Annotated in this window: 47 protein-coding genes and 1 tRNA gene (1 of these 48 running past the window's edge); 17 read left to right on the top strand and 31 right to left on the bottom strand. The window is 59.2% G+C overall.

The genetic code is table 11. From position 1 onward, the window contains the following. Nucleotides 1-461: 461 nt before the first annotated feature. From E5334_RS05015 to E5334_RS04975, 9 genes are all read right to left on the bottom strand, one after another. Nucleotides 462-1,409: a linear amide C-N hydrolase gene (locus E5334_RS05015; RefSeq protein ID WP_167604300.1), complete on the bottom strand. Its 948-nt coding sequence runs from the start codon at nt 1,407-1,409 to the stop codon at nt 462-464. A gap of 220 nt (nt 1,410-1,629) precedes the next feature. Further along, nucleotides 1,630-1,911 (bottom strand): hypothetical protein, encoded by a 282-nt coding sequence (locus tag E5334_RS05010; RefSeq protein ID WP_136012489.1) that lies wholly within the window; start codon nt 1,909-1,911, stop codon nt 1,630-1,632. Nucleotides 1,912-2,287: 376 nt separating this feature from the next. After that, on the bottom strand, nt 2,288-2,902 hold the full coding sequence (locus E5334_RS05005) for a flavin reductase (RefSeq protein WP_136012488.1): 615 nt from the start codon (nt 2,900-2,902) through the stop codon (nt 2,288-2,290). Between the two features lie 34 nt (nt 2,903-2,936). Next, a complete protein-coding gene (locus E5334_RS05000) occupies nt 2,937-3,827 on the bottom strand; it encodes a hypothetical protein (protein WP_136012487.1) in 891 nt (296 codons plus the stop codon). Continuing rightward, the gene (locus E5334_RS04995) at nt 3,828-4,607 is read right to left on the bottom strand and encodes an HAD family hydrolase (RefSeq protein ID WP_167604299.1); all 780 of its coding nucleotides are present in this window, start codon (nt 4,605-4,607) and stop codon (nt 3,828-3,830) included. A 38-nt stretch (nt 4,608-4,645) separates the two neighbouring features. Continuing rightward, a complete protein-coding gene (glpK, locus tag E5334_RS04990; protein WP_136012485.1) occupies nt 4,646-6,211 on the bottom strand; it encodes a glycerol kinase GlpK in 1,566 nt (521 codons plus the stop codon). Further along, nucleotides 6,212-6,652 (bottom strand): DUF1667 domain-containing protein, encoded by a 441-nt coding sequence (locus E5334_RS04985; protein ID WP_136012484.1) that lies wholly within the window; start codon nt 6,650-6,652, stop codon nt 6,212-6,214. Further along, entirely contained in the window at nt 6,649-8,031 is a 1,383-nt protein-coding gene (locus E5334_RS04980; RefSeq protein WP_136012483.1) for an NAD(P)/FAD-dependent oxidoreductase, read from the bottom strand. The genes E5334_RS04985 and E5334_RS04980 overlap by 4 nt, the downstream gene beginning before the upstream one ends. Beyond that, nucleotides 8,031-9,578 (bottom strand): NAD(P)/FAD-dependent oxidoreductase, encoded by a 1,548-nt coding sequence (locus E5334_RS04975; RefSeq protein WP_275438931.1) that lies wholly within the window; start codon nt 9,576-9,578, stop codon nt 8,031-8,033. The genes E5334_RS04980 and E5334_RS04975 overlap by 1 nt, the downstream gene beginning before the upstream one ends. Nucleotides 9,579-9,905: 327 nt before the next feature. Between E5334_RS04975 and E5334_RS04970 the strand changes: the two genes are divergently transcribed. Next, nucleotides 9,906-12,614 (top strand): phosphoenolpyruvate carboxylase, encoded by a 2,709-nt coding sequence (locus E5334_RS04970; RefSeq protein WP_136012522.1) that lies wholly within the window; start codon nt 9,906-9,908, stop codon nt 12,612-12,614. 476 nt (nt 12,615-13,090) lie between these two features. Here the strand turns inward: E5334_RS04970 and E5334_RS04965 are convergent, their stop codons facing one another. Genes E5334_RS04965 through E5334_RS04955 form a run of 3 tightly spaced genes read right to left on the bottom strand, consistent with a single transcriptional unit; the run spans nt 13,091 to nt 15,126 of the window. After that, nucleotides 13,091-13,822 (bottom strand): ABC-2 transporter permease, encoded by a 732-nt coding sequence (locus E5334_RS04965; protein WP_136012482.1) that lies wholly within the window; start codon nt 13,820-13,822, stop codon nt 13,091-13,093. Continuing rightward, complete coding sequence (locus E5334_RS04960; protein ID WP_136012481.1) at nt 13,823-14,728, bottom strand: ABC transporter ATP-binding protein; 906 nt, start codon at nt 14,726-14,728, stop codon at nt 13,823-13,825. A 29-nt stretch (nt 14,729-14,757) separates the two neighbouring features. After that, nucleotides 14,758-15,126 (bottom strand): GntR family transcriptional regulator, encoded by a 369-nt coding sequence (locus E5334_RS04955; protein WP_136012480.1) that lies wholly within the window; start codon nt 15,124-15,126, stop codon nt 14,758-14,760. Between the two features lie 370 nt (nt 15,127-15,496). On the opposite strand from E5334_RS04955, the gene E5334_RS04950 reads away from it, so the two are divergent. The 11 genes from E5334_RS04950 to carB all read left to right on the top strand — a co-directional run bounded on the left by E5334_RS04950 (nt 15,497) and on the right by carB (nt 28,706). Then, nucleotides 15,497-16,408 (top strand): substrate-binding domain-containing protein, encoded by a 912-nt coding sequence (locus tag E5334_RS04950; protein WP_136012479.1) that lies wholly within the window; start codon nt 15,497-15,499, stop codon nt 16,406-16,408. 3 nt (nt 16,409-16,411) lie between these two features. Beyond that, nucleotides 16,412-17,374 carry a phosphate ABC transporter permease subunit PstC gene (pstC, locus tag E5334_RS04945; protein ID WP_136012478.1) on the top strand — a complete coding sequence of 321 codons (963 nt, stop codon included), beginning with the start codon at nt 16,412-16,414 and terminating at the stop codon, nt 17,372-17,374. Continuing rightward, entirely contained in the window at nt 17,371-18,207 is an 837-nt protein-coding gene (gene pstA / locus E5334_RS04940; protein WP_136012477.1) for a phosphate ABC transporter permease PstA, read from the top strand. The genes pstC and pstA overlap by 4 nt, the downstream gene beginning before the upstream one ends. 61 nt (nt 18,208-18,268) lie before the next feature. Continuing rightward, complete coding sequence (gene pstB, locus E5334_RS04935) at nt 18,269-19,111, top strand: phosphate ABC transporter ATP-binding protein PstB (RefSeq protein ID WP_136012476.1); 843 nt, start codon at nt 18,269-18,271, stop codon at nt 19,109-19,111. 26 nt (nt 19,112-19,137) lie between these two features. Continuing rightward, nucleotides 19,138-19,839, top strand: a complete 702-nt coding sequence (locus tag E5334_RS04930) for a response regulator transcription factor (RefSeq protein WP_275438930.1) — start codon at nt 19,138-19,140, stop codon at nt 19,837-19,839. Between the two features lie 16 nt (nt 19,840-19,855). Further along, nucleotides 19,856-21,253: a sensor histidine kinase gene (locus E5334_RS04925; RefSeq protein ID WP_167604298.1), complete on the top strand. Its 1,398-nt coding sequence runs from the start codon at nt 19,856-19,858 to the stop codon at nt 21,251-21,253. Nucleotides 21,254-21,296: 43 nt separating this feature from the next. Continuing rightward, nucleotides 21,297-21,797 carry a pyridoxamine 5'-phosphate oxidase family protein gene (locus E5334_RS04920; protein WP_136012474.1) on the top strand — a complete coding sequence of 167 codons (501 nt, stop codon included), beginning with the start codon at nt 21,297-21,299 and terminating at the stop codon, nt 21,795-21,797. Nucleotides 21,798-21,862: 65 nt separating this feature from the next. Next, the gene (locus E5334_RS04915; RefSeq protein ID WP_136012473.1) at nt 21,863-22,363 is read left to right on the top strand and encodes a pyridoxamine 5'-phosphate oxidase family protein; all 501 of its coding nucleotides are present in this window, start codon (nt 21,863-21,865) and stop codon (nt 22,361-22,363) included. Nucleotides 22,364-22,510: 147 nt separating this feature from the next. Continuing rightward, a complete protein-coding gene (locus E5334_RS04910; RefSeq protein ID WP_136012472.1) occupies nt 22,511-23,521 on the top strand; it encodes an agmatinase in 1,011 nt (336 codons plus the stop codon). Between the two features lie 678 nt (nt 23,522-24,199). After that, a complete protein-coding gene (gene carA, locus E5334_RS04905) occupies nt 24,200-25,483 on the top strand; it encodes a glutamine-hydrolyzing carbamoyl-phosphate synthase small subunit (protein ID WP_136012471.1) in 1,284 nt (427 codons plus the stop codon). Continuing rightward, nucleotides 25,476-28,706 carry a carbamoyl-phosphate synthase large subunit gene (gene carB, locus E5334_RS04900; protein WP_136012470.1) on the top strand — a complete coding sequence of 1,077 codons (3,231 nt, stop codon included), beginning with the start codon at nt 25,476-25,478 and terminating at the stop codon, nt 28,704-28,706. Before carA ends, carB begins: the two co-directional genes overlap by 8 nt. 826 nt (nt 28,707-29,532) lie before the next feature. On the opposite strand, the gene E5334_RS04895 is transcribed toward carB, so the two are convergent. The 8 genes from E5334_RS04895 to E5334_RS04855 all read right to left on the bottom strand — a co-directional run bounded on the left by E5334_RS04895 (nt 29,533) and on the right by E5334_RS04855 (nt 35,624). Then, a complete protein-coding gene (locus tag E5334_RS04895; RefSeq protein WP_275438929.1) occupies nt 29,533-30,114 on the bottom strand; it encodes an ECF transporter S component in 582 nt (193 codons plus the stop codon). An 81-nt stretch (nt 30,115-30,195) separates the two neighbouring features. After that, nucleotides 30,196-31,083, bottom strand: a complete 888-nt coding sequence (locus tag E5334_RS04890; RefSeq protein ID WP_136012468.1) for a DUF362 domain-containing protein — start codon at nt 31,081-31,083, stop codon at nt 30,196-30,198. Nucleotides 31,084-31,328: 245 nt separating this feature from the next. Beyond that, on the bottom strand, nt 31,329-31,832 hold the full coding sequence (locus E5334_RS04880; protein ID WP_136012466.1) for a GNAT family N-acetyltransferase: 504 nt from the start codon (nt 31,830-31,832) through the stop codon (nt 31,329-31,331). Nucleotides 31,833-31,974: 142 nt separating this feature from the next. Beyond that, nucleotides 31,975-32,661, bottom strand: coding sequence for a pentapeptide repeat-containing protein (locus E5334_RS04875; protein ID WP_136012465.1), 687 nt, complete (start codon nt 32,659-32,661; stop codon nt 31,975-31,977). A gap of 304 nt (nt 32,662-32,965) precedes the next feature. Beyond that, nucleotides 32,966-33,042 (bottom strand) — tRNA-Met (locus tag E5334_RS04870). Nucleotides 33,043-33,197: 155 nt separating this feature from the next. Further along, complete coding sequence (gene deoC / locus E5334_RS04865) at nt 33,198-33,905, bottom strand: deoxyribose-phosphate aldolase (RefSeq protein ID WP_136012464.1); 708 nt, start codon at nt 33,903-33,905, stop codon at nt 33,198-33,200. Between the two features lie 32 nt (nt 33,906-33,937). Then, the gene (locus E5334_RS04860) at nt 33,938-34,255 is read right to left on the bottom strand and encodes a hypothetical protein (protein WP_136012463.1); all 318 of its coding nucleotides are present in this window, start codon (nt 34,253-34,255) and stop codon (nt 33,938-33,940) included. Then, on the bottom strand, nt 34,248-35,624 hold the full coding sequence (locus tag E5334_RS04855; RefSeq protein ID WP_136012462.1) for a Y-family DNA polymerase: 1,377 nt from the start codon (nt 35,622-35,624) through the stop codon (nt 34,248-34,250). The genes E5334_RS04860 and E5334_RS04855 overlap by 8 nt, the downstream gene beginning before the upstream one ends. 130 nt (nt 35,625-35,754) lie before the next feature. Here E5334_RS04855 and E5334_RS04850 point away from each other — a divergent pair, with 130 nt between their 5' ends. Then, entirely contained in the window at nt 35,755-36,615 is an 861-nt protein-coding gene (locus E5334_RS04850) for an HAD-IIB family hydrolase (protein ID WP_136012461.1), read from the top strand. A gap of 81 nt (nt 36,616-36,696) precedes the next feature. On the opposite strand, the gene E5334_RS04845 is transcribed toward E5334_RS04850, so the two are convergent. Together E5334_RS04845 and E5334_RS04840 are read right to left on the bottom strand one after the other, a co-directional pair. Then, the gene (locus E5334_RS04845) at nt 36,697-37,833 is read right to left on the bottom strand and encodes a toxic anion resistance protein (protein ID WP_136012460.1); all 1,137 of its coding nucleotides are present in this window, start codon (nt 37,831-37,833) and stop codon (nt 36,697-36,699) included. Nucleotides 37,834-37,915: 82 nt separating this feature from the next. Then, entirely contained in the window at nt 37,916-39,370 is a 1,455-nt protein-coding gene (locus E5334_RS04840; protein ID WP_136012459.1) for a 5-bromo-4-chloroindolyl phosphate hydrolysis family protein, read from the bottom strand. Between the two features lie 220 nt (nt 39,371-39,590). Between E5334_RS04840 and E5334_RS04835 the strand changes: the two genes are divergently transcribed. After that, nucleotides 39,591-40,289: a DUF554 domain-containing protein gene (locus E5334_RS04835; RefSeq protein ID WP_136012458.1), complete on the top strand. Its 699-nt coding sequence runs from the start codon at nt 39,591-39,593 to the stop codon at nt 40,287-40,289. 10 nt (nt 40,290-40,299) lie between these two features. Here the strand turns inward: E5334_RS04835 and E5334_RS04830 are convergent, their stop codons facing one another. From E5334_RS04830 to E5334_RS04820, 3 genes are all read right to left on the bottom strand, one after another. After that, nucleotides 40,300-40,665 carry a TM2 domain-containing protein gene (locus tag E5334_RS04830; RefSeq protein ID WP_136012457.1) on the bottom strand — a complete coding sequence of 122 codons (366 nt, stop codon included), beginning with the start codon at nt 40,663-40,665 and terminating at the stop codon, nt 40,300-40,302. A 195-nt stretch (nt 40,666-40,860) separates the two neighbouring features. Beyond that, complete coding sequence (locus tag E5334_RS04825) at nt 40,861-41,133, bottom strand: hypothetical protein (RefSeq protein WP_136012456.1); 273 nt, start codon at nt 41,131-41,133, stop codon at nt 40,861-40,863. A gap of 41 nt (nt 41,134-41,174) precedes the next feature. After that, nucleotides 41,175-41,879 carry a hypothetical protein gene (locus E5334_RS04820; protein WP_136012455.1) on the bottom strand — a complete coding sequence of 235 codons (705 nt, stop codon included), beginning with the start codon at nt 41,877-41,879 and terminating at the stop codon, nt 41,175-41,177. A gap of 446 nt (nt 41,880-42,325) precedes the next feature. On the opposite strand from E5334_RS04820, the gene E5334_RS04815 reads away from it, so the two are divergent. Further along, nucleotides 42,326-42,769, top strand: a complete 444-nt coding sequence (locus E5334_RS04815) for a protease inhibitor I42 family protein (RefSeq protein WP_167604296.1) — start codon at nt 42,326-42,328, stop codon at nt 42,767-42,769. Nucleotides 42,770-42,891: 122 nt separating this feature from the next. Here the strand turns inward: E5334_RS04815 and pepT are convergent, their stop codons facing one another. The 3 genes from pepT to E5334_RS04800 all read right to left on the bottom strand — a co-directional run bounded on the left by pepT (nt 42,892) and on the right by E5334_RS04800 (nt 46,197). Next, nucleotides 42,892-44,172, bottom strand: a complete 1,281-nt coding sequence (pepT, locus tag E5334_RS04810) for a peptidase T (RefSeq protein ID WP_136012453.1) — start codon at nt 44,170-44,172, stop codon at nt 42,892-42,894. 101 nt (nt 44,173-44,273) lie between these two features. Further along, nucleotides 44,274-44,954, bottom strand: a complete 681-nt coding sequence (locus tag E5334_RS04805; protein WP_136012452.1) for a PspA/IM30 family protein — start codon at nt 44,952-44,954, stop codon at nt 44,274-44,276. A gap of 73 nt (nt 44,955-45,027) precedes the next feature. Next, nucleotides 45,028-46,197, bottom strand: a complete 1,170-nt coding sequence (locus tag E5334_RS04800) for a hypothetical protein (protein ID WP_136012451.1) — start codon at nt 46,195-46,197, stop codon at nt 45,028-45,030. A gap of 321 nt (nt 46,198-46,518) precedes the next feature. On the opposite strand from E5334_RS04800, the gene E5334_RS08870 reads away from it, so the two are divergent. Continuing rightward, entirely contained in the window at nt 46,519-46,941 is a 423-nt protein-coding gene (locus E5334_RS08870) for a M20/M25/M40 family metallo-hydrolase (RefSeq protein ID WP_338041724.1), read from the top strand. Here the strand turns inward: E5334_RS08870 and E5334_RS04790 are convergent. Next, the gene (locus E5334_RS04790; protein WP_420812481.1) at nt 46,938-51,605 is read right to left on the bottom strand and encodes an acyl-CoA dehydratase activase-related protein; all 4,668 of its coding nucleotides are present in this window, start codon (nt 51,603-51,605) and stop codon (nt 46,938-46,940) included. The genes E5334_RS08870 and E5334_RS04790 overlap by 4 nt on opposite strands. Nucleotide 51,606: 1 nt before the next feature. Then, on the bottom strand, nt 51,607-52,293 hold the full coding sequence (locus E5334_RS04785; protein WP_136012449.1) for a TetR/AcrR family transcriptional regulator: 687 nt from the start codon (nt 52,291-52,293) through the stop codon (nt 51,607-51,609). Between the two features lie 649 nt (nt 52,294-52,942). On the opposite strand from E5334_RS04785, the gene E5334_RS04780 reads away from it, so the two are divergent. Continuing rightward, nucleotides 52,943-53,827, top strand: a complete 885-nt coding sequence (locus E5334_RS04780) for an ABC transporter substrate-binding protein (protein WP_265592119.1) — start codon at nt 52,943-52,945, stop codon at nt 53,825-53,827. A gap of 368 nt (nt 53,828-54,195) precedes the next feature. On the opposite strand, the gene E5334_RS04775 is transcribed toward E5334_RS04780, so the two are convergent. Continuing rightward, nucleotides 54,196-56,029 carry the 3' portion of an acyltransferase family protein gene (locus E5334_RS04775; RefSeq protein ID WP_136012448.1) on the bottom strand. It continues 278 nt past the right edge of the window, so 1,834 of the gene's 2,112 nt are visible here — the last part of the coding sequence; the start codon falls outside the window, past its right edge — the gene reads right to left on this strand; the stop codon is at nt 54,196-54,198.

The raw sequence follows: 56,029 nt of genomic DNA, 5'->3' as shown, positions 1-56,029 counted from the left end.
CCACCGCGGCGCGAGAAAGAACTATACGCGAGGGAGAGGGTGAGCCTAGCGAGAATTCTCAAATGAGGTTTCCCCACATTTTTCCTTCACAGGCACCATCACAGAGCCAAGATCCTTCTTGCGCCTTGAAGGGGAAACAGAAGCAGCAGCTTCTTTCCAAACCTCAGCGGGCGTAGATAAAAGAGTAGCTGCTAGGAAACGTGTTACTGCTTGTCTTGGGGGTGAACGGTAGGCATCTGTCGGCAATCGAAAGATTAGAAACTGTGGATCTTCAAGTAGGTTTTAAAGGACCACAACTGCTGGTAGAGGCCATAAATCCAGACACCAGGCACTTCATACTTCTTCCCTCTTCAAAGGGCGCCTTAAGTCCCGAGGCCAAAGAAGGGGTTTCTCGGCAAAAGAACGCCCCAGCAGATCCAAGAATCCACTGGGGCGAAAAATTCGCTGCAGAAAACTCGGCCCTACTTGAGGTTGGCTGGGGCAGAGAGAGAAGCAGCGTCGGCAAACGAGAAGGTGTGATAGGCAGGGTCATCGTAGGTGGTGTAGCGATAAGTACCAGTAGTGCTATCGAAACCGCCGGTGTAAATGGTGTATTCAAAGTCGCCAGACTCCTGACGGCAGTAACCCTTGACCATGGAGACTGCATTGAGGGTCTTGAAGAGGCGGGTGATGTTGTCAGCGTCATCGTCTTGGTCGGGATAGCTTGCGTTAAGCAGTGCAACGCGAACGAAACGCGAGATGGCAGAGGGGTCGCCTGGAAGACCCATCACCGAGGGACCTACGCCCAGGGCGGTGAGATGAGCGTTGCGCATGGTGCGCTCGGGTGTCCAGTCGCCGTCCAGGTGAATGTAATTGCGCATGTTGTTGCAGTGGAACTGGAAGTCCGGCTGATTGGTCAACACGTCAAAGCCGTCATCGTAGATCTTAAGACCTTCAGCGGTTTGCTCGATGACAATGGACTGGTCTTTGTCGGCGACGAACCAATGCAGGTCGGAAGTAGGAAGCGAAGGATCGAAGGCGTCGTTGGTGATATTGAGGTTCTGAGCAGCTTCCTTCACCTGGGCAACTGTAGTGAACTCGGAGCACACCCAAAGGGGCATCTCGAAACTGGTGACGTTGATCTTGGAAGGATCAGCATCGTTGTAATGTGCGAAGCCTGCGGCAAAGGAAAGGCCGGCGCAGTAAAGGCCCGCCTCGTTCACGGCGTCAAAATAAAGAGGCATGTCCTTCATGAGCAGCCCCATACCAATGATGGGCGACTGAGTGGCAATAGCCCCTATGTGGCGGCTTTGCCAGGTCCAATCTGCAGGCACCAGCAGAGGCTTCTCGCCAAAAGGAACGCCCCAGTCCAGATTGCGGCCTACATAGAGGTTGTTGTTTTTATCGGTTAAGCGAACGGCGGTGCACATAGAGACGCTCCTTACAGGGTGAAGGTGCAGGATAGAGCGAGGCACACTTTGAGAGGCGCCTCTTGACGACAAAGTGAAGCTTCGCCTCCCTGGATCGTTCCCCAGAATGATGCTCGCCCAGAAGAACTTGAAGGTTGCTACCAACACTTCACAAAAGCGCTTTCCGTGCACAAGTTCTATGGACATTTTCCCAGTTAGTGGATGGCTTAACTGCAAATGTCTACCAGCAGTAATTGCGACCAAATTGATCGATAAGTTCGCGCACCTCTTCATCGGAGCAATCCACGCCTAGCTCGCGGAGACGACCCGGAAGCTCGCCTTCGTGAGCCAAAAGCAGAGAGTCCAGGCGACGCTGATTGGTACGGGCGCATTTGAGAGCCTCGAAGAAGCTGCGAATGAGGGACTCGGCGCTTACCTCTTCTTCGCTGTCCATTTGATCGAGGGCCAAGCGAGCCTCATAGGCGACCTCGGAGGATTCGACGGAGAATTCGCGTGCCTTCATGAATACCACCTCACAAAAGCGGGTTTGCTGATGAACTCTAGTCAAAGGTGCCACAACTTTGATATCGCAGGATGTCGATGGAGTGGATGCGGCTGGACCTCGACTGCTCCAGGTATTCCCACCAAACCGGAATTGGGGGACATTGCAAGAGCCCTTCGCAAAAATGCCCCCAAAGCTTGGGATATACCCCAAATGACCTTGAGAAACAATGAAAAACTGGGGGTTCACGACCTGCCTTGAGGAAACCTGCCTGCAAGAGAGCGGGCAACCCAAAAAAGCCTTGCCGAGAAACCCTTCCGCCGCAGCTGGAACAAAAAAGCCTCCAGCCACTGGAGAGTAGCTGGAGACTTACGGGCGGAATCAGAACGGCGACCGCTTAGTCTTCATGATGATGGCAGCAGCACTCGTCGCCATGCTCGTGGTCGTGATGGCCGCCACAGCCGCACTCGCACTCGCCCTCCTCGTCCTCGGCAAACATCTCTGCCGCCAAGTACATGTGGTCGATGCGCCCCACATAGGAAGTGTGAGGATCGTGCTTGGGGTAGCACTTCTTAGCAAGCTCGGTGTCGATGAAGTCTGCCAGGTCGATATCCTGGGCGTAGAGCTTGTGGCACACCAGCACCAACTGGGCCTCTTCGAAGGCGACGGATCCATTGCAAGGCTGAGGAGTGAGATGGGTGGCCTGGGCCTTATCGGTATCGCGGCCAGAATGGGTGCCAATGTAGTCCAGCGCCTCGCGCCACTCCTCGCCAAAGAAGCAGAGGGTGAACTCGTCGGTTTGGTCTAAGAACTGCTTGGTATAGCGCTGCGGACGCACATAGACAGTGGCTACGTTGGCGCCCCAAAGCGAACCCATCTGCCCATAGGAGGCGGTCATGGTATTCCAGGCAGAATCGTTGCCGGCGGTGATGAGCATCCAGTCGTCGCCGATCATCTCGAAGGGATTGAACTGCAGGTCTTTGGGATCGATCTCTACAAACTTGTCAGGCATGGGACCTTCCTTTCTGCCAATGTCGTGCATATATCTACCCCAGCGCCACCGGTCCTTGCTGGCGCATGCGCTTGGCCTCTTTAAGACACCAGGTGGTGCCTCCATGCTTGGTGGTATAGCCCAACCATTCCATCGCCTGAGAGCGACTAGGGGCGCAAAGCGCCAGGTGCAAGGCGAATTCTACTCGTTGGACGGGAGTCACCCTATCAAAGATACCTTCAACTGCTTCAAACACCTGGTCATAGTCTTTGCCGTCTTCCAGCGTGAGGATGTTGGCTAAAGACACCAGCTGAGAGACACCTTCCACAAAGGTAGGACTCACTCCCGAGGTGTCGAGGGCTTGGAGGGCGTGGACCTCGTCGATCATAGAAGCGGCGTCGCGCTGGTCATAGGCGCAATAGGCACGCACTTGGTGGTAGCAAAACGCGGCCGACCCCGAGGTCACCCCATGCTTTTGGGCGTAGGCGTCCATAAGCCGCTGCGCATCGTCCCAACGGCCTTGCCAGCGCAGGCCTCGGCAATAGTTCCATAGGGGCACCACCAAATCGTGAGGCCACAGGCTCTCGATGTAGGCCAGGTAGCGATCGGCAAAGGTCTGGGGGTCGCAGTCTTCGTCCAACACATAAGAGAATGCACTACCCAGCTTTTGACGCAACGAGAAGAGCTTCACAAAGCCGATGGCCGCGCCGATAAACGCGCCATCCACCGCCAGGGTGAGCGCCAGAGGAGCCACGGGCATCCCATAGGCGACAAACATGGCGACCACCCCTATAAGGCAACACGCCAACACCAGTATCCTATAGCGCTGCTCGACCCCTAAGACCTGGGATTTCACCCAATCTCGAGCCGACTGAGTGGGGCGATCTCCCAACGTGTGAAAGATAAAGCCTGCTGCGTCTTGAGCCTTTGATTTCTTGAGCGGCACTCAAGACTCCTTTCGCGCACAAGCTGCCAGCTCACGCAGGGCAGCAGCTACTGCGTAATCCTTGCTTTGACCAATAGTGTAGCGGGCGGCAGCCTTGACTTTCTCGGAGCCGTTGGCCATGGCCACCGAATGGGGAAAGGCGCTCAGGAACTCAAAATCGTTGTCCGAATCGCCAAACACCAGCACTTCCTCGGGGGCGATTCCCATGCGCTGGGCAAGCTCGAGGGCACCGTTGGCTTTGGATATACCATGAGGCAGGATGTCCAGGAGCGCCTGATCGGTCACAGGCATCACAAAATCAAACTCGGGGAATCGGGCGCGCAGGACCTCTGCGATCCCCGGCAGCTCCTCGAGCGAGTCGAAATGCAGGTTGGCCTTGGAATAGGCGCTCAAATCCAGCTGATCCAATTCCTCCAGGCGCTCTTTGCCATAACGTTCTGAGGGACCATGGAGCGGATCGAACAACGTGAGCTCTGAGAAGCCCTGCTCCGCCACAAAATGACCCAGCCTATTGAGAGCCTTTCCTGGGTAGGTGTGGCGAAAGGCTTCAACCCCATCGATGAAACCCAAAGTCCCGTTCTCATAGACGCCGGTGGCATAGAGGTCCAGCTGGTTGTGAAAGAGATCCGGCAGCATGTTGACGGGGCGCCCGGTACAGGGACCAAAGGCGATGCCGGCTGCTTTGAGCTCACGAATGGCCGCCTCGGTATTGGGCGACACTCCTTCTTGAGCGTCGGGAATGAGCGTCCCGTCCAAATCGGTAAGCACGAGCTTGATCATGAATCCTCCTGGATCGGTGCGATAGACGCGGGCCATGATTATGCCACGGTAACACCTGAGGGCTTAAACGCACGGCAGGCCTCCACCGCGCAGCGCCAACCAGCATAGGCCTGGGCCATGACCTGCGGGGGCCGCTGGGGCTCGAAGCGGCGATCCACCTGAATGGCCAGGTCGCCCCAATCCCAAAAGCCCACCGCCAAACCCGCCAAAAATGCGGCGCCCAGGGCTGTGAGCTCATGGACGCAAAAGCGCTCCACAGCGCTGCCGCACAGGTCAGACTGGAACTGCAGCAAGAAGTCGTTCGCCGCCGCCCCACCGTCCACTTTAAGGGTGCCAATCTTTATGTGAGATTCCCGCTCCATGACTTCTAGCACGTCTTTTACCTGGTAGGCCATGGCTTCAAGGGCTGCCCGCACTATGTGGCCCGAACCTGTGGAAAAAGTGATGCCTTCGATAGAGGCGGTAGCCCGCGCATCCCAATAGGGCGTAGCCAGACCCGTGAAGGCAGGCACCACATAGACGCCGCCAGAGCTCCCCGCCTCTTGAGCGATGGCGCAGGAGTCCTTAACGTCGTCGAAGAGGTGCAAACCGTCTCTGAGCCACTTCATAAGCGCGCCGGACACAAAGATGGAGCCTTCCAGCGCATAGGTGACAGTGTCGCCAATTTGCCAGGCGATGGTTGAGAGCAATCCCTGCTCGGAGCGCACGATAGTATCGCCGGTATTCATCAAGAGGAACCCGCCGGTGCCGTAGGTGTTTTTGGTCATCCCCGGCTCCAGGCACAGCTGCCCAAAGAGCGCAGCCTGCTGATCTCCCACGCAGGAGCTGATGGGCACCTCTGCCCCAAAGAAGGCCCATTGGGCTGTGGTTCCCCGCACTGCTGAGGTAGGAAGAATGTCAGGCAGGATTTGCTCTGGAATCCCAAAGGCTTCCAAAAGCTCAGAATCCCAGGTGGCGGTCTCAATATTGCACAGCAGCGTGCGAGAGGCGTTGGAAGGGTCGGTGGCATGCACGCACCCGCCCGTGAGCTTCCACACCAGCCAGGTGTCCATGGTGCCAAAGAGCAGTTCGCCCGCCTGAGCCCGCTCCCTTACCCCTGGCAGGTTTTCCAGCATCCACACGATCTTGGAGGCAGAGAAATAAGGGTCTATGCGAAGCCCGGTGCGTTGGCGCACCAACGGCTCGAGACCTTGGGCCTTCCAGCGATCGCAGATATCGGCCGTCTGGCGCGACTGCCACACGATAGCCGGCCCCACCGGAAGCCCCGTTTTGCGATCCCATAAAAGACAGGTCTCTCGCTGGTTGGAGATGCCGATGGCGCAGATGGCAGCAGGGTCGATACCGCTCTCGTTCATCACCTGCGCCATAACCGCCATGGTGTCCAGCCATACCCCCATGGCGTCCTGCTCCACCCAGCCCGGTGCAGGATAGCTGAGCGCCCCTTCTTTTTGGGCCAGCGCCACCACCTGTCGATCATGGTCAAACAAGATCGCCCGCGACGATGTCGTGCCATGATCCAGCGCCAAAAGGTAGGAGGCGCCCGGATCAACACGGAGGCTCCCATAGTCCACATGATCATCCTTGAGTTGGGCTACGTCAGTCATCTAAGCCTTCTTTCCCACCGACTTGGTAGCGATAAGGGAAGCGCCGGTGCCGAGAAAATCGTCCTCCAACACCTGACCGATGGATACGGGAGCTAACGCCTCTAAGGCAGCCAGACCCCGGGCCACATCCATCACCCGGTCTTTTGGCACCTCCGGCACCGTTTTTACCGAGACCACCGGCAATTGACCACCTGCCACGCGCACCAGCCCTGTAACCGTGCGAGAGGGGCTGGTGGCCTCTTTTATGAAATAGGCCTCGCCTCGCGGGCAACGGTTGCCTTCGACATGCCACTCTCCTTCTGCCAGTTGCCCTTGGAGCGTGCACCCCAACGGGCAACGGATGCAGACGAGCTCTTTGGGCTGGCCTGCTGCATTTTTCTCGACGCATGATCCGTCCGAGCGGCAATCCAGCGGCTGTGTTGGGGCGGTAAGACAGCTCATGAAGCCTCCTCTACCAAGATAGTAAGGCCGACCCATGGCTCTCCTGCTTCTGTGAGCAGTTTCGCTGCAGGAATGGCAACGGTTTCCATCTCTGCAGGGACCATGGCTGGCTTATTGCGGCGAAGCACCTCCACCTGTTCCCCTTGGCGCGTGCGCCCTTGGACCACCAAAGAAGCGTCCTTAAAGACATTGGCGACCCTAAAGCGTATCTGCGCTGGACCCTCGAGGCAGCCCACATCAATGGTGGAAGGCACGCTGTAGCGCACGCCCGTCCCTGCCTCTAGGGCTATGGGGGCATAGGTGCTCGATATCGCAGCTGCTTCTTGTTCATATTGGGCTACTGGTTGCCTGGTTTGCTTCTCGGCAGCAGGAAAGCGAAGGCACTCCGGTTCGCGCGAGCGGACTGCCAGGTAAGCAGCCGCTGCCCTGCCTGCCTGGGCAGCCTCTTCGCTCACATAGTCCACCAGGTCGTGCACATGCAATACGTTGCCTGCAGCAAAGATGCCGTGAACCGATGTTTCCAAGCTTTGAGTCACTATAGGGCCACCGGTTGCCTTATTAAGAGTTACACCGGCCTGGCGGGAAAGCTCGTTTTCTGGCAGCAGGCCGCAGGAGAGCAAGAGGGTGTCGCATTCCAGGGTGCGCTCGGTACCTGCTATGGGCGCACCTGCGCTGTCTACCTGGGCCAGCGTCACAGCCTCCACGCGCTCCTTGCCCAAAATGCCTACCACCGTGCAAGAGAGCCAAAGGGGGATGTCGAAGTCTTCTAAACATTGCACAATATTTCGCTTAAGCCCGCCGGAGTAGGGCATGAGCTCGGCAACGCCTACCACCTGAGCGCCCTCCAACGTGAGGCGCCGCGCCATGATGAGGCCGATGTCGCCAGAACCCAAGACAAGCACTCGGCGGCCAGGCATGAAGCCTTCCATGTTCACCAGCCGCTGAGCTGTGCCGGCGGTATAGATGCCTGCCGGCCTATAGCCGGGGATGGAGAGCGCGCCGCGCGGACGCTCCCGGCATCCCATGGCAAGCACTATGGCTCCCGCTTGAACAACCTGCACCCCCTGGGCACTGGAAGCCATAATCTCGAGGTCTGGCGTTATATTAAGCACCGTGGTACCTACTTGATAGTCTACGCCAGCATCTATAAGTGCGTCTATATATCGCTCCGCATACTCGGGGCCGGTAAGCTCCTCTCCAAAGCGGTGGAGCCCAAAGCCATTGTGGATGCACTGGTTCAAGATGCCGCCCAGGCGCTCGTCGCGCTCGTAGACGCAGATGGACTCGACGCCGGCTTCCTGGGCTGCCAGCGCCGCAGCAAGCCCTGCAGGGCCGCCCCCTACAATGGCGAGGTCTACCTGTTGTCTGCACGACGCCATTACAACCCCTCCTTCACAGGACCTGTGATCCAGGGGGCCTCACTGGAGTTTTTGCCTATGGCCTCTTGGGGAAGCAAGGCGGCCTGGGCCACCAGCTCTATGACGCGGGGAAGGCAAAATCCCCCTTGGCATCGGCCCATCCCGGCGCGCACGCGGCGCTTCACCCCATCGGTGGTGGTCACAGGGATCGATCGCGAGCAGGCATCCAGGATCTCCCCTGCACTGATCTGCTCGCAGCGGCAAATGATCTCGCCATAGGCAGGATCTGACTCCACCAGCAAAGCCAGCTGTTCGACGGAGAGCTCCCGGGTCTTCACAGGCCCCTTGCGCGTGCGTCCTGACTGTCTGTTGGCAATATAATGCAATTGGTTACCTAATAGCTCTTTCATCATGAGCGCTATGGCAGGAGAGGCGGTAAGCCCGGGTGACTCGATGCCGGCCGCATGCACATAGCCGGGCGCCACTTCGCGGACGACAAACTCGTGGCCTGCCTCATGCGCCCTGAGCCCCGCAAAAGAAGTGATGGTTGCCTTGAGATCGAGTTTCGGAAAGCTTTGGTGGGCAAGCTGCGCGATAGCGGCCAGCTCGGCCGCCGAGGTGCAGGTGGCCTCAGGATCGTCCACATCCACCGCAGTGGGACCCACCAGCGTGTTTCCATGAACGGTGGGGGCCACGAGCACGCCCTTGCCCTTGGGCCCTGGCAACTGGAAGAGCGTGTGGCAAGGCGCCGGCTCTGCCGATATGTCCAATAAATAGTAGGACCCGCGCCGAGGGGTTATAGAGAGCCTCTGCTCTTGGGGGACCCACGGGTTATACAAGTCTGCCGAGAAGAGCCCCGCCGCAGCTGCCACGCATCGGCAATAGTAGGCGCCCCGGGCAGTAGCGACGCACCAGCGGGCTCCCTGCGAGAGCGCTGCTGCCTCTTGAGAAGAGACCTCATCCTGGGCGTTCAGGCGATGCACCTGCCCCACCGGCTCTGACAGGTGGAACCAGACGCCATTATCGGCAGCCAACTCGGCCTGAGCCACGCAGAGCATGAAAGGGTCCACGATGCCTGCGGTGGGCGCCCAAAGAGCGGCCACTGCCTCAGGCGACACATGAGGCTCCAGACGGCGTAGGCGCTCTTGGCCTATCACCTCGAGCCCCTCCACCCCGTTGGAGCAGCCTCGGGAGGCCAGCTCCTCCAAGCGGGGGATGTCGGCTCTATCGAAGGCCAGCACCAGCGAGCCATTTTGCTCGTAGGGAATGTCGAGGTCGCGGCAGAGCTGCGGCATGAGGGCGGCTCCGGCCACATTGAGGCGCGCCATGAGCGAGCCGGGAGCCGCATCAAAGCCCGCGTGGACAATGCCCGAGTTGGCCTTGGACGTGCCGCAGCCCACGTCGGGCTCAGCCTCGAAAACGGCCACGTTCAGCTGCTCATAGGAGAGCTCTCGCGCGAGAGCGCACCCCACGGCCCCAGCGCCGATAACGGCCACGTCCAGCACAGGGGTCTCAACGGTCGAGGGATGGGCTTCTCGGCAAGGCGGGGCATCAGGAGATGAAGTCATGAGTCCCTCTCTAATGGAAAAACAAATCTAAATGTGAGAATACTTAGCAGACAGTTTACAGGTAGTCCCAAGAAAACCTACAGCTTTGGCTCAGAATGGTCGGCCAAATTAAGAACCCCAGCACTGGGGGTGCATTTTGGGTCTATTTCGGGCATTTGGCCCAATGATGTTTTAGAGGATATAGAAACACCCGCGACACCCAATTGGGATAGAGTGCAATCGACTTGGTAGATGACCTAGAGCGAGGAGTTGGGCGTGGCGCACGTTGAGACACATCCCATCGATCGAGCGATCAATCCAGGTATCGAGGGGGTGGACAAGCGCGCAATGGCCGAGGAGGCGCTGGCGTTCCTTAAGACCCCTCCAGAGCTGCAGCACAACATCTGGCTCTTCTTGCACCTGGTGCGTACCGTGCTGGAAGAGTGCGACCCCAAGCTGCTGGCGGTGTTCGACCGCCTGCTGGTAGACTCCATCATCGTCAACATCTCGCCGGATGCCCAAATGCCCGAGGACTACCGGGAGCTCATCGAAGACTTCGACGCCGACTGCGCCTTTGAAGACGCCATCGAGACCTACGACAACCTCACCACTTCTGAGGCCACGCTGGTGGTGCGCGCCTTCACGGTCTTCTTCCACCTGGCCAACATCTGCGAGGAGAACTACCGCGTCCATGCCCTGCGCGAGCGCGAGGCCCAAGTGCCCACCACCTCGGCAGAGGATCCAGTGAACGACCTCACCGTGGGCTTCTACAACCTCCTGGAGGAGCGCGGCCGCGCCAAAGCTCAGGGCATCTTGAACCGTCTGGAGTTCCGCCCGGTGTTCACCGCCCACCCCACGGAGGCCCGCCGCAAGGCCATCGCCGGCAAGATCCGCCGCATCTCCGAGCTTTTGGAGGAGCGCTCAGGCGCCACCGGCGCCACTCAAGCAGAGATCGACCGTCGCATGCTTCAGGAAATCTCCTCCATGCTGCGCACCTCCCCTATCTCTCACCGCAAGCCCACGCCGGTGGAAGAGGCCGACACCGTCATCGACATCTTTGATCACACCCTCTTTGACGTGGTGCCCCAGGTCTACCGTCGCTTCGACGACTGGGAGCTGGGCGACAAAGCCGGCGCCGTGCCACCCCTCTGCCTTGCCTTCTTCCATCCTGGCAGCTGGATTGGCTCCGACCGCGACGGCAACCCCAACGTCACCGCCAAGGTGAGCCGCCTGGTGGCCGAGAAATACCGCGTCCATGCCTTGACCCGCCTGGCTGAGCGCACGGCAGACGTGGGCCGCAACCTTACGCTGGACACCGTCTTCACCAAGCCCTCCAAAGAGCTACTGAATCTGTGGAACCATCAGGTGGAGATGAGCGAGGTGCTCACTTCCAAGGCAGCCGGCATGTCCACCCGAGAGACCCACCGCGCCGTCATGCTGGTGATCTCCGAGCGCCTCGCCGCCACAGTGGCCCGCACGGCAGACATCATGTATAGCTCTCCTGAGGAATACATCGCAGACCTCTTGGTGGTCCAGCGCTCCCTTGCCGAGGCCGGCGCTGTCCGCGAGGCCTACGGCCCTCTCCAAAAGCTCATCTGGCAAGCCCAAAGCTTTGGGTTCTCCCTGGTAGAGATGGAATTTCGCCAGCACTCCCTGGTGCATGCCCGCGCCTTGGAAGACATCCGCGAGCATGGCCGCTGGGGCGAGAACGGCGAGCTGGCGCCCATGACCCGCGAAGTGCTGGACACCTTCCGCGCCATCGGCACCATCCAGCGCAAGAACGGCGTGGCCGCTGCCAGACGCTACATCATCTCGTTCACCCAGTGCGCCCAGGATATCGCCAACGTCTACGAGCTGGCACGCCTGGCCTTCGCCCACGAGAAAGACGTTCCCCAGCTGGACGTCATTCCCCTGTTCGAGCAGGTGACAGACCTCCAAAACGCCGTGGATACCCTAGATGAGATCATCCAGCTGCCCGACGTTCAGCGTCGCCTGGCCCAAACCGGGCGCCGCATGGAAGTCATGCTGGGCTACTCCGACTCTTCCAAAGACGCCGGTCCCACCACCGCCACCTTTGTGCTCCATCAGGCCCAGCACGATATCGCTGACTGGGCACGCCGCAACGCCATCGACCTGGTGCTCATGCATGGTCGCGGCGGAGCGGTAGGCCGCGGCGGCGGCCCGGCCAACCGCGCGGTGCTCTCCCAGCCCAAGGGCTCAGTGAACTGTTGCTTCAAGCTCACCGAGCAGGGCGAGGTCATCTTTGCCCGCTATGGCAACTCCACCTTGGCCCGCCGCCATATCGAGAGCGTGGCCGGAGCCACCCTCACCCATGCCAGCACCTCGGTGCAAAACATCAACACCGGCGCCACCCAGCAGTTCGCCCCTATGACCCAGGTGCTTGAGGAAGCCTCCCGCGCCAAGTATGAGGAGCTTCTGGGCACCGATGGCTTTGTGGAATGGTTTGGCGAGGTCACCCCGCTCACAGAGATTGGCCTGTTGCCCATTGGCTCCCGCCCTGCAAAGCGTGGCCTGGGCGCCAAGTCGCTGGACGACCTGCGCGCCATTCCCTGGATCTTCTCCTGGTCCCAGGCGCGCATGAACCTGGCCGCCTGGTATGGCCTGGGCACTGCCTGCGAGACCCTGGGCGACCTAGAGCTTTTGCGCAAGGCCTACGAGACCTGGCCGCTGTTCACCACGTTTATCGACAACATCGAGATGTCTCTGGCCAAGACCGACAAGCGCTTGGCTCGCATGTATTTGGCCCTAGGCGACCGCGACGATTTGGCTAAGACCGTGCTGGACGAGATGGCTTTGACGCGCTCCTGGGTGCTGCGGATCACCGGCAACGAGTGGCCGCTGCAAAACCGCCGCGTACTGGGGCCGCTGGTGCGCATGCGCCTGCCCTTTGTGAACGTGCTGTCGCTGGCCCAGGTGCGATCGCTGGAACGCCTGCGCAAGACTGACAGCCTAAGCGACGAGGAGCGCGCAGAGCTTACGTACCTAATCTTGTGCACCGTGAGCGGCGTTGCTGCCGGCCTGCAGAATACAGGCTGATACGGGCTGCCGGCCCTAGGCGGGATCCCCAGTGCGTTGTCGCGGAGCAGATGCTGCAAACATGGGCTCCACACCGCGCTGGGGCGCCCGGGTACCGGGACTCTATGGCAGCACATGGAACTCTGCGGCTCATAGGATTCTGTTCCATACAGTCCTTGGACACACTCTGAATTAATACTACATACGCTACATGTTGATACATACTTATCTGCGTTAATGCAGATAAGTCACTAATTTCTATACATTATAAGGTAGCTAACGTAGTACTTTTTCAGAGGACACAAAGCAGCTTCTTCCGGTCCATCTCTTTCTTCTCTCACGCCCCAGCCTCAAAGTGATCGTCTTCCTATCTGCCTTAGAGCCGTCAGGCAGCCCGCTTTTGGATCCGCTTTAAGCCTCTCTTTCGAGTCGCGCCGTTCCTCAGCGCCATGTCCAGCCGGTATATCCGCCTAGCTCCGCATTGCCCTTGCCACCAATTAAAAATCTCTGGCCTCGTAGAACTTCGCGGCCAGTTGGGCGGTAAGCGCCAACACCACAAGCCCTACGCACACAATGGCAACGCACGTCAGAATGAGCACCCAGCCTTGGGCAAACAACCCGTCCAGCACACCGCCCAGCGATGCCACCAGGGCGTCTAGCGGCGAGTTATCCATCATGCCAAAGGCGGACAGCACGATCAGAGGCACCAAAGTGACCAGCAAAAGGATGAAGGGCAGCTGTTGGGTAGTCTTGGTCATTCCCAGCTTGAAGCCCACGGCCAAAAGGATGCCCAACATCACGCAGCCTATAAGCAAGATCAGAGAAGACGACAGCGCCATGACGCCTAGGTTCTCGGCGGTAAGAGCAAAGGCGGCGGCTTGCTCGGCAGGCAGGTCCAGGCCGGAAGCCACCAGCCCCACCGCCACGCAGATAACCGCGCCCAGGAGCGCAGCCAGAAGCCCTACCGCTGCCGCAATGCAGTAGCGGGCATAGACCACTTCGCGCCGAGAGATGGGCATGACCAGGCGTGCGCACTCCCACCCATGGGAATCGTTGGTGAGGCCGGTCTGAGCGCAGCCAATGAGAAGAATCGTGCCCATCATGCCAGGCACAGGCGCCATGCTCTGAAGCGCCACCATCTCAAAGACCGTGATCACCAGGGCGATGCGGAAGGTGCGCATCAAATAGTCGCGATAGACCCTAAGATCTACCAGGAAGGCAGGTTTCATTTATCGGTCGCCACCTTTGAATAAAAGAGTCATGTACTCATCAATGCTTAACGGGTCGCAGGGGATCTGAGGGAAGCTCTCCTGGAACGCGAAGCGATCGGGCACCCAAAGATCCCAGGACATGCCCTTATGAAGCTGCCGCCAGGCATCGGGATCGATGATCCCCGCCGCTTGCACCCGCTCCAAATCCGAGGTGCGGCAGTGCGCCACACCCATCTCGTCGGTGATGGTTTCGCGGGCCAGGTCGAAGACGATGGCGCCGTCGTCGATGCATACCACGCGGTCGGCGATGTGCTCCAGGTCAGAGGTGATGTGGCTGCTCATCAAGATGCCGCGCTCGCCGTCTGACACATAGTCGCGAAGCACCTCGAGGATCTCGTCTCGAGCGATGGGGTCGAGCCCCGCCGTGGCCTCATCCAACACCAGCACTCGCGAGTCGTGGCTCAAGGCCATGGCCAGCTGCAGGCGCATGCCCATGCCGCGGGAGAGGTCCTCGACCTTTTTATCCTTATCAAGGCCGGCCTCGCGAGCAAGCTCCCAAAAACGCGGAGCATCCCAGGTCTCGTAGGCATAGGATCCTATGGCAGAAACGTCGGCCACTGTGAGGCTGCCGGGATAAGGGGTGCTGTCAAATACCACCCCCAGATGCTCCTTGGCGTCATTTCCTTGGGCGCCTCCCAGCAGCGAGCTGGGACAGGAGAGCACCTGCGCTTCTCCCCCATCGAGCTTGATGAGCCCCAAAAGCGCCTTCAAGGTAGTGGTCTTGCCGGCCCCATTCTTGCCGATAAACCCCACCACCTCGCCCGGGGCCACTTCCAGGTTCACAGCTTTAAGGGAAAAGTCTTCGTAGTATTTTGTGAGCCCACGCGCCAGGATAAGAGGGGCAGTGGGATCAAGGGTTGCCATGGTTGGAATCCTTTCCTTACAAATAGAGGCTAGTCCATAACGAGCGAAAGCATTTCATCTATCTCTTCGTTGGCAAGCCCCAGCGAGCGAACCTTTTCCACCGCCTGGCCAAGGAGCTCCTCCACCTCGCGCAGTTGTTCCTCGCGCAAAAGCTCGCTGTTGCCGCCAGCCACAAAGCTGCCTTTGCCAGGCATGGTGGTGATGAAGCCGGTGGCTTCCAGATCTGCGTAGGCGCGTTTGGTGGTGATGGCGCTCACTCGCAGGCTGTTGGCCAGCGACCGGATGGAGGGCAGCTGCTCGCCTTCTTCAAGGTCGCCGGTCATGATGGCGGTTTTTATCTGCTCGCAAATTTGCTCGTAGATGGGCTTGCCGCTGGAGTTTGAAATCACCAGTTCCAAGTGAGTGTCCTTTCTGTACTGCTTCGCCCGGCGTCCCTGGCGAAGCCCGCTGCGCCCAAGCGTCCTTGTTCGCAGCCCGAGGATTCCAAACGTCTCTGGGCACCTCGTTGAGCATACTGTGTATACCCGATAAGTACAGTATGTACAGATGAGCATCGCTTTGCAAGAGCTTTTTTAGTCCACAGAAGTCCCGCCACTGCTTTGAAAGCCTCATCGCAATTTTGCAGAAGCCTTACTTAGGTCTGAGCATCCCTTGATAGAGCGCCTCCATGCTAAGAGGCGTCATCGGCCGCCTGGGTTTCCTTAAGTTTTGTAGGTCAACGTGAGAACCCGCAAACCAGGCGTGCCCCCTTAGAAAGGACGCATCGTTATGGCACCGCTTCCTACTCGTCGAACGTTTTTGCATCTGGCAACCTCAGCCGCCCTTATGGGCGCGCTGGCACTCGTTGGCTGCGGATCTCAACCAACGGACAACGCCCAAGCCCAGGCGCAGACAGACCAGCAGATCTCTGTATACTCCCGCGAAGACGGCTCGGGCACCCGCAGCGCTTTTGTCGAGCTCTTTGGCCTCGAAGAGAAGGGTGCCGACGGCAGCAAGGTAGACACCACCACGTCTGCAGCCACTATCACCAACTCCACCTCGGTCATGATGACCTCCATCGCCGGAGACCCTGCCGGCATAGGCTACGTCTCTTTAGGGTCGCTCAATGATTCTGTGAAGGCCCTTACCATCGACGACGTCGAGCCTACGCCAGAAAACGTGCAGAACGGCTCTTATAAAATCTCCCGACCCTTTAATATTGTCGTACCTCACGGCGCTTCGGCAGCGGCCCAAGACTTCAAGAACTTCATCATGAGCGCTGAAGGCCAGGCCGTGGTGGCCGAGAACCACTACATACCTACCGCATCCTCTGCACCCTCCTACGAAGCCCGCCAGATAGAGGGCAAGGTGGTAGTGGCCGGCTCCTCCTCGGTGACGCCCGTGATGGAAAAGCTGGCCGAAGCCTACAAAGCGGTCAATCCACAGGTGACCGTGGAGGTGCAGCAGTCGGATTCCACCACCGGCATCACCATGGCTACCCAAGGCACCTGCGATGTGGGGATGTCTTCTCGCGATCTCAAGGACTCAGAGCTTAGCTCCTCCTTGGAAGTGGTGGCCATAGCCCAAGACGGCATCGCAGTCATCGTGACGCCGGGCTTTTTCGCGGATGGGCTTAGCTCTTCTCAGGTAAAAGACATCTTCAATGGCACTGTCACCACCTGGTCCGAAGCGGTGAAGTAGCCCATGGCCCTGTCTGTTGACTCCCAACACTCTGCGACGCTTGCAGAGCCTCGACCCAACGCCTTCCCACAGCCCCATGGCAAATCCCTCTCGCCTCAGCGCCTGCGTTTTGCCAGCCAACTAAAAGAGGCCTGTGCCCAAACGGTCTTTTGGACGGCTGCCGCCTTCTCCATCGCCGCGGTGGCTCTGATCTGCTTGTTCCTCTTTGCCAACGGCATCCCCGCAATTGCCAAGATCGGCCTTCCCCAGTTCTTGTTGGGAAGCACCTGGCGTCCCGGCAACGATCTCTTTGGCATCTTCCCCATGATTGTGGGCAGCGTCTATGTCACTGCCGGCGCCATGCTTATAGGGGTGCCGGCAGGAGTGCTCACTGCCATTTTTCTCTCGCGGTTCGCAACCCCAAAGCTCGCAGCCCCACTCAGGGCTGGCATCGAGCTTTTGGCAGGCATTCCCTCGGTTATCTACGGCTTCTTTGGCCTCATGGTCCTCGTGCCTTGGGTGCGTGCCCTAGGCCCGGGCAACGGACTGTCGCTTTTATCGGCATCCCTGTTGTTGGGCATCATGATCTTGCCTGCCGTCATCACGATCTCCAAAAACGCTCTGGACGCGGTGCCGCAGAGCTATTACGAGGGGGCCGTGGCACTGGGGGCCTCCCATGAGCGTGCGGTGTTTTGCGTACTGGTGCCTGCGGCTGCTTCGGGCATCTTGGCAGCGGTGGTGCTGGGCGTAGGTCGCGCCATCGGCGAGACCATGGCCGTGGTCATGGTGGCCGGAAACCAACCGATCGTTCCCGAGTCGCTGCTCGCAGGTGTGCGCACCCTCACTGCCAACATCGTGCTAGAGATGGGGTACGCAGCAGGGCTTCACAGAGGGGCCCTTATCGCTACTGGAGTGGTGCTGTTCGTCTTCGTGATGGCGTTGAGCCTGCTCTTCAGTGCCATCAAGAGGCGAGGTGAAGCCTTATGAGCGCCAAGCTCTTGCGCGGATGCGTATGGCTGGGGGCGCTTCTCTCGGCAGGGGTACTGGTCTTGTTGGTGGGCTTCATCCTGATCAATGGAGTGCCTCACCTGACGCCTCGGCTCTTTGCCTGGGAGTACGACTCCACCAACGTGTCGCTGATGCCCGCGCTGGTAAACACCTTGCTCATGGCGCTGCTCGCCCTGGCCATCGCGGCGCCGGTGGGCATTGCCTCGGCGATCTACCTGGTGGAATATGCCAAGCCTCGCAGCCGCTTCGTGCGTTTGGTGCGCCTTACGGCCGAGACGCTTCAAGGTACGCCGTCCATAGTCTTCGGGCTCTTTGGGCTTCTCTGCTTCACCACCATCTTGGGCTGGGGGCTTTCCCTGGTCTCAGGTGCCTGCACGCTGGCCATCATGGTGCTTCCGCTGCTCATGCGCACCACCGAGGAGGCTCTCTTGGCAGTGCCTCAAAGCTACAAACAGGGAGGACTGGCTCTGGGGGCCGGCATGCTGCGCACCATCGTTCGCTGCGTGCTGCCCAGCGCCATGCCCGGCATCTTTGGCGGGCTGCTTTTGGCCTTTGGCCGCTGCGTAGGCGAAGTGGCCGCCCTCTTGTTTACCGCAGGCACGGTCGCTCAAATCCCCCATTTCGCGACTCAAGGGGCAGCCGCGCTCTTTGACTCTACCCGAACCCTGGCCGTTCACATGTACGTGCTCGCCAGCGAAGGCCTTCACACCAACGAAGCCTACGCCACCGCTGTGGTGCTGCTGGGGTTGGTGGCCTTGCTCAACGGCGGCGCCAACTGGGTGGTCGACAGGCTCAATGCCCGCCTCTCTTAGCGCACCGACGGCGTCTGCCCTCCCCTTGCCGCCCTCAAACCCCCTATCAGAAAGATCATCCATGAATGCTTTTGCCACCCTTGATGCGGTTGCCGAGAAACCCGCGGCCTCCGGGATTGAGACCGCTCCCTCGCCCCAGCCCCATCCGACCGCTGCCGCCAAGATGCAGGTGCACGGCCTGGACCTTCGCTACGGCTTGTTCCAGGCGCTGAAATCCATCGACCTTGAGTTTCCCGCCCATCAGGTGACGGCGCTTATCGGCCCTTCGGGGTGTGGGAAGTCCACCCTGCTCAAGACCCTCAACCGCATGAACGACCTGGTACCGGGCTGCACCATCACCGGCGCCGTGGAGCTGGACGGCAGCGATGTGTACCAGGAAGTGCCTTTGAACGACCTGCGCCGACGCGTGGGCATGGTCTTTCAGCAGCCCAACCCTTTCCCCATGAGCATCTACGACAACGTCGCCTTTGGCCCGCGCACCCATGGCGTCAAGAAGCGGGAGTCGCTGGATGCGCTGGTGGAGCAGTCGCTGCGCGATGCCGCCCTTTGGGACGAGGTGAAGGATCGCCTGCACAAAAGCGCCCTCGGACTCTCGGGCGGCCAGCAGCAGCGTCTCTGCATTGCCCGCGCCCTGGCAGTAAAACCCGAGGTCTTGCTCTTAGACGAGTCCACCAGCGCCTTGGACCCCATCTCAACCGCTAAAATTGAGGAGCTAGTAGTCCAGCTCAAAGACCGTTACACGCTTATCATGGTGACCCACAACATGCTCCAGGCGCTGCGCATCTCCGACAAGGCGGCCTTCTTTCTCATGGGCGAGATGGTAGAGACAGGCGACACTCAGCAGCTCTTTACACAGCCTGCCGATAAGCGCACCCTCGACTATGTGACTGGTCGCTTTGGTTAAGCTTTTGGGATATCCCAAGAAAGGCTGTGTATCAGGCTATGGTCTACTACGTCGAAGATGATCAAAATATACGCGATCTTGCCATCTATGCCCTCAAGGCAGCTGGTGTCGAGGCCTGCGGATTTCCCAACGGCGACTGCTTCTTTGAAGCCTGCAGGCGCCAGATGCCAGAGGCCGTCTTGTTGGACATCATGTTGCCAGGAAAAGACGGCCTAGCCCTGTTGGCCGAGATGCGCGCCCATCCCGGATTGGCGCATATACCTGTGATGATGCTTTCTGCCAAGGGCAGCGAGATAGACAAGGTCACCGGTCTTGACGCAGGCGCCGACGATTACTTGGCCAAGCCCTTTGGCATGATGGAGCTGGCCAGCCGTACCAAAGCCCTGCTCAGGCGGGCCCATGGGACGACGACCTCACAAGGCGCGGACCTTTTAGTCTGCGGCCCTCTGACGCTGGATGCAGCCTCCCATAAAGCCTTTGCCCAAGGGGCAGAAGTGACGCTCACCCTTAAAGAGTTCTCGCTGCTCCAAGAGCTTATGGAACATCCCGGCCGCGTGCTTTCCCGTTCGCAGCTCTTAGAGCATGTGTGGGGTTGGGCCTATACCGAGAACACCCGCACCGTAGACGTCCACATCCAGACTCTGCGCCAAAAGCTCGCGCAGGTTGCCCCCGGTTGCGACTCGCTCATCAAAACTGTGCGCGGCATAGGTTATGCGCTGGAGGCCTAAGTTGGCAAAAGCCTCTATGAGAGTGAGACCAAAGGGGTCTCATAAGCTATCCCGCAGCCTTTTTGTCGCACTGTTTGCCAGCTCGCTGACAGTCATAGGATGCTTTGCTGCTCTCTTCTCGGCATTCTTTCACTTTTCCCAAGAGCAGGCGGCGGCCACCCGACTGCAGTCTGTGGTCTGGCAGGCGGTGCAAACTATGGGAGATGATCCGGTAGAGCAAGACGTCGACGCCCTTAAGCTGCAGTTTGGCGAGAACATACGCTATACCCTCATCGGCGAGGGCGGCCAGGTGCTCTATGACAGCCACGGCGAGGTGACAGAGAGCCACGCCAATCGCCCGGAGTTTGTGGAAGCCCAGGCGACGGGCGCCAGCTCGGTGGTGCGCCATTCGGAGACGCTCGATCAAGACTCCATCTACGCCGCGGCTCGCATGGCCAACTCCTGCGTGCTCCGAGCATCTGAGATTCGCCCATCCTACTTTGCCATCGTGCAGTCCATCGCCTTTCCTTTGGCGATGACCGTAGGGATACTGGGCCTTTTGTCTCTGGGCCTCTCTCGCCTGTTGGCCCGACGCATTTTGGCGCCCTTGAACCAGATCGACGTGGCGTACCCCCTGGCTCATGCCACCTATCAAGAGATCGAGCCGCTGCTCGAGCGCATCGACTCCCAGCAACGCCAGCTCATCTCCCAAAACCAGGAGCTCACCCGCGCCGAGAACCTGCGCCGCGAGTTTTCTGCCAACGTCTCCCATGAGATGAAGACTCCCCTGCAGGTGATCTCCGGCTATGCGGAGCTGCTCAAAAGCGGCCTGGCGCCCTCCTCCGATACCGAGAAGTTCGCCTCCATCATGTTCGATGAGTCGCGTCGCATGAGCGCCCTTATCGACGATGTGCTGGTGTTGTCGCGCCTAGACGACCCGGTTCAGCTCGATCTGGAAACCCAAGAAGTGGAGTTGCTGGAGCTCGCCACGGCTGCAGCCCGTCGTTTGCTCCCCTTGGCAGAAGACAAAGAAGTGCAACTAAGAGTGCTAGGGTCACCTGTGACCATTGCTGGCAATGCTTCGCTATTAGACCAGCTGGTCTCCAATCTCATTTCCAATGCCATCCGCTATGGCCGCCACGGAGGACACGTTACGGTGCTGGTTGGCAAGAATCTTGTGGATGCCTCTGGCTCCCCTGCTCCCGAAGCCTATATACGGGTGAAAGACGACGGCTGCGGCATCGCCCCTGAAGACTTGGACAAGATCTTTGAGCGCTTCTACCGCGTGGACAAAAGCCATTCCAAAGAAAGTGGCGGCACAGGCCTAGGCCTCGCCATTGCCAAGCATGCCGCCGACGCCCATGGCGCTACCATCACCGTGGACTCCCACCTCAATGAAGGCTCGCTCTTTACGGTTCATTTTCCTTTAAGCTAGGGGTCTATCGCGTTTTTGACTTCACGCCCGCCAGGAGGCAGCCATGACTCAGCCCTACCCCATGCAAATGAAACATCGCGAACTCTCCCGCCAAGAGGCCTTTGAGATTTTGGAAGAGGGCGAGTTTGCCACCATCTCCACCGTAGACCCCGACGGCACCCCCTACGGCGTCCCGGTTTCCTACGTGATGATGGACGAGAAGCTCTACATTCACACCGGCAAGCGCCCCGGCCACAAGATCGATGACTTCACCCATGACAGCCGCGTATGCGTCTCTGTGGCCTCAGAGCTGGAACCCATCTACGAGGACACCTTCTTCACCACCCGCTTCGCCTCCGCCATCGCCACCGGCCGCATCTCGCTGGTAGAAGATCGAGTAACCGTCAAACAAGTGCTCGCGAAACTCTGCATGAAGTATTGCCCGCAGTTCAAAAAAGAGATTGGCGGCGCCATCGAGCGCGAACTGGACGCCACCGATATCTGGGTAGTCGAGTTTGACGAAGTGCGCGGCAAAGCCGGGAGACGATTGAAGAGGCGGTCTTGAAACAGCACACGTAGTGGCCGAAGGCACTTGAGTTCGGCTTGCCAATTTGCAAACGGAGGCCATCCATGAGAAAACCGCGTCCCATGCAGCGCAGCGACCGTGAACTTTCCCGCGAAGATACCCTTGAGATCTTAGAGACTAGGAGATTTGCCTCCCTTGCCACAGTGGATGCAGACGGCGCCCCCTACGTGATCCCCATCTCCTATGTGATGATGGACGGAAAACTCTATGTGCACACCGGCACAGCCCACGGCCATTTTTATGAGAACGTGACCCGCGACAATCGTGTGTGCCTGACGGTGGTGGGCGAAGATGCGCCCATTCAGAGGCCTGGCTACGGCGCCACCCGCTTCGCCTCAGTGGTGGCAGCCGGCCGCATATACAGCGTGGAAGATCCCATCCTCTTCAAGCAAGCCTTGGTCAAACTGGCCCAAAAGTACTGGCCCAAATTAAAGAAGGAGGTGGGATCTATTATCAACAATCAGCTGGACGTCACTGCCGTGTGGTCCATTGAGCTCGATGAGGTGAGGGGCAAAGGCCGCCACCGCGACGAGGATATCCTTTAAAAAGATGGCCCTCTGGCTTAAAATGATGAACGCGCAACTGAGCGCAGCCTTCGCTCCGTCAGGCCAACGATGGGCGAGTGACGCTGCGCCACCCGTCGCAGGCTTCACTCCCCTTCCCAACGGGTGGAAAGGCGGGTCCTAGAAGCTATGGACGAGCGTTATTGTGGGGAGAGTTTCTCGGCAAATCCGGAAAAACGATTTGACCTTCCATTCACAGGCATCGCATCGTTTATGAAAGCGCGCATTTGCCCCGCGTTGGATGAGCTATCAAAACTGAAGCCCGATGTAGCCATTTTGGGATTCCCCTACGATCTGGGAACCAGCGCGCGGAGCGGGGCGCGCATGGGGCCTCGGGCGGTGCGCGAGGCCTCGACGGTCTATGCAGACGGATTATGCGGGCTTTACGATCCGGTGCTTGACGCCACTTTCCTGGACAAGGGGCAAGTGATCGTGGACTGCGGCGATGTGGACGTGAGCCCCTGCGAAAGCGGACAGAGCTTTGCAAACCTGCAGGAAGCCATAGGCCGCGTTGTGAAAGCGGGCGCCATCCCCATGGTGATCGGCGGCGATCATGCAGCGCCCATCCCTATTCTGCGAGCCCTAGGGCCAGGCGAGGATCTTTGTGTAGTGCAGATCGATGCCCACCTGGACTGGACGGACAGCTATGGAGGGCTTAAAGAAAGCCATAGCTCACCTATGCGTCGAGCCTCGGAGCTGCCCTGGGTTGCCTCGATGGTTCAGATTGGCCTGAGGGGTTTAGGGAGCTCGGGGCCGCAGGCGTTCCAAGATGCCAGGGATTGGGGGAGCATCCTTGTGCCCGCTCCTGAGGTAAGGTCTCAGGGCGTCGAAGCCGTATGCGCAAAGATTCCCGATGCTCCCCGCTACTATGTCACGGTGGATATCGACGGGTTGGACCCTTCCCTTTGCCCAGGGACGGGATCGCCGCAGCCAGGCGGCCTGCTCTATGAGGAAGTACGGGAGATTATCCGGGCCGTGTGCGAAAAAGGGCCTCTGGCAGGCTTCGATGTGTGCGAAGTAGCACCACCCTACGACTGGGCGAACCAGACCTCGCTCTATGCCGCCCAGCTCATGCTGGATGCCATTTGCTTTGCCACTTTTGAGAAGGAAAACGGTTCAAATCACTTGACTAAACTATAGGTACGCCCCCGTTCTTCTGGACACTCTAAAAGAACATCCAGAGGGAGCAGCTGTTCTCCTAGGCACCTTAGGAGAACAGTTCTGTGAGCCTCCTGTTCTCCTAGGCAGCTAAATAGAACCCATTCTGTTCTATTTAGCTGCCTAGGAGTCCATTACCGCTTGAGAAGCGTTCTATTTGGAGCCTAATAGCCATCGCCGCTTTGCAAGTTGTTCTCCTAGGTGCCCATCTAGAACATCGGGATTAACGGCTCAGATGGCCTCCACAGGAGGGGTCCCAAGAGTGCCTCCCCCTGTCAGCGAATACATTCTGTGTCTACGGCGTAATTCCGCCGAAATGTTGGGGAGAACTGCCCATTCAATCATGCCATTATCTATGACCTTGCTGCATCAAGCAGTCCACGCCCACTTTGATAGGACTCGCCTGTACCGTCAGCAGCAACGATCTCATCTTAGATATACCACTCAATCCTTCCTCATCAACCTGTGTATATTCCATTGGACTTACTTCGAGCAATTGCTGTTTTTCTCAGTAATTTTCTATATACATGCATATTTTTACGGCTAAGTATCAAGATCCAATCTGGCTAAAGTGCCATCAATTAAGGGGCTTAGAATCTCTCCACACAACCGTCTTTTAAGGGGCTGCGGGACAGCTCCAAAGATAAGGAGATGATTCTTGTGAATCCTTTGGCATGCTCAGAGCCCATGGAACCAGCGCTGTTGGTGCTGGAAAACGGGCAGGTGTTTGAGGGTTTCAGCGCAGGAGCACCAGGCACCGGCTTTGGCGAAGTGGTCTTCAACACTTCGATGATCGGCTATCAGGAGATCATCACTGATCCTTCCTATGCAGGCCAGCTGGTGTGCTTCACCTACCCGCAGATTGGCAACTACGGCATCAATGCGCTGGACGGGCAGGCGGCGCATCCCGCTCTTGCAGGCATTATCGTGAACGATCTGGTGCGCCAGCCCAGCCACTGGCTCTCGGCTATGACGCTGCCGGACTACCTTATGCAAGAGGGTATCGTGGCCATCGAAGGCATCGACACCCGCGCGCTTACGCTCGCCCTTCGCGAGACCGGCGCTCAGCGAGGCGCCGTTTCCACTCAAATACTTGATGCTGCCGAGCTCTTGGATCTAGTGCGCCAAAGCGCCCCTATTGGCGAGAAGAACCTGGTGGGCGAGGTGTCCTGCTCGGCGCCCTATGAAGTCGAGGCTTCCCCGCTCCCATGGCCCAAGACCGCTCCCCATGACCTCAAGCGCGTAGTGGCCTACGATTGCGGAGAAAAACGCACCATCCTGACAAGGCTCATTGGTGCGGGGTGCGCGCTTACCGTAGTGCCTTGGGACACCCCTGCATCTCAGGCGCTCGCCTTAGAGCCTGACGGCGTGTTCTTCTCGAACGGCCCGGGAGATCCCCAAAGCGTGCCCCAAGTGGTAGAGGCAGCCGCAGAGCTCATGGGACGCGTTCCTGCCTTTGGCATCTGCCTGGGCAATCAGGTGATGTCGCTGGCTGCCGGCGCCTCCATAGAGAAGCTGCTCTATGGCCATCACGGTGGCAACGAGCCGGTGATGAACCTGCTTACAGGCCGGTGCGAGGTCACCTCTCAAAACCACAACTACGGCCCGGTGTTTTCCAGCTTTGGGCCCCTTATCCCGGAGCTTTCTGGGGGCATCCAAGAGCATCAGGAGGATTTGCGCTTCTGGGCGCGATGCCACGTGGCGCCAGTGGCGCTCAACCCGCGATTCGGCCGCGTGCGGCTCACCCATGTGAATCTTAACGACGGCACCTGCGAGGGCATTCAGTTTTTGGACATCCCAGCGTTTTCCATGCAGTATCACCCCGAGGCCGCACCGGGCCCTCATGACGCCGCTTACGCCTTCAAAGCTTTTAGAGCCTTGATGGACCACGATCCTCGCTACCTGGATGCTCATCAAGAGAAGGCAGGGATGCTCTATGCCTAAGCGCACCGACATTCATAAGATTTTGGTCATTGGCTCCGGCCCCATCGTCATCGGCCAGGCATGCGAGTTCGACTACTCGGGTACCCAAGCGGTAAAAGCCCTGGTCAACGAGGGTTACGAGGTGGTATTGGTGAACTCCAATCCCGCCACCATCATGACAGATCCCACCACTGCAACCCGCACCTACATCGAGCCCATCACCTGCGACAGCGTGGCCTCCATCATCCAAAAGGAGCGCCCCGACGCACTGTTGGCCAACATGGGCGGCCAAACCGCACTCAACTGCGCTATGGAGCTGGCAAAAGCCGGCGTGCTAGAGCGTTATGGGGTGGAGGTGATCGGCTGCTCTATCGAATCCATCGAGCTCGGAGAAGACCGCGAGCTCTTTGCCCGCGCCATGGCAGACATCGGCCTGGAAGTGGCGGCTTCAGGAGTCGCCCACTCGCTGGAGGAATGCGAAGCCATTGCCCAGGAGCTGGGCTATCCCGTGGTCATCCGCCCGGCCTTCACGCTGGGCGGCGCCGGCGGCGGCATCGCCTACACCCATGAGGAGCTGCTGGCCATCGCAGCTGAGGGCCTGTCGCTCAGTCCCGAGACCGAGGTGCTGGTAGAGCAGTCGGTCATTGGCTGGAAAGAGATCGAGATGGAGGTGGTGCGCGACAGCGCAGGCAACGGCATCGTGGTGTGCTCCATCGAGAATCTGGACCCCATGGGCGTGCACACCGGAGACTCCATCACGGTAGCTCCCTGCCAAACCCTCACCGATGTGGAGATTCAAAAGCTTCGCAACTACTCGCTGGCCGTCCTCGAGCGCATTGGCGTGGCCTGCGGCGGCTCCAACGTGCAGTTTGCCCTAAACCCCACCGACGGCCGCATCCTGGTCATCGAGATGAACCCTCGCGTAAGCCGCTCCTCTGCCCTGGCCTCCAAGGCCACCGGGTTCCCCATCGCCAAATGCGCCGCGCTTTTGGCTGTGGGCTATACCTTGGACGAGATAATCAACGACATCACCGGCGCTACCCCCGCCTGCTTCGAGCCCGCGCTGGACTACTGCGTGGTCAAAATCCCCCGCTTCGCTTTTGAGAAATTCCAAGGCGCCTCAGATGTCCTCACCACTCGCATGAAAGCCGTGGGCGAGGTAATGGCCATAGGCTCCACCTTTGAAGAAGCGCTTCAAAAGGCCGTGCGCTCGCTGGAGCAGGGATACCTTGGGCTGGACGCGCCGAGCGATATCGAAGACCTCACGCCTGAGGAGTTCCTCTCCCGCGTAGCCACCCCCACTCCAGAACGCATTTTCTACCTGGCCCAGGCGCTGCGTCAGGGCACGGGCACTCTGGAGGTCGCTCGACTCACCGGCATCGATCCTTGGTTTATCGGCCGCATCGCCGACATCGTCTCTGCCGAGAAAACCATCGCCTCACTGGGCCTTTCTGGCTTGTCCCCCCAGCTCATGCGAGCTGCGAAACAGCTGGGCTTTTCCGACGCCGCCATCGGCAGGCTCTGCGGCCAAAGCGAAGAGGTGGTCCGCGCCTTGCGCCTCATCATGGGCGTCGCCCCAAAGATTCAGACGGTGGATACCTGCGCCGGCGAGTTTGGCGCCACCACGCAGTATCACTATCTCACCTATCGCGGCAACCCCACACCCTCCGAGACCAGCGCCTGCACCAAGCCCAAGGTGATGATCTTATCGGCAGGGCCCAACCGCATTGGCCAGGGCATCGAGTTTGACTACTGCTGTGTCCACGCCGCTTACACCTTGCGCGAGCTGGGCTATGAGACCGTCATGGTCAACTGCAACCCAGAGACCGTCTCCACCGACTATTCCACTTCTGACAGGCTCTACTTCGAGCCCCTCACCTTCGAAGACGTCATGAACATCGTGGATGCCGAGAAACCCGCCGGGGTTATCGTGACGCTTGGAGGACAAACGCCCATCAACTTGGCTGGAAGGCTCAAAGCCGCGGGGGTCCCCATTTGGGGGACGCAGCCTGAGGCCATCGACCTGGCGGAGGACCGCGATCGCTTTGCCGCCCTGTTGGATAGGTTGGAAATTGCCTATCCCCCTTCGGCCGTAGCGACAACGTTAGAAGAAGCCACCGCCGTGGCCCGCACCATTGGCTACCCGCTGCTGGTGCGCCCCAGCTACGTGCTAGGTGGTCGCGGCATGGCCATCGTCTACAACGCATCCGAGCTTGAACGCTATGTGCGCCAAGCGGCCAAGGTGTCGCCTGACAAGCCTCTTTACTTGGATGCCTTCCTGGAAGATGCCATCGAGCTGGACGTAGACGCCCTCTGCGACGGCCAGGACGTCTACGTGGGATCGGTTTTGGAGCATCTGGAGGAGTGCGGCATCCACTCTGGAGACTCCACCTGCTGCTTTCCGCCATTCTCGCTCTCGGAGACCATCGTGGCCACGATCCGTGACATCACCCGCCGCCTGGCGCGCGCAGTGGGCATCTGCGGCCTTTTGAACGTGCAGTTCGCCGTCAAGGACGAGCAGGTATTTGTCATCGAGCTCAATCCCCGCGCCAGCCGCACCGTGCCCTTCTCCTCCAAAGCCACCGGCGTGCCTCTAGCCGCCATGGCCACCCGCCTTATGGCCGGCGAGAAGCTCTCTTCGCTCCATCTGCCGCCCGAGGACAGGCCCCACAGCCACTTTGCCGTGAAGGAATCCGTCATGCCCTGGAGCCGCTTCCCGGGCACCAACGTGGTCCTGGGCCCCGAGATGCGCTCCACCGGCGAGGTCATGGGCGTGGGCGCCACCTTCCCGGAGGCCTACGCCAAAACCCGACAGGCCATCGATTACCAGTTGCCTAGCTCCGGCACCGTCATGGTGTCTGTGCGCGACCAGGATAAGCGCTCCATCGCCCCGGTGGCCCTCATCTTGCAGCAAATGGGTTACCACCTGGTGGCCACCGCCGGCACCGCCAAGACCCTGCGGGCCGCAGGCGTCGCCTGCGACACCGTTAAGCGCGTCGCCCAGGGCCACCCCAACATCTTGGACCTCATCTCCCAAGAAGAGGTGGCATTCCTCATCAATACCCCCAAGGGCAACGAGTCACGCGGCGACGGCGTCCTCCTTCGCTCCGAGGCCGTCATGCGCGGCATCGACCTGGTAAGCACCATGAGCGGAGCCAGCGCCCTCGTCCAATCCCTCATGTTGGCCCGCAACCACACTTTCGACTCCTACTGCCTACAGGATCTTTTGGCAGAGCTGGCCTAGGGATTGCCGAGAAACACCTACTACCAGGGATTGGGACTGTTGCAGGGTTTGAGGGAAGGTGCTGATAGGAAGATACTCTCTTCAAATGAGGCTTATAGGACAAAACGTGTGCTGTGATAAGGGGTGTTGACCTGTGTCAAACCTGCGTCAGACCTGCGTCAACACCCCCTAATCTGTTGGCAAAATCTACCTACATTATTTATAAGCACTCTTTGGGCTCAGAAGGGGGCGGTTTGAAAGTAGAGCTGCTTTCAAACCGCAAAGCCCCCAGGTAAATTCTGGAAGGTCAAAAGCAGATCCACCTGCGAGATGGGGACGCAAGGCAGATGGGGTTTGGACTGAGCGGCATTTCATGTCTACTAAGTACCATTCCATGCATTCGCGCCTACTAAGTACTTAGTAGGCCAATTTTGCCCAAAATCTGCGTCACTTTATATTTAAGTATCACATCACCCAAGCTCACAGAGTTGGTTTCATATTCAATTGTACTTAGTAGGCGCGTGCCGAAGGAAATGTACTTAGTAGGCACGAGCATTGTCGCCTTTCTACATCTTGGCCCCGCAGGTCCCATAGATCACCTTTTTCATCGAGCCCTCCTGCCTCTAGGATGTAACGGCTCGATTCTGCAGTCTTTATCTGGGGCAACACTGCATTTGACAGCACACTTTCTGACTTGCTCGCTGTACAAGACAACCTCCTTTTAGACAGCTAGCTGTCCAGGAAATCGTCCGGGTCCCCGACTCAACGTCGACGAAGGATAAAGAAGGGCCCGACTGCACAACAGCCGCGCCCTTCTTTATCCCAGAAAGTGCTCTACATTCAATGGTTAGGCGTCCAATAGGCCTTCTTCACCTTGCCGGATCGCTTTGCGGTCAAGCATCATAATGATTAGAGGAATGAGTGCCCATTGGCACACCAGGCCAGGAAGCCCTGCCAACGTGGTGTTCCAGAGGATAGCCAGTGCTACACCCGGGAGCATGGCACTCACGGCACAAAAAGCAAAGCCTCGAACTAGACGGCCAACGATTTGAGCAGCAATCACCTTGAGAAGCACAGGACACTTAGCGCTGCGCACAAGACCAGCTACGAGGCCATAGGCGCCCAACTCAAGCACCATAAGGGGAAGCATGGGGATTCCAGGCATGCCCGAGAGCGCAAAGGAAACCAGAGGGCTTAACAGGCCGGCTGCGCAGCCTGCCCAGGGACCCACCAATAGTCCCACCACCAAAATAGGCAGATGCATGGGCAGAAGCATCTCGCCCAAGCCAGTACCTACGCCCATCATCGCCCCGGCCCAGTGAACGATCTGAGGAAGCACCACGGCGCTGGCCACTGCCAGCGCTCCAGCTGCCGCCTGTACACGGATCTTTGGCAGTGGACGTTCTAGTACAGAAACTAAAGCGCTCATAGCTTCACCTCTCATGCGTTAGCCGCTCCCCGTTACGTGGGGTGAGTGTTTGTCGGTAAGGGATTTTTGGAATGGTGGGCTTTAAAACTCCACCTCGACCAGCTCGTAGTCTTTGGAGCCGTAGCCAAGGCGCGCCGCGTCGTCGATGGTCTTGGTGCCATGGCGGGAGTCGATGCGCTCCAAAAGATGGTCGCGGCCAGGATCGGCGGAGTTCTTCACCGCATCGATGCACGCCTGGTCGATAGCCACGGGATCCAGCGAAGCAAAGACGCCGATGTCGCTCATGCAGGGATCCTCGGCCTTGGCGCAGCAGTCGCAGTCCACCGAGAGATTGCAGGCGACGTTTACGTAGGCAAGGTGGTTTCCAAAATGATTCACCACGGTCTCGGCGGCTTCTGCCATGCCCTCGAGAAAATCGTCTTGGTCTGCCACATGGTCCCAGAACGTGTATTGATCGAGACTCTCCCCTGCCGAGTGGATGTTCACCTTGCCGGCAGTGGAGGCGCAGCCGATGGAAAGCTGCTTGAGCGCTCCGCCATAGCCACCCATGGGATGGCCCTTGAAGTGGGAGAACACCAGCATGGAGGCATAATTGGCCATGTGCTCGCCCACATAGTTCTTCTTGAGGATGCGGCCGTTCTCGATGGGAAGCACCAGATCGTTGCCCTCAGCATCCATGATGTCCACGGCAAAGTGTTCCGACCAGCCGTGCTCTGCCATGAGCTTCTCGTGCTTCTCTGTGGTGTTGCGCGCACCTTCATAGGCTGTATTGCACTCGACGATGGTGCCGTTCACCTCGGCTACCAAAGGCGCTACGTACTCAGGACGCAGATAGTTTTGGTTGCCCTCCTCGCCAGAGTGAATCTTTACTGCCACCTTGCCAGGCAGATCTGCCTCCAGCTTTTTGTAGAGCGCCAAGATAGTTTCTGGTGTGATGGTTTTTGTGAAGTACACCACCGGTTTGCCCATGAGGCACGCTCCTTAGGTGGCCTTATTAGATTGCCTTGTATACTAACTGAATATCTACTGAAATACATAATAAGGGATATTGAGGGTCACGACTCGCTGGTCCCCAAATTATTGAGGCATTGCACTGCACACAGCCGTGATGCTGGCAATAGCTTGGATCATTGCGGTTCATTCGCAATGATCGCATTCAAGTTCACTACAGCGCATAAGCAAACTGCTCTTGAGCAGTGTCTGCAATCCAGTCCTTACAGCTTGATCCTATAACGCCTCATCAATTTGGCGTCCTCCTCAAACATCCCCAGAAGGACTCCTCCATTACGTACGATGGTTTTGGCCGAAGCGGCATTGTTCGCCCGGCAAACCATCATGACTTCAGAAAAGCCGCACTTCCGGTATTCCTCAAGAGCAAGCCCTATCATGGCTGTTCCATAACCTTTTCCGCGATCAGTCGGGCGCACACCGTCGCCAATGTGGCTGCATCCTTCGAGAGATATGCTCGGTGGGGGAAACCGCAGCTGGACAGCTCCTACCAAGCGGTTTCTATCCATATCCATACAGAACCTTGTATGGGCTTCCGCACGGCCTCGAACCGGATCGGCTTCCTCATCTAAATTCTTTTTATATTGGTCGAAACCCTCCAGAGAGCATTTCCACAGCACGCGCGGTGATGGATCGCCATGTGCCTGCAAAATATCGGCCCCCCACTCATCAAGCATGTCTTGGAGTGCGTCTTTGTGGGCTTTCTCCAAAGCAATGAGCTTCTAGTTCATGATTCTCCCATCAGCCGTCGATCACGTCGCAAAACCGTGATACATGGCAACCAACCCAAGACTGCCTAGAGCGCCGTATCATCCCCATGAAACGCGACGTCCTTGCTCGCCGCCGCCTCCTTCACTCCACGACGAGGCCAAGCTGACGGGCGAACACCGCTGCCTGGTAGGCGTCCATCTTGGAGCCAAACAGCTCATCAAGCCCAGCAGAGACGACAAGACCCTCGATTTGCGACGTTGTAAAATCGATGCCAATAAATTTAACGTGCACGCACTCTGCTGCGATAAGATTACATTCATTAATGGATACTAACTTGAAATCACCCTCACTCAGAGTAGCCTCTGAGAGATTGGTTTCTCGCAGGAGGACGTTGCGCCAACGCGCCTGGTAAAAGGATGCGAGACTGCAATCTGTCCCCTGTAGGACTACCTCTCTCAGCAAGCCGCGGGAAAACGAAGCACCCAGGCACTTCGAGGTCTCAATGACACACCGCTCGAACACAGCCCTCTCAAACGACCCGTTGGAAAAGTCGCAGTTTTTGAACCGCACGTCCTTGAAGTAGGCTCCGGTAAAGTCGCACTTCCTGAAGCTGCAGCAGGAAAACGCCGAATTCGCGACTTCAATCCCAGAGAAATCCTCCTCTTCGAATGTCGCTCCTTCTAAAGCCGCTCCTACCAACGGCTCTTCACGAGCCCCAAAAAGATCGTAGGGACGACAGGGCACTGCAGCCCTCACTCGCGGCGCCATGGGATCGCGCTTCGCTTTGCCCTTCTCAAACGCCTCTTGCGCAAGTCGCTGTCGAAACATGGCTCTCCCTCTCGCTCAGATCCCCCAATATGCCATGGATCACCAAGCAGCTCAACCGATCAGTGCGAGAGAAGACCCGCCTTGAAGGGTTCCTTACCGAAAAAGGCTGCCTCAAAGACCGCATCCAAAGCTGTCATGGTAGACCTGTGTAGCAAGATACTTGAATTACCTAGCACCAGCCAATCCCTAACCCTGCCGGACATTTCACATAACGTATGCGATCGATCACGGGCGTCCAATGTGAAGCCAGCTTGCTCAAGGAAATAAAAAGCTCGGAGCCACCTGTGGCTCCGAGCTGAACTTTTGGTCGCGGGGGCAGGATTCGAACCTACGACCTTCGGGTTATGAGCCCGACGAGCTACCAGACTGCTCCACCCCGCACTATTTGGGTGCGCTTCTGCGCAAGTAAAGAGACTACGCTGCCAGCGCCCTTTTGTCAAAGAGAACCTCCCGCTGTGAAGCCATCTCCACATGAATGGAACTGAACCAAACACGGAGGCAGCCTTTCTCGGCAAGGAAAAGAAAGCCTATGCGCGCTACTCTGCCCCCAACACCTTAGGTACTGAGCCAAAGCCCACACCGGCGCGATCCATGCCTAGATCGATGAGCTCGAAGAAGCGCTCTTGCGTGCGAATGCAGCCAGAGCCTTTGACTTTGATCTTGCCACCGGCAGCTTTGAGCATGAGAGAGACCACCTCAGGCGCGGCGCCCTTCTGGGGGCCACCAGTGTAAAAGCCCGTGGATGACTTTACGTAGTCTGCGCCTGCCTCAATAGCGCACTGGACGCCCAGAGTGATCTGCTCGGGGGTAAGGGCGTCTGTCTCAAGGATGACCTTGAGGATGGCTCCGTTATCATGGGCTACCGCACATACCGCCTGGATGTCATCCACCACATAAGCTTTGTCGCCCGCGCGGAGCATGCCGTAGTTTGCCACCATATCCATGTCAGAGGGCTTGACCCTCTCAAAGACCTCCACTGCTTGGGCAACCTTGGAAGCAGTAGAGCTCTGGCCAAAGGGAAAATCACAGGTAGCGTCTATGCCCGTTTGAGTACCCTCCACCATGGAAGCCAGCAGCTCGAGATAGCAGGGGTTCACACAAATGGTGTCCACCCCTAAATCAATGCCCTGTTGGGCATACTTTTTGATGTCTTCCTCTGTGAACTCGGGCTTCAAAATGGCGGAGTCGATATAACGGGCCAGCTGAGCTTGCGTCATATCTTTGGCGGGCACAGGAGGTTTCATGGGCAGCTCCCTAAGCAGGTGGATTGGCCAACTTAGCCCATTGTATCCGGAGTCCAAAAGCCAAAACGGGCATCTTCTTCGCACACCGACTGGACGAGCTCCTCATAGCCGGTGAGCGCGTCAAACGGGGCAAACTGCTTTGCGCGGTCTGGCAGAGGGGCGCAGCTTCGCAGCCCATCGCGCAATTGACGAGCCAGAATGTCTTCCAGGATTTGGCGGCGATGGCAGCGTTCCTGCTCTGAGGGGGCCGCATCTAGAAGAGCCTGGATTTCTTCCGGTAACAAAAGGGATGCCTGTTGCTGATGGAAGGCCTTCTCGGCAGGTGTAGAAAAAAGCGCATCTCTACTCATGATGACCGCCTACTTGGTGGGCTCGCATGCGAGCGGTGCCCTCGGGCAGCAGGCTTGAGGCATGGAGGAGCGCGTCTTTGCCGTAGCGCCGACGCACAGCGCCCCAGGTTTTTGCAAGGCTGCGCTGGCGCTCCTGAGCTGCCACATCGTCGAAAATAGCGGTTTGCAGGTTGGACGTGGAAGTAAGGCGTCCCAAGCAAATCATGATGCGGCGTATGGGCACATCGCGAAAGGTGGTCTTTTCGAAGCAATCCATGACGCGCGCCTTGAGGGCAGCAGGAAGATCGCACGGCGTGGACAGACGCTTGGAGGAGCCGGTATGGCCCAGATCGTAGCGAGTGACTCCGGGTGGAACAAGCGCACGGATGTGCGGTGGCATAGTGGCTACGTTGGCGCTATAGCCCACGAAAAGTGAGATCTCCCGAGCGGCCAGGTTTTGGCTCGCCAAGTCCAGCAGGACTTCATCAGCCATCTCTGACACTACCGTAGCTGCCTCGCTAAAGCTGTAATCGCGCATAAGGACCTGTCCGCAGGAAAGCGAGCGGCTCTTAGGGCGGATGGAGCGCATGCCTTGAAGCGTGGCATTCTCAAGGCCCCAGGCGTGATCGATGAGATACTCCCCCACCTTGCCAAACTCCCGGCGCACCACCTGAGGATCAAGAGCACAAACGCCCGCCAAGTCATAGACCCCGCGCTTAGCAAGGCGCCGGGCAGTGCCCCCAGAGATCATCCAAATGTCTGTGATGGGCCTATGAAACCAAAGGCGCTGGCGAAAGCCATGTTCGTCAAGCTCTGCGATGCCGTCCGACTCATGCTTGGCCAACACATCTAGGGCTGCCTTGGCCACAAAGGCGTTGGGGCCTATGCCGGCAGTAGCAGTGATGCCAGTTTCGCGATAGACAGTGTCAATGAGGTCGCGGGCAAGCTGGCGGGGAGTCTCTGCGTAGTAGTCCAAATAGGTAGTGGCATCTATAAAGACCTCATCCACCGAATAGACGTGGATGTCTGCTGGGTCGATGTAACGGCGATAGATGGCCACGATGCGCGCCGACACCCCCATGTAGTAGGCCATGCGGGGTTTGGCCACGATGTAGTTCATGGCGGAGGGGATCTGCCCTATCCGGCAACGGTTTTTGACCCCGGCAGCCTTCATGGCAGGGGTGATGGCCAGGCAAATGGTATTGCGAGAGCGTTCTGGATCCGCCACCACCAAGTTGGTGGTGAAGGGGTCGTAGCCGCGAGCCGCGCATTCCGCCGAGGCGTAGAAGCTCTTGAGGTCGATGCAGATAAAGGTGCGCGGACTTGCATGGCCGCCCTTCAGGCCCCTGGGCACAGGCTTTACAGCAATACGTTGTGGCTGCACCCCCATAGATCCTCCTACACCCCTACGCGAACATTTGTTCCTATTATAGAGACCCACGGAAAATTAGCCACCACTTTTTTAGAAAGGGTATTTTAGAGAAGGTCAAGCGAGCGTGAGGTATATCAGGAGTTGAAGGATGAGTCTTCCCAAGGTCGCCTTTTTTGACATCGATGGCACTCTCATAGATAGCAATCCAGAGATCTATGCGCAGGCCCAGGCGCCAGACGCCCCAAAAGAGCTTGTAGAGAGCGTCTTTTTGCCTACCCCTGCAGTGCAAAGGGCACTCAGGCGCTTTGTTGAGGCAGGCAACCTCGCCTTTTTGTGCTCGGGGCGGCCGCCAGAGGGGCTTTCTATGCTCTTGGACGCCCTGCCTTTTGCCGGCTACATCGCTCTGGCGGGCTCTTATGTGCAGTTAGGCGACACTCCCCTGCTCGCTTCCGAGGGCCTTTTTGAGAGGCTCGTCCCGGCTTTGGAAGCCCTTGAAGCCTGCGATGTGGCGGCGTTGTTTGAAGGTCCGCGGGGTTCTGCCGTCTATCTGCCCAGCCCCCATCATGAGCTTCCCGCTATGAATATCGAGGTTATCGAAGATGCCCAAGAACTAAAAGAACGCGGAGACGAGCTCACGCTGGTGAAAGCCTTTTGGATGGCCGAGGAAGACAAGCGGCTGGGTCCTGTGCGCGACGAGCTGAATCGCCTCTATAGGATCAGCGATTTAGGGGTAGGCGGCTCAGAGCTCACCCTGCCAGAGTTTTCCAAGGGATCCGCCATAAAAGTTATGCTGGACGCCATAGGCCCTCATGAAACGGTCTATGGCTTTGGCGATTCAGAAAACGACATTTCCATGTTGGAGGCCGCCGAGGTGGCAGTGGTCATGGATAATGCTACCAATGCCATAAAGGCCTACGGCGACGTTATTGCTCCTGCCGTTACCCAGGACGGGGTGGCCCAGGTGCTGGATGCCATTATGCAGGGAAATAAAATACCGTGCCTCAATTAGAGACACGGTATCCAAGAGTCATATTGTTTGCAATCACTCGATCGGCACCCATAGCGAGAATCAGGTTCTCACACAGCAGCCTTACTGCTTGATCTCCAGCAGCTTCTTGCGCAGGTCGTCTTCCATGGCGGCCAGCTCGCGCTCGGCCTCGGCGCGCTTCTGGCGACCCTCCTGCTGGATCTGCATGACCTCGTCGAAGGTTTGGATGAGATTCTCGTTGGTATGCTTGAGGGTCTCGATGTCGACGATGCCGCGCTCGTTCTCGCGTGCGATCTGAGCTGTGGTGGTCTTGAGCTTCTCGGAATTCTTGCGCAAAAGCTCGTTGGTCATGTCGGTCACGGCAGTTTGGGCGCGCACTGCAGCGTCGGCATTGGCAATGCCCAGCGCCAACACCATCTGCGACTTCCAGAGAGGAATGGTGTTCACGATGGTGGTTTGGATCTTCTCCACCATGAGCATCTCGTTGTTTTGCACGAAGCGGATCTGAGGCGCCGTCTGCATGGCGATGGTGCGCGTGAGCTCCAGATCCGAGAGCTTCTTCTCAAAGCGGTCGATAGACGAGGTGAGCTTTTGCACCGCCTCAGCATCCTCTGTGCGGCCGGAGGCCAACGCCTTGGCCTTGAGTTCCTCAAGATCCTTCTCCTTGACCTCGGCAAGACGCTTCTTGCCCGCCAGGATGTACATGGTGAGCTCTTTGTAATAGGTGAGGTTCAAGTCATAGAGCTTGTCCAAGATCTTGGTGTCCTTCATCAAAGAGATCTGCTGCTCCTGAAGGCTCGCCACGATCTTGTTGACATTGTTCTCGGCCTTGTCGTATTTGTTCTTGAGGTTCTCCACCTTGTTGGCGCCTCGGCGAAAGAAGCCCAAGAATCCCTTCTCGTCTTCTACCTCAAAGCCGCGCAGCTCGCCTACCACGCCGGAGATAAGGTCGCCCACCTCGTCCAGGTCTTTGGTGCGCACCTTCTCCAGGGCGGTTTGCGAGAAGTCCGCCATCTTCTTCTGAGCGCCTGAGCCATAGGTGAGCACCTGGGAGGCATTGGTGACGTCTATTTGGCGAGAGAACTCGTCTACCTGAGCTTTCTCTGCATCTGAGAGCAGGTCCTCCGCAGTGGCAACCAGCGCGTCGGGCTTCTCTTCTACCAGAGTCGGCTTGACCTCGACCTCGTCGACCTGGGTGAGGGTGAGCTGGGGAACATCGTCAAAGTTAAGATCATCCATAAGAGCTCCTAGAGTATCCAGTGGACCCAATAGCGATACGTGCGTTCAAACAGGCAGTGCCCTGGGCGAGCACCCAGCCTGGTTAAGACTCCTGGGGGACTTCAGAGCCATTGCCAGAAGAACGATGCTGCTTGCGGAGGAGCCCCTGCTGTTTGAGCACATCTTGAAGCACCGAAGCATCAGCGGAGACATCCCAGGCCATGTCGCGAAAGAGACCGTCTAACAGGTTCTCGTAAGCCTCGGTGAGCATATCGAGCGTGCGAGAGATCTCTTGGCGAGAGGAGGTGATGTTGGCCCCCTGCACGGGCTGCTCCTCTAGTTTGTCATAGGCATCCAGCAATTTGACAGTGGTAGGCAGATAGTAGGTATTGAGCATAGAGATGTCATCGGCAGTCTCGGGATGGGTGCCCACATAGTCATAGATGCGCTCCACGATGGATATGATGACATCTACTTTAGAACTGATAGCCGGATCGTCGATGTCGACTTTTGCCGCAGAGATCTGCGCCACATAGGCGTCCCCAGCAGCCACAAGCTTTGCCACCTCAGGAGCCACCTGGCGCGGCGGCTTTTGAGACGTTGTCGAAGCAGGCTGCGACGAAGCCGCTGCAGCGGCTCGTGGATCAACAGGGGTATTGGCTTTCTCCACGCGCTCCACCTTGGCCTCTACTGGAATGCCGGCCTCACGCGCCTTTTGGTCTTGCTCCAAGAACTCCTCGTAAGCACTGCGGGAGAGGATGTATTCGCGATCTGTGTCCACCAGGTAGGTGTCACACAAAAGGCCGCGGCTAATAAGCATCGTCAAGTCTTCGTGCACCTCTGCCACAGGCAGATCCAGTTGATCTGCGAGCTCTTCCACCGGATAACGGTCGAAGATGCCTACCACAGAGCGGTACCCCTGATAGCGCTTGGAAAGCCGCACGCGCCTGTAGCCTGCCACGGTGACCCTCAAGCACAGGATGAACAACACCAAAAAGAGCACCAGCGAAGCAATGCCAGCGGCGCCTAGATATTCCACCTCGACCAGGGCGGTAATACAAGACAACAGCATGCCAAAGCTGAAGAATCCGCCTAGGATCTCCATGGTGTAGCCAGAGGCAGAGAGGCCTACCCCGTTCTTGTAGCGACGGGAAAGCAGCTTTCGCTCCTGGGCAGCCGTAAGGGTGCCTCTGCCTGCACCAGGCCTCGAGGCTTTGCGCTTAGGAGGCTGAGGGGAGCCAGGCTTGATTGTGGCCTCGGGCTTTGCGGGGGCGCCAGGCTTTCTTGTGGCGGCGGGGCTTGCAGGCCCCTGCGAATTGGCTTGAGCTGAAGCGGCCATAGACTGAGCGGCTTTGCCTACCGCCTCTCCCACCTGCGATCCTGTGGTGCGAGCCATCTGTTTGGCCGCGTCTACCGTAGCGCCCACCGCGTCGCGCAGCCGAGCGAAATCCTCGCTGCTCACAGCCTGCTGGATTGCCTGAGAGAACTCGTCAGCGGCCTGCGCAAGAGGGTCTTCTGCGCGCTCTGGGCGGTTCTTGTTCTTAGGGTCCTGTGCCATTGAGCTGCCCGTCCTTGCGAAATGGAGTTTGCGGTATCCTCGCGGGGATAGATATGAATCGAGTATTGATTCTACTCTATGGGCTTCGTCTCCCCACCCTTGTCAGCAGGCTTTCATGAATCTAGGAATCGCAAGCGTGGCCCATCCTCTTAGGGGCCCTCTAAAGTGGCTATCCTAGAAAACGCATGCAGCCTCTCGTAAGAAGGACAGGATTGGTCCCATGGTGATTCTTGGTGCATTGGTGAATGGGCTGGCTACCGTAGCCGGCGGCCTCATTGGCCTTTGCGGGCGCTCCTTTGTCTCTCAAGAACTGGGAGACTTTTTAATGAGCGGCCTGGGTCTCTGCGTCATCTTGGTGGGCATCGACGGCATGCTGGGCGACACCAGCATCCTTGTGGTCATCGCCTCCATGGTCATAGGCAGCCTTGTGGGCTATGCCATCGATCTGGATGGCCTCATCACCAAGCTAGGCCAAGCCATCCAATCCAAGCTCACTTCGAAGTTCTCTGGATCTGCCAAGCTTGGACACTTCTCCGAGGGCTTTGTAGCCGCCACCCTCTTCATTTGCGTAGGCTCCATGGCGGTGGTGGGATCGCTTCAGAGCGGTCTCCAGCTGGATCACTCGACCCTTTTTGCCAAAGCCGTCATAGACATGGTGGTAGTTGCGGTGATGGCCGCCACCCTAGGTATTGGGGTGCCCTTCTCGGGCATTTGCGTCTTTTTCTATGAGGCTGCACTGAGTTTGGCGGCCTCGGCGCTCTCTCCCCTGCTCACCGAGCCTGTCATTGGCGCCATGACCACTACGGGCTCTCTGCTGCTCTTGGCAGTGGGACTCAACATGTTGGGCATCACCCACATCAAAGTGGCCAACATGCTGCCGGCAGCCTTCGCTCCCCTGCTGTTTATCCCGTGGCTGTAGAGGCGGGTTCTCAGAGCCAGCGGCGACGCTCTTCGAGATAATCTCGAACGAACTGTTCTTCGCTGCGACTCACGTAGATGACTCCTTCAATTGCCGAGAAAAGCATCACCACGACCAGAGGCAGCCAACTGTCCACCACAAAGGCCGCAGCCAGGGAAGCGAGCGTAAGCGTAATGTGCACGCAGCCTTCTGCCAGGTGCCCCAAATAGAACTTATGGACTCCCAACGCGCCTAAAAAGATGGCTAGCAGCGACGCCTTCTGACGACAGGTGAGCGAATCTTCCTTTTGAGGGGCTTCTAAAACCGAAGGTCCGTCAACGGCGGGTTGAAACGGCAATACCTGTGCGGGCTGATGGTGGTACCTTCGCTGTGCCATGGACTCACCTTCCTCGCCAAGGGACGCTCAGTTATTCATATTGATGGATTTAGAACTAATATTACTGTAAGCGAGCTGAATTGTGCACCCTCAAAATCGGAGAAGGCCAAAATGCTCTGCACGATTTAGAGGCCTATGGCGCTTCTTGCGCCATAGGCCCTGTCAAAGGGTTCTCCATTGCAAAGCAGGCCCTGCTTAGTGCTTCTCCTGAGCCTCCTCTGCCAGGATCTCTTGACGAGCGATCTCTGCATCTCTTGCTACATACTCTGCAGCGGCCTCATCGCTGGTCAGAGCGCCAGACTCATAGCCTAAAGAAGAGCTAAGAAGGCCCTCGATCTGCCCATCTTCTTGATCCAGATTGGCATCTGCAGAAGAGGACTCGCTGTCTTGGTCAGACACCGGGCCTACTGCCTGATCGCAGGGGTCGAACTCTTTGCCGCGGTAAGGCGTATCTTTCTCAAACTTCATGGTCTGTCCAATCGATTAAACCCTAGAGGATGGAAATGGCGCTAACGCAGGCGAGGAGTGCCTTTGGTACGCTTGGAATCCCGAGATGTTTTGCGGGTGCCTTCGCGGGGATGAGCCACAGCCACGCTTCCTGTGCCGACCGCCATAGCATAGGCCGGCTGAGCGGCGCCCTCACCAGAGACCTCTAACTCCTCGACCTGGGCTTCGCCGGCCAATTCCTCAGGTAAAGCAACCTCCGCTGACGTCTCAGGCAGCGGCAAAGGCCCTAAAGGCCCAGACAGGCGCCTCTCCAGCTTCCAGAAACGCGCAGGGATAGAAGGCAGCACCGAGGGATCATAGCCCTTTGTGCCAGCCCCCGCCAAAACCAGCGCTAAAGGCGGCGCCACGATGGCAACAAGGATCAGTGCCGGGCTGCCATGGAAACACTCCGCTACAGAAACAGCGACAAGCACCGCCAGCGACCAGAGTAAGCCTAAGGGCAAAATGCCTAGCTGTTGAAGATCGCCTGTAGGCAGCGACCAGCAAAAGAGCGTTGCCCCTACGCACAGCACGATGGCCCAAAACAGCGTCACTACCCTGCCGGCATGCGCCAACCGATAGGGACCATAGACAGGTATCAATATTTTCAAGGGATTCTCGCCAGCACGGGCCAGCACCAGGCCCCCGCCTACAAAGCACAGGATGCTGCCAACAATGGCCGCTGCACCTAATACTCCCATAGCTGCCGAGAAGAGATGGGCATTCACACGCAGGTCCTTTCCCCGTCAAAAACCTGGAGGATAGATACCCGCCGGTAGTCTCCCCTTTACCAAAGTTGCTGCTCAGACATCGCTCTATACAAAAGCCAACCATAAAAGAAAGGAAGTTGAAGGCGCCTTCGAACCGTTGGCGAAGCCACGGCCGCCGTTGGGCTTATATGTATGGTTATCGATATATTCTGAAGGCTTGTTGAAGCGATAATCTTAGATATATATAGGAGGCATTGGCACTGTCCGTACATTTATACTGCAATTGTTTACATGTGGGATATTCCTCTATTTTCCTAAATCTTCCCAGTTCAATAAGGTACGTGGTCGTCCTATGAACAAATATTTGGCAGCTTATGGAGTTGGAAGTTGAGGCCCATTACCGCCTGGCTTTATCAGATTATAGATACCGGTACGTAGTGGGACTAGCCAAAAGGGGTGGCCCTATGATGCGACAAGCTGCTGGAAAAGCGCGCATTGCCCTCGCCGGCATCGCCGCGGTGGCTGCCGCTGCTTTTCTTATCACCACATTTAGCCAAAGCCCTGCCAAGCCTACGGTCACTGTGCAACTGCCGGCCAATGAGGCGGCGGGCTACACCTGGGTATGCGCCGTGCAACCCAAGGGATCCTTTGTGACGTTGGAAGAGTCCTACGCTTCCGACGACGCCAGCGACCCTGCATGCGGCGGCATCCAAACCTTCGTGCTTCAAAGCCAGCTGGAGGGTGACTCCTCTGTCTCCTTCGCGTGCTTGGATGCCGGCGGCAACATCGACTCCACTGCCACCTACGAGTTTGAGACTGTGGACGCCACTATCGTGTCGCGGGATACCAAGGCGCAGATCTCTGAGAAGCTGCTGGCTCCCTTCCAAGACGAGGCTCAGGAGTCTTAGCCTGAAAAAGGCGTGCCCTCGCACGCCCAGCCCAGACGCTGCACCCTAAGGTGCAGGCCCTCACTCAGAAGGCCTGCACCTTAGGCTTTGTTGCGCGCAGAACCAACCTGCTTGCAAAACCCTCAGCTCGCCGCAGGCCTCTCCGCCAAGAGGGCGCAGAGGCTTTGGAGAATGTCCACAGTGACCTCCAGGCTGCGCACTGGGATGAACTCTCGGACCGAGTGCGCCAGGTATCCGCCGGTGGCGATGTTGGGGCACAGCAAGCCGCGGAAGGTGAGCTGGGCGCCGTCGGTGCCACCGCGCACCGGCACGCAGCGAGGCTCGACGCCCTGCTGGCGGTTGGCCATAAGGGCGGCATCGATCAAGAACTCCGAGCCCTTGAAATGCTCGGCCATGTTGCGGTACTGGGGCTTCACCGCCACCTGCACGCGGGCCTTTCCCTCCCGCTCGTTGATCATGGCAGCTGCGTCTTGAAGGAGCTTCAGGCGGCGCTCGAAGCCCGCAGTATCAAAGTCGCGAATGAGGTAGTGGGCCTTCACCTGGGCCGGCGTGCCCTCGATAGAGTGGCAATGGAAGTAGCCCTCGCGGCCTTCTGTGTGCTCCGGGCGCTCGGCGGCCGGCAGCATAGAGTCCAGGTCGCGCCAGAGGCTGATGGCGTTGACCATGCGATCTTTGGCAGCCCCAGGATGCACCATGACTCCCTCAATGGTCACCAGGGCGTCTGCTGCCGAGAAGCATTCGTAATTGATCTCGCCCAACTGCTCGCCGTCCACCGTAAAGGCATAGGCGGCGCCAAAGTCTTCCAGGTCCAGCAGAGCGGCTCCGTGGCCTATCTCCTCGTCGGGCACGAAGGCCACCGCCAGCGGAGGATGCGGAAGGCGGGGGTCTTTTTGGTAGCGGGCCAGAAGCGCCATGATCTCGGCCACTCCAGCCTTGTCGTCTGCCGATAAAAGCGTGGTGCCGTCGCTGGTCACGATGGGTTGTCCCGCCATCTGGGCAAGGTCGGGCACAGAGTCTGTCGTGACGCGCACCCTACGGCCGTCCACCTCGCCTATCACCAGGTCGCCGCCCTCATAGGCCACAATCTGGGGTTTCACCCCATGAGCGGGGGCGTCCGAAGTGGAATCGATATGGGCGATAAGGCCCAGGCGCGGCGCCTGGGCCGCGCCTGGCGAGCCGTCGAGCTTGGCGGTCACATAACCGTGTTCGTCCACCTTGACGTCCTTGGCGCCCAGCTCCTCCAGTTCCTTGCCGAGAAGCGCCGCCATCGCCAGCTCCTCTTCATTGGAGGGGGTGATCTCTTCTCGGTCAGGATTGCTGGGAGAGTCTACCTGCACATAGCGAAAGAAGCGCTTGACCACATCGCTTATGTCGGGGCTTTGGGCTACCTGAGATGCGTCCATGACACAAACCTCCTCATCAAGGAAGGCCCGCCTCGTGCGGGGCGGGCCTTGCTGTCTCTTGCTATGAGGAGTGTAAGCCTTGAGAGCGCTCAGGGGCCAACTTAAAGGCCCATTTCCTTTTTCAGGGCAGCCAGCTCGTCATCCACCGCCGCCGAAGCGCCGGAGGCCGCGTATTTCTCTTCCAGGCTGGTGACAGGGTCCTCGGGCTGGGCGTCCAGCTCTTCCATGGCCTCGCTCTTATCCAGCATGGCGTCGGTCTTGGCTTCCATGCGCTCGAAGGCAGAGATGGCGCTCTCGGCGCGGTCGGCGCCGCCGGTCATCTTGGAGACCTTCTCCTTGGTCTTGGCCACAGCCGCCTTGGCCTTGATGGTGTCGCGGCGCCCCTTCAAGGTATTGATGTCGTTTACCAGCTTGTCGTGCATCTGGCGCATCTTTTGGGCGTTCTCATGAGCTGCCTCATAGGCCATCAGGGCGCCTTCGTTTTTACCCACCAGCTCCTGCTTCTTGGCCAGGAAGGTGCGGGCGTCGTCCTCGTTGCCTGCCGCCAGAGCCTTGCGAGCCAGCCCGTCGTACTTGTCGATCTGCGCCTGGTTCTCGTCCACCATGCGGCGACAGCGCTTCTCTTCGGCCATGACGCCTGCGGTGGCGTCTTTGACCTCGGCCAGGCTCTCGGTAAGGTCGCGCAGATACTGGTCTACCATCTTGGAAGGATCCTCGGCGCGATCCAAAAGCTCGTTGACGTTGGCCTTCACGATGGTGCTAAAACGATCGAGGATTCCCATGGCGAGACTCCCTTCCCGGCTCTTATGAGCCTTAAAAAACTGGACCTGTCCTAGGTCTACCCGTGCAACTTGGCTACTCCGAAGGTCCCTTGTCAGTGTACTTTTTCTCCAGATCCTCCAGCTCTTGGTCCCCAAAGGTTTCGAGCGGCTGGTTGAGCAGATCGTCGAGGCGCTTCTGCTCGGCCTGGCGTTTTTTCTCGCGGTTCTTGTGCGCGCCGTAGATGGTGATGGCCACCACCAGCACGCCTATGACCACGGCTCCCACGATGAGCGGGCGTCGGGCCTCGGCAGGGTCTGCCATGATCTCTTGGGCTGTCCCAGAAAAGGCTTCCGAGAAGATCTCCTCCTCGCTCAACGATTGATTGGCGTAGGCAGCGTCGAGGTTCTTGGCTAACACAGAGACCGCCTCGTCGTCCATGACGCTTCTGGCGGCAGATCCCACGCAGTAGCCACAGTTATAGCCTCCGGAGCCGTTGTCGCAAAACACCAGAACAAAGTGGCCTTCATCATCAAAGTTTTGTGCATAGACCTCCTGGGCCGTCTGGGTGAGCTCGGCGGTGGAGGTAGTGTAGCCGTTGGGCAGGATGTAGACGTAGGGCATCACGCCGGTCTCATCTGCAAAGGCGCGAAGACCGGTCTCCAGCACGGCGGTGTTATGGATCCAGTCGCCATCGAGATCGTTGTAATAGGGCGTGATTTGCGCGGTACCAGCCGGCAGCTTCTCCCGCCGGTGGGTGGAGCTGGCACTGGCATAGGCCCCCGATCCAGCGCCATCACCGGATCCGGCGCAACCAAAGGCCGAGAAGAGCGCCCATGCCAAAAGGGCCGCACACAAAAGGACGAACAGCGTGCCGCATCCGCATCCGCCGGTGCTCTCTTGGGGCGTGGCGGGCGGCGTAGAGCCGCCCTCAGGATTCGAGGAAGCGGCAGGAGCAGGTTGAGAGCTCGAGGCAGCGGTGGTTCTTTTGCTGCTGTTGCCCATGGAGCTTCCCAGCATGGAGCCTAAAAAGCCGCCCATAAAGCTGCCGCCTCTATAGCGGCGGCGAGGGTAACCCATAGGTGGGCCGCCAAACCCGCCCATGGGTCCAAATCCAGGGCCAAGGCCGCTGTGGGAGCCAGAGCTTGGACGACTGGAGCGGCCGCCCGAGCGCGACCCTCCCGAGAAGCCACCGGAGGAGCGACCAGCACCCGAGAAGCCACCGCCTCCCCCTCCGCCTGATCCTGCACCGCTCGACCTGCCCATAGGGACCTCCCATCGTTTGCTAGATGAAAGTGTACCCGAGTGCCGGCAAAGCTTCGGATGGACGGGCAAAATCAGCCGAGCGCCCGGTTCCTGCGGACGAGAGGATCCTCTGAAGCACCCGGTCCCACGAGAGGGCCGTTGCATCTAGGACAGGGGAAGGATCAGCCAGGGAGGCCGCGATCTTCTCGGCAAGGCGAGTCTCGAAAGCCGGGAGGTCTGAGAGCTTGGGCTTGTCCACGTCGGCGATGGCAGGGGGCGTCACCCAGCGCACCGACGCCTGGGGGAAGCCCCGAGGAAAGCCAGGGAGGCTACCGCCCCTATGTGGTGCTTGATCACGCGCACCTGTGGATAGACATGCGCCTGGTGCCTCCCGTCACCACCGAATTGGCTCAAGAACTTGTAGCGAAGGCGCTGGACGAGGCGTCTCAGGCAGTGCCAGGAACCCAGGGCTCGTTCACCGTCACCGGAGACAGGGCGCCTGTGGAGCGCGACTCCGACTCGCGGCTGCTCGCCTCTTTGGAGGCGGCCTCCAAAGAGGCGACCGTCGCCGCCGCACCCATCGACATCTTCACTGGCTACACCGACACCGCGGTCATGGCAGCCGCTACCGGCAACTTGGAATTTTTAAGCTATGGACCCGGCAGCCTGGAAGTGGCGCACAAACCCAACGAGCATGTGCCGGTGGCAGACCTTGTCCGGGTCCGCCGGGTCCTCTCGCAGCTCGCAGCCGATTGCTGCCTCTAGCTGCGTGCAACCTCTGAGCGCTCAACCTCTGCGTCTTCCGCCTTGGCCCGTGCCCGCTGCGCGGCCTCGGCCTCGGCCGCCGCGATCATGCGCAGCTGGGCGTCGGAGAGGCGAATAGGTTCGGCAGCGTTCATGTGGGCATGGCAAAGAGAGGTGGCACCTCGGCGCAGCTCACGCTCGTCTACCGGCTCATAGCCCAGGGTGGGATCTTCGGGGTTCACCAGCTTGAAGGAACCGGCGCCCTTACCGGCAGCCTGGGCTGCGCGGAAGTTCTCCTTGGCCACCGAGATCATGAGCTTGATGCGGTTGAGCTGGTTGACCTCTGAAGCGCCGGGGTCGTAGTCCACAGCCACAATGTTCGACTCCGGGTGCATCTGACGCAGGCGCTTGATGACGCTCTTGCCCACCACGTGGTTGGGCAGGCACGCGAAGGGACTGCAGCACACGATGTTGGGGCAGCCGGTCTCGATGAGGTCCACCATCTCGGCCGTGAGCAGCCAACCCTCACCCATGGTGTTGCACAGGGACAGGATCTGGCTGGCCTTCTCGGCCAGCTCGAAGATCTGGGCGTAGGGCTCGAAGCGGGTGGTCTCCTCGAGCATGCGGTTGATGGGGGCACGCAAAGAGTCGATGAGCTTGATACCCGCCATGTGGGTGGCACGGCGCTTGAAAGAGCTGCCCAGCTCTCCCCTCATGTTGATGGGGCTGGTGAGCCCAAAGAGGAAGAAGTCCACCAGACCGGGCACCACCGCTTCGCAGCCCTCGGACTCGATGACCTTGACCACCTCGTTGTTGGCGGTGGGATGGAACTTCACCAGGATCTCGCCCACCACGCCCACGCGGGGCTTGGAGCGGTCGTTGACCAGCGGCAGGATCTCGAAGGCGTCAATGGTGCGCTGGCACAGGCGGTAGAAGTCGCGAGGGCCCATGGTGGGCATGGCAGCCTCAGCCTCAGCCATGATCTGCTCGAAGAGCTCGTTGGCGCTGCCGGGCACATCCTCGTAGGGACGAGTGCGATAGAGCAGCTGCATGATGAGGTCGCCAAAGAGCAGCGCATAGCAGGCCTTCACCAAGACGGCCGGCTTGAGCAGGTTGAATCCGGGGTTGTCTTCATCCAAGCCGCTAGCCACCGCCAGAGAGATCACCGGAATGTGACCATTGCCGGAGTCTTTGAGCGCCTTGCGGATGAGGGCGATGTAGTTGGTGGCGCGGCAGCCGCCGCCGGTCTGGGTGATGAGGACGGCGGTCTTGTCAAGGTCGTACTTGCCGCTCTCGATGGCTTCCATGATCTGGCCGGTCACCAGGATGGAGGGGTAGCAGATGTCGTTGTTCACATACTTGAGGCCAGCGTCCACGGCGCCGCGGTCCACCGAGGGCAGAAGCACCATGTTATAACCAGCAGCCTTGATGATGGGCTCCACCAGGGCGAAGTGGATGGGAGCCATCTGGGGCACCAGGATGGTGTAGCCCTCCTCGAACATCTCCTGGGTGTAGCGGGGCTTGGCGAAGGCCGCGCTGGCAGCAGTGCGCTCCTGCGGCAGGTGCTCGGCGCCGGGGTATTGGGCTTCCAGCTCGGCGCGCTGCTCTTTCAAGGCCGCCATGAGGGAGCGGATGCGGATGCGGGCCGCGCCTAGGTTTGAGACCTCGTCGATCTTCAAGACGGTATAGATCTTGCCGGCAGCCTCCAGGATCTCCTGCACCTGGTCGGTGGTGAGGGCGTCCAGGCCGCAGCCAAAGGAGTTGAGCTGGATGAGATCCAGGTCGTTGCGGCTGGCCACAAACCGGGCGGCACGGTAGAGGCGGCTGTGGAACATCCACTGGTCCACCACGCGGATGGGGCGCTCGGGACGCATGTGATGGGCCACCGAGTCCTCGGTGAGCACCGCGAAGCCAAAGGAGGCCACCAGCTCGGGGATGGCGTGGTTGATCTCAGGGTCGTTGTGGTAAGGGCGCCCCGCCAGCACGATGCCGTGGGCGTCGTTGGCCTCGATCCAAGCCAGAGCCTCGTCGCCCGCCACCTCCATGGCGCGCTTGAAGTCCAGGTCTGCCTGCCAGGCGGCGTTCACTGCGGCGTCGATCTGGGCACGAGTGATATGCTCGCCGCGCACCCGGCCGCGGCCGGCAGCCGCGTCGGCCTCGCGCTGCACGCTCACTACCTCGTAGAGGCGGCGCTTGAGCTCGTTCTTGTCGTCATAGGGCACAAAAGGCGCCAGATACTCCACCGAGGGGTCTGCCAGCTCGTCCATGTTGAGCTCCAGCGCCTGGGGATAGCTCATGACGATGGGGCAGTTGTAGTGGTTGCCTGCGGTGGGATCCTCCTGGCGCTCCCAGCGCACGCAGGGCATCCAGATGAAGTCCACGTCTTTTTGGAGCAGGTTCACCACATGGCCGTGGGAGAGCTTGGCAGGATAGCACACACTCTCGGAGGGCATGGACTCGATGCCCGCCTCGTAGGTGGCCTTGGTGGAATTATCGGAAGGAATGACCGAGAAGCCCAACTCCGTAAAGAAGGCATGCCAGAAGGGATAGTTCTCGTACATGTTCAGGGCGCGGGGGATGCCCACGGTGCCGCGGGGGGCGCGCTCGGGATCCAAAGAAGGACGGTCGAAGAGCAGGCGGTTCTTCACCTCGAAGAGGTTGGGGGCTTGCGACTTTTGCTTGTGGGAGCCTGCACCCTTCTCGCAGCGGTTGCCGGTGATGAAGCGGCGGCCTCCGCCAAAGTCGTTGATGGTGAGCAGGCAGTTGTTGGAGCAGCGGCCGCAGTGGGCCTTGATGTGCTTGACCTCAAGGTTGTCGATCTCGGCGCGGGTGAGCAGGCTCGAGGTGCCGTCCTTGCCGGCACGATCGCGGGCTAGCAGGGCGGCACCGTAGGCACCCATGCAACCGGCGATGTCGGGGCGGATGGCCTCGCGGCCGGTGAGCAGCTCGAAGGCGCGCAGCGTTGCGTCGCTCATGAAGGTGCCACCCTGAACCACCACTGAGGCGCCGATCTCTTCTGCGTCGCGGAGCTTGATGACCTTGAAGAGCGCGTTCTTGATGACCGAGTAGGACAGGCCTGCCGCGATGTCGCCTACGGTAGCGCCCTCTTTCTGGGCCTGCTTCACGCGGCTGTTCATGAACACCGTGCAGCGGCTGCCCAAATCCACCGGCTTGTCGGCGCCCACCGCGGCGGCGGCAAAGTCGCGCACGTCCATGCCCATGGAATCGGCGAAGCTCTCGATGAAGGAGCCGCAGCCAGAAGAGCAGGCCTCGTTGAGCATGATGGAGTCGATGACGCCGTCTTTTACTCGCAGACATTTCATGTCCTGGCCGCCGATGTCCAAGATGAACTCCACCTGGGGCACGAAGGCCTTGGCGCCGCGCAGGTGAGCTACGGTCTCGATCTCGCCAGAGTCTGCCTTAAGCGCTTCAATGAGCAGCGCCTCGCCATAGCCGGTGGTGGTCACGTGCCCTATGACGCAGTCCTCAGGCAGCGCATCATAGAAGTCGTCCATGATGATGGTGGCGGTGCCCAGCACGTCTCCGTTGTTGTTGCCGTACCAAGTGCGGAGCAGCTGGCCCTCCTCGCCCACCATGGCGGCCTTCATGGTGGTGGAGCCAGCATCGATGCCGATAAACACGCGCCCTTGGTAGCTGGCAAGATCTGCGGTGGGCACTACCTCGCGGCTGTGACGCTCGTGAAACTCGTCCAGGTCTTTCTGGGTGGCAAAGAGCGGGTCGAGACGCTCTACCTCAGAGCCCTGGGTGTCGCCCAGCGAGTCCAGCGCATCGATCACCTGGCTGAAGGTGGAGCGCTTAGACGACTCGCCTGCCAGCGCGGCGCCCGTGGCGACAAAGAGATGGGCGTTCTCGGGCACAATACGGCAGTCCTCAGGCAGCTCCAGCGTCTCGTAGAAGCGCTCGCGCAGCTGAGGCAGGTACTGGAGAGGGCCGCCCAAAAAGGCCACATGACCGCGGATGGGATGGCCACATGCTAGACCGGAGACCGTCTGGTTGGCCACTGACTGGAAGATGGAGGCGGCGATGTCTGCCGGAGCAGCGCCCTCGTTGAGCAGGGGCTGCACGTCGGATTTGGCAAAGACGCCGCAGCGAGAGGCGATGGGGTAGATGTGGGTGGCCTTCTCGGCCAGGGTGTTGAGACCCGAGGCGTCGGTATGCAAAAGGGAGGCCATCTGATCGATGAAGGCGCCGGTGCCGCCTGCACAGGTGCCGTTCATGCGCTGCTCGATGCCGTTGTCGAAGTAGATGATCTTGGCGTCCTCGCCACCCAGCTCGATGGCGCAGTCGGTTTGGGGGATAAGGGTCTCCACGGCGCGCTTGGAGGCGATGACCTCCTGAACAAACTCCAGGTCCAGCCATTGAGAGAGCAGAAGGCCGCCGGAGCCGGTGATGGATACCCGCATGGGGACGTCGCCCACCCAGGCCTGAGCCTTCAAGAAGAGGTCCTTGGCGCAGGCGCGGATGTCGGTGTGGTGGCGCTGGTAGTTGGCATAGACTAGCTGGCCCTGAGAGTCGATGACCGCCACCTTCACCGTGGTGGAACCCACGTCGATGCCCAGGCGGAGGTCTTCAAGGGAAGGCACGGGCTTCTCGGCAGCAGCAGAGAGCGCGCAGGGCACCAGCTCGGCGCCGCGAGCCTCAAGACCGTAGGGGTTTTCTTGGATGTTAGTCACGGTGTTCCTCCAGGAAAGTCATCAGGGCGAGGCCGTAAAGGGGGATATTCAGGTCGTAGGAGTTGTTATAGAGGTCACCAGGGCGCACGAACATGAGCAGGGTCATAAGGCGCGCCATGGCCTCGACGGGCTCGGACATGCCGCCTATGATCCAGCGTTCGAGCACGCCGCATTCGGCGCTCACGGCGAAGGTGATGTAGTAGTCGAAGAAGGTGCCGAGGGCCCGCTCGTCAATGCCGCTTAGGGCTCTCGCCGAGAAGCTCGTATGCAACTGGGCTTTGAGCCGCTCCATGAAACGAGGATCTCCTGAGGGTCCCAAAAGGGGCGCCAGATAGCTGCCACGCTCTTTGAAATAAGTGAGCAGCTCCACGGACCCGGGCACCGGCTCCAGGTTGTCACAGGCTGAAAAGACGTCTTCAAGATGGGTCTCGCAGATGGTCCAGGTAAGGTTCTGGATGTCTGAGAGGGTCTCGTCCTCGATGGAGGTCACCAGGTCTTGGATGTCTTTGTAGTGGGAGTAGAACGTGCGGCGGGTAAGCCCTGCGATGTCTGCCACGCAGGTGACGGTTACCCGAGAGAGATCCCCCTCTTGAGCCACCGCTTGGCCCAGCGCATCGCGCAGTCGCTCGCGGGTGCGCACGCAGCGAGGATCTGCGTTGGTCTGAGAGATTGTGGGCACAAAGCTCCTCTGGGTCGCGGCGTAAGTCTAGAGGCAAGCCGAGGCGTTTTATGCGCTTGGGCTCGAGGGATGGCAGAAGCGCCAGCAGCGAGGGCACGGGCTTCTCGGCAGCCATAGCCTGAAAGCTCCCTGGACTTACTACACAGTGTGTGCACTAAGTAACAGCATGAGTAGTATTGCACAGTCTGTGAAATAGTGGAATAGGCGCGATGCCCCCATGAGGCGCGCACAATTGTCTAGATGGAAGATCTTCACAGGCAGCTGGAAGCAGCCTTGCACGCAAGCCAATGGGAGATGCAGCCATGAGGAGGACCGCCTTTGAAAAGGCATGGCTGATTTGGAGAGGCACCGCTAAAAAATAACCTCAAAAGTAGAAAAGGCAGCATTATATGCATGTGAGCGCATGTTTAAAGAAAGCTTTGCGTCCTGCTGCACAATCATAGCTATTTGATAAACGCTTTGTAACGGATGGCCCAATGGCCCTTAACGGCAGATGAAAGGTGGCACTATAGGCTCCACGCACTGGCCCACGCCTAAAGTTTGATGGATGAGCCCACAAATGCCGGCCATCGTCCTTTGGGATAGGACTGCATTGGTTCTGGCCGCAGTGCGTGCGCTTTGGCGAAGACCTACCACACAAGGAGTCCTCATGAAAAAGAACACGTTCATCAAGGTGCTTGGCTGCCTTATGGCCTGCACCCTGGCGGTAGTGCTGGCGGCCTGCGGCTCTGCCAACAACCAGTCGGCCAACCAATCCTCCTCCACAAGCAGCGACAGCGCTCAGACGTCCAGCGACGCCGCAGCGACCGACGACTACACCCTGGTGCAGGACGGCAAGCTCACCATGATCTCCAACTTCTACTTCCCGCCCTTCGTGTCCATGTCCACAGACCAGAGCCACGAGAATCCCGTCGACAACTTCGAGGGTTTTGACGTGGACGTCTACAAGGCCGTCTGCGACAAACTGGGGCTCGAGCCCAACATCTTGCCCTCTGTGCAGTTCGACACCATCGTGCCCACCATCAAGCAGGGCGGCAAGGCAGACGTCTCCATCGGCGCCATCACCATCACCGACGAGCGCCAGCAGGAGGTGGACATGACCGACCCCTACATGGACTCCAACCAGGCCATCGTGGTGAAGAAGGACGCCACCGCCACCGACATCGACACCCTCAATGTCTCCGGCATGAAAATTGCCGTCCAGGCCGGCACCACCGGCGAGGCCTGGGCCCAGGAGAATCTTCCCAACGCTACTATTGTTCCTCTAGACGACGTTATTCAAGCTCTCACTGGACTCCAGACAGGCACCTACAACGCCGTGGTCTGCGACTTGCCGGTAGCCGAGTACGAGATCAGCGTGGCCTACTCCGACCTGCAGATCACCACCGAGATTCCCACCGGCGAGCAGTACGGCATCGTGGTCTCCAAGGACAACCCCGGCCTCACCAAGGCAATCAACCAGGCACTCCAGGAGCTGCAGGACGACGGCACCATGGATGAGCTTGAGCAGAAGTGGTTTGGCACCACCCTCTAAGGAGCCGCCAGCCCTAAGGTTATAGCTGCAACCGCGAGCTCTCAGGTTGCTGAGATATGACAAGCACCCCAAAAGCCCAGGCTTTTGGGGTGCTTTCTTGTGGCAAGGCGCTGGGAGGCGTATGGGCGGGCCGGAAGATGCGTGAGCCGGCCGGGAGATGCGTGGACGGAGGCATTTCTCGTTATAAGCGGGTCCAGTTGCACTGGGGTTTTACAAAACCCCAGTGCAGAAAACCCACTTATAACGTATCAGCTGCCAAAAAACCTCTCCTGCTGCCAAAAACTCGTTATTAGCGCCTTGACTGCATGGATGCCAGATCCCAGCGCAGCCAAAAGCCACGAGGCCAGGGCGTCTCTTGGCCATAGACGCTAGGCCCCTGCCTGAGTCATCTCTTCTGGGGTGAGCGGGGTCACCGTGGCGCCCTCGGCGATCATCTGGGGAGCCACTGTGCGAGAGATGGCGTCTAGGTAGGCGCGGGCCCCCTCGGGGCGCAGATGGGTGCCGTCGCCCCAGAGGTATTCCTGCTCATGGCCGGCCACCACGCTGGGCCAATCCACATAGGCGACGTTGTCGTACTTGGCGGCACAGGCTTGGAGGTTGGCGTTCTGCTCGTCCTGGAAACCGTCACTGTTGACCGTCCCCACCAGATAGATTTGCACGTTCTCGCCGGCGGCAGCCACCATTTCGTCCAGCTGCTCGGGTGTGGCGGTGGAGTTGGAGAACGTCGCCAGCACCAGGCAGTCAGAGAGCGCCCCTTGCTCCACATAGCCCTTGAGCACGCTTAAGGCCTGGGAGGGATGGCGGCCGATGTAGGCATCCATAAATCCCGAGGGAAACCACAGGTTGAAAGGGCTGTCCCCCGGCACCGAATCACCAATGAGCAGCGGCGCGAACGCCCCTTCTTGAATCTCCTGAGCGCCGGCGGTAAGCGAGAAGGGCTCTTGGGGCAGCTGGGCCGAAGGATCTGCGGCCTCGCCTTGGGCAGCCTCCCCCCCAGCTGCCTCTGATCGATCGATCTTAGAAGTATCCACCGCAGCATCGGCGGCGTCGCCAGTGGACTTGATCGCCTCTTGGGGAACCAGGTAGGTCTCTGGCACCAACGCCAAGCCCACAGCGGCCACACCCACCACCGCAAGAGCTGCTATGACGGCTTTGCGATGGCGAGCATCGGCAAGCCGCGCCATCACCGCGCCGGACTGGAACGGCCGCTCGATAAAGTGAAACGACAGCATAGCCACGCCGCAGGCCATGCCCACCGCCGCCACAAACTGTGCCAGCTGGCCTTTGGCCAGGTTGCCGCCGATGAGCAGCAACAGCGGGTAGTGCCACAGATAGAGCCCGTAGGAGCGCGCGCCCACCCACGCAGCTGCAGGCAGGCCAAAGAGACGCGTCACCCAAAGCCCGGGCACCGCCAAGGCCCCCAGAAGCACGCAGGTAGCCACCGTCACCAGGCCCATACCGCCCCAGTAGAAGAAGGGGGCATCGGCGGGCACGAGCACCATGATGAGCGCCAGGAAAGCCAGGGCGCCCAGAGAAGCCCCCTGCATGACCGACCGAGAAACCCGTACCACCTGGGGTTGAACGGCCGCGCGGAAAGCTGCGGGCTTCTCGGCAGCAGAGGCGCCAGAAGCTCCACGGGCTTTGAGCAAAGGCAAAAGGCGCGAGGCAAAGGCAAAGCCTTGGGCCTTGGAGGCCGCCAAGTTGGGCGACCACACCACGGCCAGCCAGGCGCCGGCGAGGAAGGAGAAGGCGCGGGTGTCGGTGCCGTAGTAGACGCGGGAAGGGTCGGCGGCGGGGTTGTAGAGCAGCGCCATGGCCACCAGCGAGGCAAGGGCGCCCAGCAAGGCGAGCCGGCGGACCCAGGTGAGCGATCGGCGGGGAGCCAGCTTGGCCACCAGCCATACCGCCATCGCCCAAATGAGGCAAAGCTGGGCATCCAAGGACACATACCACAGCGGGGTGAGCGGCGAGGGCGAGCCAATGGCGTCGAAGTAGCTTTGACCTGAAGCGATGTAGTGCCAGTTGTCGAAGAAGAGCAGGGAGGGCACGATGTCGGGACGAAGCTTGGTGAGCAGCACGTGATTGGCCACCACGCAAAGAGCGGTGAGGGCGACCACCATGGCGGCCATGGACGGCCACACACGCAGGAAGCGGCGGCGGCAGATGGCGGCCAGCGAGTAACGTCGTGCGCGCAGGCGGCGC

The organism is Muricaecibacterium torontonense, from assembly GCF_004793925.1.
In the GTDB taxonomy this organism is placed as follows: Bacteria; Actinomycetota; Coriobacteriia; order Coriobacteriales; family Atopobiaceae; genus Leptogranulimonas; species Leptogranulimonas caecicola.
This window is presented reverse-complemented; position numbering and strand designations above follow the sequence as displayed.

Bases quoted from the DNA above. Each gene is read 5' to 3' on its own strand.
- pepT (WP_136012453.1), bottom strand. From the start codon at position 44,172: ATGGACGCATCTCAGGTAGCCCAAAGCCCCGACATAAGCGATGTGGTC.
- pstB (WP_136012476.1), top strand. From the start codon at position 18,269: ATGAATGCTTTTGCCACCCTTGATGCGGTTGCCGAGAAACCCGCGGCC.
- E5334_RS04830 (WP_136012457.1), bottom strand. From the start codon at position 40,665: ATGGCACAGCGAAGGTACCACCATCAGCCCGCACAGGTATTGCCGTTT.
- glpK (WP_136012485.1), bottom strand. From the start codon at position 6,211: ATGACTGACGTAGCCCAACTCAAGGATGATCATGTGGACTATGGGAGC.
- pstA (WP_136012477.1), top strand. From the start codon at position 17,371: ATGAGCGCCAAGCTCTTGCGCGGATGCGTATGGCTGGGGGCGCTTCTC.
- E5334_RS04850 (WP_136012461.1), top strand. From the start codon at position 35,755: ATGAGTCTTCCCAAGGTCGCCTTTTTTGACATCGATGGCACTCTCATA.
- deoC (WP_136012464.1), bottom strand. From the start codon at position 33,905: ATGAAACCTCCTGTGCCCGCCAAAGATATGACGCAAGCTCAGCTGGCC.
- E5334_RS04950 (WP_136012479.1), top strand. From the start codon at position 15,497: ATGGCACCGCTTCCTACTCGTCGAACGTTTTTGCATCTGGCAACCTCA.
- E5334_RS04800 (WP_136012451.1), bottom strand. From the start codon at position 46,197: ATGGGCAGGTCGAGCGGTGCAGGATCAGGCGGAGGGGGAGGCGGTGGC.
- E5334_RS05005 (WP_136012488.1), bottom strand. From the start codon at position 2,902: ATGCCTGACAAGTTTGTAGAGATCGATCCCAAAGACCTGCAGTTCAAT.
- E5334_RS04890 (WP_136012468.1), bottom strand. From the start codon at position 31,083: ATGGGCAAACCGGTGGTGTACTTCACAAAAACCATCACACCAGAAACT.
- E5334_RS04915 (WP_136012473.1), top strand. From the start codon at position 21,863: ATGAGAAAACCGCGTCCCATGCAGCGCAGCGACCGTGAACTTTCCCGC.
- E5334_RS04965 (WP_136012482.1), bottom strand. From the start codon at position 13,822: ATGAAACCTGCCTTCCTGGTAGATCTTAGGGTCTATCGCGACTATTTG.
- E5334_RS04920 (WP_136012474.1), top strand. From the start codon at position 21,297: ATGACTCAGCCCTACCCCATGCAAATGAAACATCGCGAACTCTCCCGC.
- E5334_RS04835 (WP_136012458.1), top strand. From the start codon at position 39,591: ATGGTGATTCTTGGTGCATTGGTGAATGGGCTGGCTACCGTAGCCGGC.
- E5334_RS04875 (WP_136012465.1), bottom strand. From the start codon at position 32,661: ATGTTTCGACAGCGACTTGCGCAAGAGGCGTTTGAGAAGGGCAAAGCG.
- E5334_RS04895 (WP_275438929.1), bottom strand. From the start codon at position 30,114: ATGAGCGCTTTAGTTTCTGTACTAGAACGTCCACTGCCAAAGATCCGT.
- E5334_RS04780 (WP_265592119.1), top strand. From the start codon at position 52,943: ATGAAAAAGAACACGTTCATCAAGGTGCTTGGCTGCCTTATGGCCTGC.
- pstC (WP_136012478.1), top strand. From the start codon at position 16,412: ATGGCCCTGTCTGTTGACTCCCAACACTCTGCGACGCTTGCAGAGCCT.
- E5334_RS04815 (WP_167604296.1), top strand. From the start codon at position 42,326: ATGATGCGACAAGCTGCTGGAAAAGCGCGCATTGCCCTCGCCGGCATC.
- E5334_RS04860 (WP_136012463.1), bottom strand. From the start codon at position 34,255: ATGAGTAGAGATGCGCTTTTTTCTACACCTGCCGAGAAGGCCTTCCAT.
- E5334_RS04975 (WP_275438931.1), bottom strand. From the start codon at position 9,578: ATGACTTCATCTCCTGATGCCCCGCCTTGCCGAGAAGCCCATCCCTCG.
- E5334_RS04925 (WP_167604298.1), top strand. From the start codon at position 19,856: ATGAGAGTGAGACCAAAGGGGTCTCATAAGCTATCCCGCAGCCTTTTT.
- E5334_RS04980 (WP_136012483.1), bottom strand. From the start codon at position 8,031: ATGGCGTCGTGCAGACAACAGGTAGACCTCGCCATTGTAGGGGGCGGC.
- E5334_RS04805 (WP_136012452.1), bottom strand. From the start codon at position 44,954: ATGGGAATCCTCGATCGTTTTAGCACCATCGTGAAGGCCAACGTCAAC.
- E5334_RS05015 (WP_167604300.1), bottom strand. From the start codon at position 1,409: ATGTGCACCGCCGTTCGCTTAACCGATAAAAACAACAACCTCTATGTA.
- E5334_RS04960 (WP_136012481.1), bottom strand. From the start codon at position 14,728: ATGGCAACCCTTGATCCCACTGCCCCTCTTATCCTGGCGCGTGGGCTC.
- E5334_RS05010 (WP_136012489.1), bottom strand. From the start codon at position 1,911: ATGAAGGCACGCGAATTCTCCGTCGAATCCTCCGAGGTCGCCTATGAG.
- E5334_RS04985 (WP_136012484.1), bottom strand. From the start codon at position 6,652: ATGAGCTGTCTTACCGCCCCAACACAGCCGCTGGATTGCCGCTCGGAC.
- E5334_RS04910 (WP_136012472.1), top strand. From the start codon at position 22,511: ATGGACGAGCGTTATTGTGGGGAGAGTTTCTCGGCAAATCCGGAAAAA.
- E5334_RS04995 (WP_167604299.1), bottom strand. From the start codon at position 4,607: ATGATCAAGCTCGTGCTTACCGATTTGGACGGGACGCTCATTCCCGAC.
- carB (WP_136012470.1), top strand. From the start codon at position 25,476: ATGCCTAAGCGCACCGACATTCATAAGATTTTGGTCATTGGCTCCGGC.
- E5334_RS04840 (WP_136012459.1), bottom strand. From the start codon at position 39,370: ATGGCACAGGACCCTAAGAACAAGAACCGCCCAGAGCGCGCAGAAGAC.
- E5334_RS04825 (WP_136012456.1), bottom strand. From the start codon at position 41,133: ATGAAGTTTGAGAAAGATACGCCTTACCGCGGCAAAGAGTTCGACCCC.
- E5334_RS04970 (WP_136012522.1), top strand. From the start codon at position 9,906: ATGGCCGAGGAGGCGCTGGCGTTCCTTAAGACCCCTCCAGAGCTGCAG.
- E5334_RS04855 (WP_136012462.1), bottom strand. From the start codon at position 35,624: ATGGGGGTGCAGCCACAACGTATTGCTGTAAAGCCTGTGCCCAGGGGC.
- E5334_RS04845 (WP_136012460.1), bottom strand. From the start codon at position 37,833: ATGGATGATCTTAACTTTGACGATGTTCCCCAGCTCACCCTCACCCAG.